This window comes from Actinospongiicola halichondriae (genome assembly GCF_049103745.1).
Lineage (GTDB): Bacteria > Actinomycetota > Acidimicrobiia > Acidimicrobiales > Salinilacustritrichaceae > Salinilacustrithrix > Salinilacustrithrix halichondriae.
The window spans coordinates 388929-446599 of record NZ_CP171622.1; the positions used below are offsets into that span (position 1 = coordinate 388929).

A 57671-nucleotide genomic window follows, 5' to 3' on the forward strand; every position below is an offset into this window, starting at 1 on the left:
GCGCCTGGCGCGGCGGATCTTCGACGTCGAGGTGGCCCTCGTGACCCTGGTCGACGCCGAGCGCCAGTGGTTCCTCTCCAAGTCCGGGACCGACATCGCCGAGACACCGCGTGAGGATTCGTTCTGCGGCCACGCGCTCCACAGCGACGAGGTGCTGCACGTCGCCGACGCAATGACCGACGAGCGCTTCGTCGACAACCCGCTGGTGACCGAGGATCCGGCCATCCGCTTCTATGCCGGCCAACCGATCCACGGACCCGGTGGATCGCGCCTGGGCACGCTGTGTCTCATCGACAGCCGACCCCGGGACCTGACCGCGGACGAGGCAGCGTCGTTGCGCGATCTCGCCGGCGTGGTCGAGGACGAGATCGCCGCGACCCAGGCGGGCACGATCGACGAGCTGACCGGCCTGACCAACCGTCGGGGCTTCGAGTTCGTGAGTCGCAAGGTCCTCGACGTGTGTCGTCGTACCGGCCGTCACGCCATCGTGCTCTTCATGGACCTCGACGGGCTCAAGGACATCAACGACAGTCACGGGCACGGCGCCGGCGATCGTGCGCTCGCGCAGTTCGCAGAGATCCTCGCGGAGACCTACCGGGCATCGGATGTCATCGCTCGTCTCGGTGGCGACGAGTTCGCCGTGCTCCTCACGGGCGCCGACGTTCCGGACCCCGCCATCGACAAGCTCCGCCGCGCCACCCGCCGGTTCAACGAGACCAGCGACGAGCCGTTCGAGTTGCGTGTGAGTGTCGGCGCGGCGCTGTTCCGACCGGAGAGCCTCGAGACCCTCGACGAACTCCTCGACCGCGCCGATGCCGACATGTACGAGGACAAGCAACGCAGCTGACGGGCGCGGCAGACTGCCGGGCATGGACACGCTCGATCTGCTCGTCCTCGGCTCAGGGGTCGCCGGGTTGTCGGCCGCTGTCCGGGCAGCCGACGTCCACCGCATGCGGGTCGGCGTGCTCACCAAGGGCGAGCTGCAGCAGTCGGCGACCCGTTGGGCGCAGGGCGGCGTGGCCGCGGTCCTGGGCGGCGATCCCGACTCGACCGACCTCCACCTCGCCGACACGCTGACGGCCGGGGCCGGGCTGTGCGACCTCGAAGCCGTCCGGGTCCTCGTCGACGAAGGCCCCGCCCGGGTCAACGAACTCATCGCCATGGGCGCCATGTTCGATCAGGACGAGCGGGGTGAGTACCTGCTGGCCCGTGAGGGTGGGCACAGCCACCCCAGGATCCTCCATGCCGGCGGCGCCGCCACCGGCGTCGAGGTCGAACGAGCGCTCGTCGACGCGGTGAAGAAGACGGCTGCCGTGCTGCTCGAACGCACCTTCGCGCTCGATCTCGTCGTCGAGGGCGGCCGGTGTGTCGGCGTCCGGGCGCTCGACGAGGAGGGCGAGCAGATCGAGGTCCGGGCTCGCAACGTGCTGATGGCGACCGGCGGGGGAGGGCAGCTCTACTCGGTCACGACGAACCCGCTCGAGGCGACGGGCGACGGCATGGCCATGGCGCTGCGCGTCGACGCCGCGGTCGCCGACGTGGAGTTCGTGCAGTTCCATCCCACCGCGCTGCACCACGCGTCGATGCCTCGCCCCTTGCTGTCGGAGGCGCTGCGGGGCCACGGTGCGCTGCTGCGCGGCGCGAGCGGCGAACGGTTCGTCGACGAGTTGCAACCCCGCGACATCGTGTCGCGAGCGATCTGCGCGCAGCTCCAGGAAGACGGGACCGAGCACGTCTGGCTCGACGCCACCGTGCTCGACAGCTTCGACGAGCGGTTCCCCACGATCCGCACCGCACTCGACAAGGTGGGTCTCGATCCCGCCACCGACTGGCTCCCCGTCGCTCCGGCCGCCCACTACTGCTGCGGCGGTGTCGTGGCCGACCTCGACGGAGCGTCGTCGCTCCCCGGGCTGTGGGTGGCGGGCGAGGTCGCCTGCAACGGCGTGCACGGCGCCAACCGTCTTGCGTCCAACTCGCTCCTCGACGGCATGGTGTTCGGGCCCCGCGTGGTCGAGGCGATCGACTCCGGCAAGGACGGTCCCGAGGCCACCGGCGCCATGCGCTGCGTCCTCGACGTGCCCGACGGGGTCCCCGGTCGACGCATCGACCCGATCCCGGTCTCGACCGTCGACGTCATCGACGACGGCGACGATGTCACCGCCGAGCGCGACCGATTCCAACGGATGATGTTCGCCGACGCCGGGGTGCTGCGGGACGAGCAGTCGCTGGAGCGGGCCATCGACGACGCCGTGGAGGTGGCCGGCCGGCCCGTGTCCGACGTCGCCTCGGCCGAACTCTGCAACCTGGCCACGCTCGGCGCCGCAGTGGCGACTGCGGCCCTCCTGCGCACCGAGACCCGGGGCGCCCACACCCGGACCGACCACCCCGAGTCGGACGACGATCTCGCCGTCCGACTCGTCATCGTCGGCTGAACTCGACGTCACAGCCGTCGGCCCCCGACGCCTGGAGCGTCGAGTTCGCCCCGCGAGGGGTGCCATGATCCTTGGCGATGTCGGACTACGTCGATGTCGACGAGGAGATCCTCTCCCGGTTGGCGGCCCGCTGCCTCGCCCTGCCCGAGGCGTGGGACGAGCCGGCATGGACCGGCCACCGCTGGCTGGTTCGCAAGAAGAACTTCGCCCACGTGTTCGCCATGTGCGAGCGCGACGGATCGGTCACGACGATCGTCGCCGTCCGCTCACCCGATGACGAGCGTGACGCACTGATCGCCACCGGCCATCCGTTCTTCCTCCTGGGGTGGGGGCGCAACGCCGTCGGCATGGTGCTCGACGACGAGACCGACTGGGACGAGGTGACCGAGGTCGTCACCGAGAGCTACTGCGTGCTGGCGCCGCAGAAGCTGGTGGCGCTGGTCGATCGACCGCCGGGCTGATCGAGTCGAGGTCGCCACGAAAGGAGGGGTTGACTCGAACACCAGTTCGGACTATGGTCGGAAGTGCCCTCGGAGTCGGGCGGTCCGCATCGGAGAACCTCGCATCGGACGAACACGACTCCCGACCATCGTCGCTTCCCCACGGAATTCCTGTTGGAGGTGAGCTGCGTGCTCGGGTCACTCGTCGAAGAACTCCGCCGCTGCATCGATGGGTTGCAGGCGATGGCCCGTGACCTCGAGTCCGGCGACGTGGCGTGGCCGGACATCCGCGTCGACCTCGTCGCGCTGGAGCGGGAGCGCGAGCGGCTCGATCACACCATCGGTGCCCTCGTCTCCGACCTCGAGGCCCGCGGTGCAGCGGCACTCGACGGCTGCCGTTCCATGGCCGCGTGGTTGACGGCGAACACCGGTCAACGCCGGTCGATCACCGGCTCACGGCTCTGGCTCGCGACCCGTCTCCGCTCCATGCCTGCGACCGACGCCGCCGTCGCCGATGGCTCGATCACTGGCTCGCATGCGAACGTGCTGACCAGGGCGCAGAACCCGCGCACGCTCGACGCATTCGCTCGCGACGAGAACACGCTGGTCGGTGTGGCCCGACAGGTCACGGCCGACCAGCTCGTCCAGGTCGTCGAGCACTGGTTGCGCCACGTCGACCCGGACGGGACCGAACCCGCCGACACTCGCGACGACACCTTCCGTCTCTCCACCACGCTCGATGGACGGCTCAAGGGCGACTTCGAGTTCGGCGGCGAACTCGCCATCCGTACCAAGGCCCTCCTCGACGAGGTCGTGGCGCAGATCCGACGTCGCGACAAGGAGGCCAGGAAGGCCGATCCGACCGATCCCCGGCTGGGGGAGTCCGTCTCACGCGTGCGAGCGCGGGCGTTCGGCGAGGTGTTGGACCGAGCAGCGGTCTCACCGAAGAACCCAGCACGCCGCCAGCCGCTCTTCTCCATCGTCACCACGCTCGACACCCTGACGGGGGAGGGCGATCCGCTCGCCTGGCGGACCGAGGTCGACCTCGCTTGGCGGTCTGCGATCCCGCTCCGACTGCGCGATCTCTGGGCCTGCGACGGACACGTCTCGCGGACGATCCTGGGCGCCGACCGCGAACCGCTCGACGTGGGTCGGGCCAGGCGGATCGCCACTGCCGCCCAGCGGCGGGCGCTCCTGTCCCGGCACGGCGGGTGCGCCGTGCCGGACTGCGACGCTGCTCCAGGCCAGGTCGAGATCCATCACCACCAGCGGTGGACCGAGGGCGGGCTGACGGACCTGGACAACCTCCTCCCGACCTGCAGCTGGCATCACCACCGGATCCACACCGGCGACCTCACGGCCGAATCGGTCGACGGCGGCTGGCAGTTCGTCCTGCCGGACGGCCGCGTTCTCCAACCGGCCCGAGCCGGCCCCGACGCCGGCGCCGCGTAGGACGCGGCACGCCACCTCGGCGCCCGGCAACACTGCAAGCATGCACCCGCTGGCCGAACGCCGCGCCCGGCAGTATCTCGATCTGCTCGATCGGCTCGCTCCCGGTCGGGTCGTCGGTCTCTATGTCGTCGGTTCTGCTGCGCTCGATGCGTTCCACCCCGACCGCAGCGATGTTGACCTGGTGGCGGTGTTGGATCACCGCGACTCGGACGACTGTCAGTTGGTCAGGACCGTCCACCGGCGCTCGGCGATTCGCTCCTTCCCGGCGGCCATCGCGCGCGGACGGCCAAGCGTGCCCGGTGTCTGCAACACGGTGTTCGTCGCGGCCGACGATCTTCGACAGCCGGTGAGGGCAATTCAGCCGATCGGATCCCATGTCGGGCTTGCCTGCCACTGCGGCAGCGGGTTCGACGTGAACCCCGTGATGTGGCGTGTCCTACGGGACCATGGCGTGGCCGTGCGAGGGGCAGCCCCGTCGTCGCTCGGTGTCGATCCGGAGGGCGACGTCCTACGACAATGGAACCTCGACAACCTTCACGCCTACTGGGAGCCGTTGGCGCGAACCCACGTCGCCGGACGCCCGGCTCCGAGGCATCGGTTCCGTCCGCGTTGGACGACGTCCTGGCTCGTGCTCGGACCGACCCGCTTGTACCGAACGATCGCCACCGGTGAGATCATCACCAAGGAGCAGGCGGGCGAACACGCGCTGGAGGTGTTCGACTCGCAGTGGCACCCGATCATCCGTGAAGGACTGGCGGCGCGCCGGGGTGACAGGCGCACTGGCCGCTTCGATGGTGGCGCGGCAATGATGCGAGAAGCGGGCCGGTTCGGCCTCCACGTGGTGGAGCGTGCCGATGCCCTCGGGTGACCTGGCCTACTGCTCGGGGCGCAGGGTGGGGAAGAGCACGACGTCGCGGATCGACGGCGTGTCGGTGAGCAGCATCACGAGACGGTCCATGCCGATGCCGAGGCCGCCGGTGGGCGGAAGGCCGTACTCCATCGCCCGGAGGTAGTCCTCGTCGAGCGGCATGGCCTCGTGGTCGCCGGCGTCGTGCTGGCGGACCTGGTCCTCGAAGCGGGCTCGTTGCACGTCGGGGTCGGTGAGCTCCGAGAAGGCGTTGCAGAGTTCACGTCCGGCGACGATGGCCTCGAAACGCTCGGTCACGCCGGGCAGCTCACGATGCGATCGCGAGAGGGGCGAGACCTCCTCGGGGTAGTCGGTCACGAAGATCGGCCCCCACAGCGAGGACTCGGTCGTCTTCTCGTAGATCTCGAGGATCAGCTTGCCCGTTCCCCACGACTCCTCGATCTCGACGTCGTGTTCGACGGCGACCTTGCGGACGTCGTCGATCGGCTGGTTCACGTCGAGGCGCACACCGATCGAGTCCTCGATCAGCTCCACCATCGAGGCCCGTCGCCACGGCGTCGAGAGGTCGAGCTCGCGGTCGCCGTAGGTGAGCGTGGTGGTCCCGTGGAGCTCGATCGCCAGGTGAGCGACCAGGTCCTCGACCAGGGTCATGATGTCGGCGTAGTCGGCATAGGCCTGGTACAGCTCGAGCATCGTGAACTCGGGGTTGTGTCGGGTCGAGATGCCCTCGTTGCGGAACACCCGTCCGATCTCGAACACCCGCTCGAAACCCCCGACGACGAGGCGCTTGAGGAACAGTTCGGGAGCGATGCGCAGCTTGAGGTCGACGTCGAGGGCGTTGTGGTGCGTGGTGAACGGTGTTGCGGCAGCGCCACTGGCCACGTGCTGGAGCACGGGCGTCTCGACCTCGACGAACTCGCGGTCCTCGAGCCACCGTCGGGTCAGGCTCATGATCCGCGACCGGGTACGGAGCACGACGGCCGACTCGGGGTTGGCCCACAGGTCGGCGTAGCGCTGCCGGTAGCGGATGTCGGTGTCGTTGATGCCGTGGAACTTGTCGCCGAAACCGCGTCGGGCCTCGGCCAGGTGGACGAACGACGTGATCTTCACCGAGAGCTCGCCCCGACGGGTCTTGACCACGGTGCCGGTCGCGCCGACCCAGTCGCCGAGGTTGAGCTTCACGAACTCGTCGTACCCGTCGAGCACCTTCGACAGCGCGAAGAGCTGGATCTCGGAGCCGTCGCCCTCGCGGAGGGTGGCGAAGGCCAGCTTGCCCTGGTCGCGCAGGAGCATGACGCGACCGGCGATGGTCACGACGCGCTCGGTTTCTTCGCCGTCCTCGAGACCGGCGTACTCGGCGATCAGCGATGCCACCCGGGCATCGACGTCGAGGCGGTAGGGAGGGTCGAAGATCATGCGTCGTCCACTGGTAGGGCTGCGTTCTTCTCGTGGATGAGTCGGAGCCCGTGCAGCGTGAGCCATGGCTCGTGATGGTCAATCGTCTCCGACAGCGGGGCGATCAGGCCGGCCAGGCCGCCGGTGGCGACGACGGTGGACTCGCCGTCGAGTTCGTCCTCGAACCGGTGGACCATGCCGTCGACGACTGCGGTGAAGCCGTACACCGCGCCCGACTGCATCGACTCGACCGTCGAACGGCCGATCACGTTGGCCGGTTCGACGAGCTCGACCCGGCGCAATGCGGCGGCCCGACCGAACAGGGCGTCCAGGCTGATGTCGATCCCGGGGAAGATGGCGCCGCCGAGGTACTCACCCTTGGCCGAGATGGCCTCGAAGGTGGTCGCCGTGCCGAAGTCGATGACGATCGTCGGACCGCCGAAGAGATCCCAGGCGGCGACGGCGTCGGCGATGCGGTCGGAGCCGACCTCTCGGGGGTTGTCGTAGAGGATCGGCATGCCGGTCTTGACGCCGGGCTCGACGACGAGCGCGTCCTGGCCGAGGTACCGCTCGCTGAAGCGGCGGAGCGAGCCGGTCACACGCGGGACGGACGAGCAGACGGCGAAGCCGGAGACGTCCTGTGGCCAGCCGAATCCGTGGAAGGCCAAGAACTCCTGGAACAGCAGGGCGTACTCGTCGGCCGTGCGCTCGACGTTGGTGGCGATGCGCCAGTGGTCGAGCAGGTCGGTGTCGGCCGCCCGCTCACCCGCCGGGACGGCCTTGTCATCGAGCGCGTAGAGCCCGATGACGGTCTGGGTGTTCCCGACGTCGATGGCGAGGAGATGCACGGCGGGCGAGATTACGCGAACCCCGCCACAGGCTCCCCATCTGATCCGGCGGCGCCCCGGATCAGCCGGTGTACTGCGGGCTGGCCTTGGTCGGCGCGGCGGGCGTCGCCGTGGACGGCTGGGCGTCGGTCACCACGCTCGTGCTGGTGGTGCTGGTCGTCGTCGACGTCGTCGAGCTGGTCGTCGAGCTGGTCGTCGACGTCGTGGTGGGCGGCGTCTGGTCGCAGATCACGGTGATGGCCTCGACGAAGTCCTCGTCCGATGACACCAGGCCCAGTTCGTCCACGACGGTGGTGTCGCCGGTCGTCGGGTCGATGATCACCAGGTCGTACTGGGCCGAGTAGAGCGTTCCCTCGCAGTCGAACGCCAGACCGGAGGCGCCGTCGACATCGGCGAGGTCGCTGAAGAGCAGCGTCAGCGCGCCGGTCGTCGTGTCGATCTCGTACAGATCGCTGCCGTAGCTGAGGCCGTACAGCGTGGTGCCCGTGGGGTCGAAGGCCATGGCCCCGATGCGATCCTCGGTCGGCCCGATGTCGGAGACTGCGGCCGTCGTCTTGTCGACCGTGGCCAGGATGGACTCATCCCCGTCGTAGGTGATGTACATGACCCCCGTCACCGGGTGGATGGCGAGGCCGGTGGGGTCGTCGATGCCGAGCGAGCCGACCTCGGTCGATGCCCCGGTGTCGGGATCGACCGTGTAGAGCAGGTCTGGATCGAGGTCGTAGCTCATCGCGAAGAGGGTGTTGGTGGCGGCGTCCCATTCGATGCCCGTGCTGCCGACCACATCGCCGGCGCCGACCTCGGTGGTCGTGGCGTCTGCCGCGTCGACGGTGAAGAGTTTCTGGCTGTCCCAGCCGAGGACGAGCATCGTGCCGTCCGGTTGCGCGGACGCAGACGGAACGGCGGCCAGAACCGCGCTGGCGAGGACTGCAGCAGCGACGATGGCCTGGACGGGCCGCTTCGAACCGGGTGTGTGCATGACGCTCCTGCGATCGGGGTTTCGGCGGATGCTACGACGGCCGGCCGGAGAAGTCAGGTGCGGATGTCGAGGCCGATGTCGAGGGCCGGGGCCGACTGCGTGATCTGGCTGGTCGACAGCAGATCGACGCCGCTCGCGGCGTAGGCGCCGGCGGTGTCGACCGTGATGCCGCCCGAGCACTCGAGCCACGGACGGCGGGTGTTGTTCGTCGTCGCCCACGCATCGGCCGCGACCACGGCGGCCGCAGCCGCCTCGGGCGTGAAGTTGTCGAGGAGGATCGCGTCGCACCCCGCGTCGAGCGCAGTCATCATCGCGTCGACGTCGTCGACCTCGACGTGGATCGTCCGGGCCGGCCACGCGTGACGGGCACGTCGCACCGCCTCGACGATGCCGATGGCAGCCAGGTGGTTGTCCTTGAACATCACCCAGTCGGACAGGTTCCCCCGGTGGCTGGCCCCGCCGCCGGCCCGGACCGCAGCCTTCTCGAGTGAGCGGAGCCCCGGCGTCGTCTTGCGGGTGTCCCAGATGCGGGCCGAGCCGCCGGAGGCCGCAGCGTCGGCGAATCGACGGGTCAGCGTGGCGATCCCGCTGAGATGGCAGAGGAAGTTCAGCGCGGTCCGCTCGCCGGTGAGGATCGGCGCGAGCGGGCCGCGGACGACGCCGAGCACGTCGCCTGCGGCCAGGGTGTCGCCGTCGCCGACGTGCCAGTCGACCGTGACACGGTCGTCGATCTGGGCGAACGCCTCGGTGGCGCAGGCCGTGCCGGCGACCGCGCCGGGCGCTCGGGTGACGAACGAGGCCTCGGCCACGGCGTCGGACGGGACCAGCGCCGCGCTGAGGTCGCCGAGGGGGGTGAGGTCCTCAGCCAGCGCTGCGGACACCGCGGCCCGGACGGCATGGATCGGCGGCGCCACGGGCGCGTCGGAAGGCATCTGCGAAGCCTGCCACGACGGACGAGGTCCTCACACCAGCAGCATTCTCGGACCGCATATTGACGGAACCGCCAGTGTTTCTCTGCTGTTACTGGCGGAAACGTCAATGGTGGGCAGGATTCCTGACAGAAAATCGGACAAATTGCGCAAGAAGGTCGAAGTTGGTGCGTTCGACAGTCCGGGGTCATCCGCGACAGGAAACGGGCAGGCGAGTGCGAACGAAGCGACGACCTGATTGGCGCCAGCGCGTGGCGCTGTTCCTCATCGTCGGCACCCTCGTGCTGATGGTGGCCGCGACGTTGCCGGCGGCGGCATCGCCTGCGCCCATCGACGTGGAGTCGACGGCCGACAACGGCGTCGGGAACTCCCGGGCGCCCGGCCGGTCGTGTGACGACGGTGGGAGTGGTGCCTACTGGCACTACGACTACGGCACCGACCTCCCCCAGGGGACGCTGGGCGACCTCCCCGTCGAGTTGCGGACCCACCTCGACCTCCACTCCGACATCGTCCGCCAGCCCAACACCTCCGGCGCGACGCCGCCGGCCCCCGAGTCGCCCTCGGCGTTCCTCCAGGGCATCGAGAGCCACGCCTCGTTCCTCACCGATCGGGGCACCGTCAAGATCCGGCTGTCGTCCGGCGACTGCGAGACACCGACGCTCGGGTTCGACGGTTCGATCGCTTCCGGGACCGGCACCTGGACCGTCGACCGGGGGACCGGCGCCTACCGGGAGGCAACCGGCTCGGGGGTCTTCGACCTGACCGCCGAGGTGAACCCCGGCGCCGACAACACGCTGTCGCTCGACCTGAACGGCGACCTCGACATCCTCGAACCGGAACTCCAGTCCGAGGTCGTGTCGACCTACTGGGGTGGCCTCGGTGTCGACTACGTGTCACGTCGGGTGACCGTGGTCTACGAGATCACGAACGTCGGCCCCGGAGACGCCTACGGCGTCGTCCTCGACGCGGCCGGGAGCCCGACGAGCGGCGTCGGCGACCTCGGTCCCGCTCCGCAGGGCATCGGCGACCTGCTGGCCGGTCAGAGCGCCATCGTCCAGGTCCGCTACCAGCTCGGGTTGCTGAACCCGTGCCTCCTCGTCCTCCTCGGCTGCGACTTCGACTCCAGCCTCGAGCTCACCGTCCCTGATGCCCTCGATCGGCCCACCGCGGTCACCCTCTCCAACGAGGTCGAGGCTCCCACCCTTCCCCCACCGCTGTAGGAGCCCAACGTGACTGCCATCAGCCCCCATCTTCGCCGCGTCCTGACGCGTGCGCTCGCCCCCATCGGCTTCGTCGTCATCGCGCTCGCGGTGCTGGCGAACGCCGGGGTCATCGACCTGCAGAGCAGGCGGACGGCGGTGCCGTTCCCGATCCTCGCGTACGAGATCGAGGCCGTGTCCGACGGACACACCGCGACACTTCTCAATCTCCCGCTGCCCAACGTGGGGGCGCCGCAGGCGCCGATCCCCGTCGACGTCGACGGCGACCTGTTGCCCGACGTCGAGGTCGGGGTCAACCTGATCGACGCCGAGGGGCTGTTCAACAACCCGCCGAAGACGGGTGAGATCATCGCCCCGAACATCGAGATCAACCGGCTCGTGACCGCGTCCCTGCTCGGACAGGGCACGCCGCCGCTCAAGATCAACGTCAAGCTCACCGTGGTCGACCTCGAGGGCGGCCAGCCCGACACCGTCGTGCGCTTCGGCTACGACACCGGAGAAGGCGGCTCCATCCCGCCGTCGTACAAGGCCGTCGTCGGTGGCCTCGACACGTTCTTCAACCCCATCACCGCGCGCATCGACACCACCGGTGGCCTGCTGAACCTCATCGACCCCGGCATCACCGACCTCGGGCTCACCCCGGCCGGTGCCGCCTACCAGGGACCGTTGACGACGTTCGCGGCGCTGGACAACGGCCCCGACCTCCAGGCCGACATCGACCTCGAGTTCTCCCCGATGCCCCAGGCGATCGAGGTCAGCTACGGCAGCGAGGGCAGCACCCAGTCGTTCACCTACTCCCACGACAGCGCCAGCGAGGTCGACCTGACCGCCGACGCCGCGCTGAAGTTGGGCGACGACGAGATCGACGTCACCGCACGCATCGACCGCCTGCCCCGAGCGATGGCCGTCGACTTCGGTCAGGACGACGCCGGCGCCGGTTTCGTCAATTACGACTCGGCGTCCCAGAGCGGACGTCTGGCCGACATCGCGGTCGACCTCCGTCGCACCGCGCCCGGCGAACGGCCGATCAACGCGCGCCTCGACCTGGAGTCACTGCCCTCGCAGCTCACCGGTGAGTGGAACGTCGCCGACGAGGGCACGAACGCCTCCTTCTCCGGCAGCGGACAGGGCATCGGCGCGATCGAGGCCCGGATCACGAACTACGACGGCGACCCCGTCGACTTCGACGAGTGGATCCCCTCGCAGCGCCAGCACGTCAACCTCCAGGCCGGCGAGGGCGGAATCCTCACCGGTGACACCTTCGTCTCGGCGCGCCTCGAGCGCATTCGCGGCGCCGAGTTCGCCATGGCTCCCGACGGCGGCGTCGAGGGCGTGGTCGAGGTCGGCGACGGCGAACGCCCGCTCGAGATCCACGGCGCCGTCGACTTCCGCGACGCCGACCTCGTCGCCCTCGAGGCGACGACGCTGATCTCCCCGTTGCCCGACCGCATCGCGCTCCAGTTCTCGCCGCCGGGTGAAGACCAGGAGACCGACCCGACCCGCATCGTGTACGAGGCCTCCGAGTCGATCGATGTCGACGTCGATCTGGCGCTCGCCACGGCCGACACGACCGGTCCCATCACCTGTGGCGCCGGCGGCACCACGTGCGCCGACCTCGAACTCCGTCACGTGCCCGACCGCATCGAAGCGCGCCTCGTCGGCCTCGAGGAGGAGAGCCGCGTCGAGGTCGACGCCGTGCCGCGAGCCGGCGGTGCACCGCTCGACATGCACGCCTCGGCCGTCATCGGACCGATCGACGCCGACATCCCCGTCGGCGTGTTGGCTGCCCCCATCAACGCCGACATCGACGTGCAGGGCCTGCCCGAGTACCTCCGGGTCCGGACCGTGTCCGGAGCGTCGGAGACGCTCGAACGCCTCGAGTTCCACACCTGCGACCGTGACTACGAGAACGCGGTGTGCGAGCCCGGCACCGAGTCCGAGATCGGCGAGATCGAGTTCGCCGTCTCCAACTTCAGCGAGCGGCCGGCCGATCTCCCCGGTCCGTCCGTGCTCGAGCCGCTCTTCGTGAGCGTCGTGGGCCGCGGCCTGCCCGACACGAACGAGGTGCTCCTCTTCGAGGCGGCCGGTCGCATCACCGACGTCCGTGAGCTCCAGTACCTCAACGTCGAGGACCTCTTCGGCGTCAAGGCCGACGTGGGCGACAACCAGGACTTCCGGGCTCACGTCGACATCGAGGGCGTGGACCTGAACGGCGACGATCCGGCCGACGGCCGTGTCGACATCGCGGCCGACGTCGCGATCACGCCGCTCCCCGCACCGTTCTCGTTCTGCACGAGCGGCAACGGCCGGCCGTTGGTGGCGGACCCCTACGACGAGATCACCGAGCCCTGTGAGGATCCCGATCCCTTCGACGACGGCACGGTCGACACCGGTCCGCTGACCGTCGCCTACCGGGCCCCCTCGGCGTTCGACGTCGCTGCCGACTTCTCCATCGACGGCGACCTGCCGTTCGACCAGCCCGACCTCCCGATCGAGTTCGGGACGTTCGACCACGTCGCAGCGCAGATCGCGATCGACGACGTTCCCGGCGAGTTCACCGCCTACGTGCACACCCCGGTCGAGCCCGAGGTCTCCTTCGACGGTCTCGACCGCACGTCGACCCGGATCCGCACGGTGGCACCCGGCGCCGACGATCTCTCGATCGACATAGCGGCGCAGCTCACGACGCCAGGCGTCGACTGCGACGACCCCGACCCCGAAGGTGGCGCGGTCTGCGCCCAGGTCGTGATCGACGGTCTGCCCGAGTTCGCCTCGGTCCTCCAGGCCACGACGACCGACCCGTCCGACGACGACGCCGTGATCGACCAGTCGGTGCAGTTCGCCGCCTGCGACCTCGACGTCGCCACGCTCGAGTGCCGACCCGGCACCGAGGGCGAGATCGGCTCCATCGACGTCGACGCTCGCATCCACGCCGGCGATCCTGACGGGGTCGATCCCTACGTCGCCCCGGCGGACACGCCGCACATCGTCGCCCTGCTCGACGTGGACGACCTCGCCAACCTCGAGGCCGTCACCAGCGTGCGGCTCGAGGAGTTGCGCGGAGTCGGATTCGCCCAAGACCCCGAGGGCCTCCACGCCCGGACCGACCTCGGCAACGGCACCGAGCCGCTGCTCGTGCACGCCGTCGCCGACCTCCGTGACACCACGGACCTGGTCGACGACGCGCTGCGAGCCCGCGTCGACGCCGACCTGTCGGTGACCCCGTTGCCCTCGACCTTCGAGTTCAGCCAGACCGGTCCCGGCGCCAGCCAGGACGAACCGGTCGTCATCACCGTCGAGTCGTCCGAGGTCGTCGACTTCGCCGCCTCGGCCGAGATCCGCGAGGTCGGGTCCGGACCCGACTGCGGCGACACCGGCACCTACTGCGCCGGCCTCGAGATCCTCGACATCCCCGAGAACGTCCAGGCCACCCTGACCCGGACGTTCGGCGACATCGACGGCACGAGCCGTGACGCCACGACCACCGTGGACCTCGATCTCGACCATGCCGACGGCACCCCGGGCTCGCCCGACGTGCACGTCGACGCGGCGATCGGTCTGCCGGTCGACACCGAACTCGTCGGCGAGACGCCGCTGTTCGCCGACTTCGACCTGACCGGTGCTCCCGCCGACGTGTTCGTCGTCATGGAGGGCACGGAACGGTTGGCCTCGAACGGTCCCGACCTCGAGGTCGCGGCCAGCGAACTCGACCGGTTCCTCTTCATCACCTGCGAATACGACCTCGGCGCCGAAGCCTGCGAGCCCGGCACCGAGGACGCCATCGACCTCGTCGAGGCGTCGGTCCGCACCTTCGACCTGCGACCCACCGACTTCCCGGCTCCGCCGGCCGACACCACCCCGCTCTACGTGGGTGTCACCGGCCGGGGCGAAGACCTCGAAGCGCAGATCCGCATCCCCGAGATCAGCACGGTCCAGTACGTCGACGACGACGGCCTCACCGCCGTCCAGGCTGCGCTCGGCGGCACCACGCCGAGCCAGGACCGTGACCTCCAGGTCCGGATCGACGTCGACGACCTGGTGATCGGCGACCAGATCGAGATCGGCGACCTCGTGGTCGACGATCCGACGGTCGACCTCGGCCTCGACGTCGACATCACCCCGTTCCCGGGTGACCTGACCTTCTGCACCCGCTCGGGTGGACAGTCACCGGTCCCGACGCCCTCGGGTCTGTCGCTGACCGCCATCTGCGAGGACACGGCGCCCTTCGGCCCCGACGTGACCCTCGACCACACACCGCTGTCGATCGGCTTCACCTCCAACGTTCCCTTCGACGTGTCGGCGCTGCTCGACGCGACGCTCGAGGGCACCGAGGCGGGCACCACCGACGCCATCGACCCGCAGCGCATCCGTGGTGAGTTCGCGGTGAACGACCTGCCGACCGAACTCCGGGCGCACTTCCTGCAGCCGAGCCAGACCACCGTCGCCACCCCGGACGGCCCGGTCGTCGAGCAGTCGGGCCCGTTCCGCGGGCTCATCGACTCGCCGGACGCCGGCTCGGGGATCGACCTCGACTTCGACGTGTCGTACCTCGTGGGCGAGAACACGGTCTGCAAGGACCCCCGCCTCACGGTCACGGCCTTCTGTGTCTCCGGTGGGATCAACGACCTGCCCACCCACGCCGAACTGTTCTACGACCCCGAACTCGACCTGTCGGACCCGGGCATCGACCTGAACGATTCGGACGACGTCACCAACCTCATCATCTCCACCGACGGTCCGGCCGACACCACGTTCGAGACCCTCGAGTTCTCGTCGGTCTCGCCGCAGCGCGGTGACGACGGCGCCCTGCTCGACCCGCCGGCAGCCGACGTGCTGATCGCGACGCTCGAGCTCGACGACCTCGATCACCCGCTCGAGATTCGTGGCACGCTCGACCTGCCTGACGATCCCAACGATCCGCCGACCGCGACGTTCGACGTCCAGGACGGCAAGACGCTCCCGGGCATGCGCGTGCACTTCCAGAACTACATCGCGCCGGATCCGACGATCGACGCGATCGTCCCGGATCGTCCGGTGGGCTCGAACGCCCTCGACACCTACGAGATCACGGCCATCCAGCGCGGTGACGCCTTCCGCCTCGACGCCGACATCATCGGGGTGCGTGGCGGCGGTGTGACCGCCGTGCGCGACGTCAACGGTGACCCGATCGGCACCACCGCCGTACGGGTCGACTTCGCCGACGACTTCAACGTCCGAGCCTTTGCGGACCTGCAGCCCGATGCCGCCAACCGGATCCTCCTCGACACCCTGCTCGAGGACATCCCTGCCGGCATCGACGTCTGCGTCCGTGGCCCCCGTGAGGGAGGCCAGGTCGGACAGTCGGCCCTCAACGGCACGTGGTGCGACTCGAACGAGGTCGCCGACACGCAGGGCGCACTCGAGTTCGCCACCAGGCCCAACACCTCGGGCGCCAAGATCGACATCGATGCATTCGCCCGCCTCCAGTTCGGTGGTGGGTCGTCGGTCCTCGCGGGTCGTGTCGACATCGACGAGATCCCCCAGGTCCTGCGGGTCCTGCTGCCGACCGACCAGAGCGAGGACGTCCGCTTCGCCGGGTACAGCCGCCTGCTCGGCACCGGCCCGCTCGTCCCGGACGGCATCGACAAGATCGCCTTCGAGGCGGCCAGCTTCGACTTGAAGCAGGTCGACACCGGCTACGTGGGGACACTGCCCTACGACGAGATCGTCAACGAGTCGGGCCCGTTCCCGGCGCCCGGCGCTCCGGTCGACGGTCGAGAGTTCCTCCACGCCGCGGTCGACGCGGTCGAGTCCGACTTCCACGTCCGCGGTCAGATCGGTCGCACCGACGGTGCGCCGTCCTCGCAACTCCAAGAGGTCGTCATCGCCGGTTCGGCCTGCGAGACCCCACCGAACGCCCCGCCGGACTACCCGCTGTTCCCCGAGGACGGCAAGACCGACTACACCTGCGTCCAGGTCCGGTTCGACGACGCCAGCGCCGGGATCAACCCGCTGTCGCTGCACGCCGAAGCCCTGCTCGACGACGGTGTCGTCGTCCGCCTCCGTGACGCCGGCCTGTCCGACGTGCCGAGCTGGATCCAGATGACGCTCTCCGACACCGAGAAGTACCTCGACGAGGAGAACGAGCGTGGCTGGCGTCGCCCCTGTGGCGCAGCGGCCGACGAGGCCCCCGACGCCCAGTGCATGGCGCCGATGCTCCGCTTCGACCAGCCCGACGATCCGCATCTCTTCGGTGTGCTCGAGTACGGCACCGAGGCCGACATCGAAGAAGCCGCCGGCGTGAGCGCGAAGGCGCTCGCCCCCGACTTCAACAGCGACCCGACCGGCAACGGCTGGGACGGCCAGTTCGACAACGACAACGGCCTGCGGGTCAAGGTCGTCGACTTCGACAACGAGACACCGTTCGACTTCTCCGACGACCGTCTCACGGCCCGGGCGGCCATCCGCCTCCCGATCCCGCAGTCGCTGACCGTCGACCATCCGCAGACCTTCAACCAGGACGACACCGACAAGAACGCCGACGGCGTGCCCGTCGGCGGCGACAGCGCGGCCGACTTCCGGTTCCGCAGCGCCATCCGCAACTCGGCCGGCGTCCCGGTCAGTGAGCTCGGTGAGCTCGCCGCCATGTTCGCCTTCGCCGACTCGGATGCGCAGTTGCTGCTCACCGAGCCGTGCGCACAGGACGTGGTCGGCACGGCCGAACAGGGCCGCGACCCCAACTGCGCCGAGTTCACGCACGGTGTCCCGATCCCGGGTGAGATCGCACTGGGCATCTACCAGCGAGACTCGATCCGAGACATCGGCGACGACCGTCTCCGCACTTCGTCGCTGATCCAGGCCGAGGGTCGCCTCTCGACGCCGGTGAGCATCGGCGCCCGGTTCGTGGCCGACGGCCTCGAGGTCTCCGAGGGCATCAAGCTCGGGGAGATCGAGGTCGCGATCCGCAACATCCCGAGCTTCGATCCCAACGACGCGGCGTACGCCGACGGCACCCTGCCGAGCTTCCGTCTCCGAAACGAGATCATCAAGGACGCCAACCGTCCCGAGGTGAACGACGACGAGCCGGCCGAGAGCGATCCGATCTTCCAGTTCATCTCCGACGTCGACATCGACGTCAACGAGGTGTTCGCCGGGTTCGACTTCTCGCCGACCCCGACGCCGGCTCGCCGTCTCGACTCGGTCATCTACCTCGACGGCACTCGTATCGGTGCCGACCTGGGTGGCTTCACGACCATCGCCGGGAACACCCCGGCCCCGATCTCCGCAGCGTTCGCCGTGAAGATCGATCCGCTCGACATGGAGATCCGCTCGGTCATCGACTTCCCCGACGTGGGCGGCGACGTGTCGCACTTCCTCGAGGACACCCTCGGACTGCCCGGCTTCATCTCCGACATCATCGGGTGGCTGGTCGACAAGTTCATCGGGGTCATCGAGGACATCCTCAACAGCTTCCCGATCCAGGTCCGCCTGGAGTCCGACCTCCTCGCGCAGTTCACGCTCGACCGAGTCGATCGATTCACCTTCCGATCGAATCTGTTGCACGCGACGGCGTACGAACACGGACCAGGGTCCGCGAGAGTGGGCCCGATCAACCTCGACATGGACGTCTTCCATGCCGGCCTCGCCTTCGACCGCACCTTCGACATCCCCGGTTGGCTCGACTGGATCCCGGGCGTGCCCGACAAGGTCCGGATCAACTTCCTGCTCGCCGGTCTCGAGTACGACCCGGCCAAGGCGTTCCTGCTCGACGCGATCGACGCCGGACTGTCCACGGACCTGTTCGAGAACGTGCTGATCGAGTTCCGCAGTTGCAGCGTGATCAGTCAGATCCTCCCGGGCGTCGCATCGACCATCAACCAGGTCGGTGTGGACAACGGGACCGAGGACTTCGTGATCTGGCCAGGCTCTGATCCCCGGATCGAGCTCGGCGGGTTCATCTTCGACATCCTCGGCATCAGCCAGCTCGACTTCCTGCTCGACTACCTGGCCGGTCCGATCTTCTGCAACGCCTTCAGCGTCGACGCCGCCGACTACCAGGGCATCAACCTGGGGACGACCGACTCCGACGACTACAACCCGGGCAACGGTGCGACCGTCGCATTCGCCGGCCATCCCGTGCCCGGCCAACCCGGCCAGCCCGACGTGTTGCCGCTCGAGCAGCCCGACCCCTCGGGTTCGCCTCTGCCGACCGACGGCCCGCCCGTGGCCTCACCCGGACCCGACGGTCCTCCGGCACCGCCGGACCCCGTGCCCCCGCGCTACGCGGGTGGAACCCAGACCGTCAACGGGGCGCTCGCCCTGTGCGGTGTGCACGAGTTCGACGCCCTCACCGTGAACGGTGACATCACCGTGGCGACCAGCTCGATCGGTGGCAACCCGCTCGGGACCGGCAACGCCTGTCCTGCCGGATCCGAGGGGAGCCTCGAGCTCCGCGCCAACACGCTCGTCGTGTCGGCCACCGGCTCGATCGACGCCGATGCGATCAGCAGCGACGTCCCGAACTTCGGTCCCGACTACACCGACTACCGCGCCACCGGGAACTCCGGCGGCACCAATGCGGGCGTCGGCTTCACCGGCTCGTTCGGTGACGAGGGCATCCGTCCCTACGCCAACGCCGACGTCGAGCCCGACGTGCTCCCGGGTGCCCCGGGTAGTGCATCTGCGGACGCCAACTCGGCTGGTGCAGCTGGACTCGGCGGTGGCGCAGTCATCCTGCGTGCCGACGACGCCCTGATCATCGACGGTGCCGTCACCGCCGACGGCGGAAACGGTGCCGGCAACCTGTCCGGTGTCTGCGACGCCGACCCGGACGACAACGGCATCCCCGGTTCGCAGACCTACGACCACGACAACAACGCCGGTACCCCGCAGATCCCGCTGCCGACGCTCGATCCCCCCTACGAACACACCGGCGTCATCGGCGCCGGCGGTGGCGCCGGTGGCGGCATCGTGTTCGAGGCACGTCATCTCGTCGACCTCGGCGGGGCAACCATCTCCGCTGCCGGCGGCAACGGTGGCGCCGGTCGCCTCGGTGCCGGTGGCGGCGGCGCCGGCGGCGTGGTCAAGGTCCTCGCACCCACCCAGACCGGTACCGGTGGCCTCGCCACCGGCGTCGTGGCCGGGCTCAACGGGGCCGACGGCGGTTGTGCCGACGTCCCGCAGACTGCGAACCCGATCGACAACGACGGCACCGCCCCCGACGGCGATCCGTGGGAGACCGACGGCGTGGTCGTCATCGACCAGCCTCCGTTCGCCCAGCTGACGCCGTACGGCGACTTCTGGTGGGCCGGCGGCGCCGGGGCACCGGCTCCCATCACCGGATGGATCGAAGGCGGCGGCGGTCCCGGGAACGTCACCGTGCACACCTGTGCAGCGCGACTCCCGACCTCGGCCGGGCCCGCCTCGGCCGGTGCGCTGGTCAACTCGTTCCTCATCCCCGAGGCCGACGTCAACGGCAACGCCGCACCAGGGAGCACGCTCCCGACGGCGGCCAACCCCTGTGGCGCTCGTGCGGGAAGCACCATCGTCGAACTCGACGATGATCACGTCTTCTCCGGTGCGGTCGCTCCGGAGGACGCCGGTGCGGGCATCGAGTTCGGCCCGAACGTGTCCGGCTACTACGGCCTCTACACCACGGCAGTCCGTGGCTCGGAGGTCGAGGACATCAACGGCGTGGAGTGGATCATCGGCGTCGACGCCGACCGACCCACGATCAACGTCACCGCTCCGGCGGCCAACGAGGTCGTCACCAAGGCGGTCGTCACGCTCGAGATGACCGTGGCCGACCAGGCCGACCTGTCGGGTCTCGACTTCACCGAGTGCTTCGTCACCGGTGACACCGACTGGCGGGTCTGCAACGACGGCGACGCCATCCTCCTGCGGGGCGGCAACGGGCCGAACACGATCCAGGTCCGTGGCTACGACGAGGCCGGCAACGTCTCGTTGACCGCTGCTCGGACCGTGATCCTCGACCAGGATGCGCCCGAGGGCACCGCCACGCTCGTGCCGGGCACGCCCGACGGGAACGCCGGTTGGTACCGCAATGCGCCGGCCATCGCGCTCGGTGGCTACTCGGCCGCCAGCCCGGCCGACGACCGCCCGTTCGTGTACGCCTTCGACAACGGCCTCGAGACCCTGTGCCCGGTGAGCGGTTCCGCCACCTGCACCGTGTCGTCGACCGAGGTCGGCAACCTGTCGACCGGTGAGCACACCTTCCGGTACTCGGCCGTCAACGCCGCAGGAGTGCGCTACCACGACGACAACGATCCGAACACCCCGTCACCGATGCCGTCCACCACGTTCCGCCTCGATGCCGAGGCGCCCACCGTGGTGCTGGCGACGGTGCCCACGGAAGCGGAGCGCGACTTCGGCGGCGACGACTGGTTCGACGTCCGTCCGTTCCTCGTCCTGTCGGCCATCGATCAGGTCGGCGGCTCTGGTGTCGATCTGCTCGAGTACCGCATCGGTGCAGGGCCGTGGACCGACTACGACCCGCTCGCACCCCCGATCGCACCCACCGGTGTGACCACGGTGCAGTACCGAGCCACGGATGTCGCCGGCAACACCGCCGGCCCGTTCGGCCAGCTCATCCGGGTCGACGAGAACGCACCGACCCTGACCCTCGCCGCAGCCGGGGCGCCCGACGGCGCCAACGGCTGGTACGTCTCGGCTCCCACCATCACGGTGGACGGCTACGACGACGGCACGGGTGTCGGTGCCGACAGCGACCGCTTCCGATTCCGGATCGACAACGACGGCTACGTCGAGTGCGACCCGACCTGTGGCGTCGTCCCGACGCTCGAGACCGGCCAGCACCTGGTCCACGCCTCGGCGGTCGACCGGTTCGACAACCGATCGGGTGAGTCCACGATCGCCGTCGACGTCGACCTCGAAGCGCCCGAGACCGATCTGCGGATCGCTCCCGGAGCACCGGCCGGCGCCAACGACTGGTTCCTGAAGGAGCCGTTCGTCGAACTGGTGTCGGTCGATCCCGGCGAGGGTTCCGGCGTGGAGGCGATCCACTTCGTCCTCGACGGCGCCCCCGCAGCCGAGTACACCGGTCCGTTCACGATCGAGCCCGGCAGTCACACGCTCTGCTTCTCGGCGACCGACGTCGCCGGCAACGTCGAGCCCACGTCGTGCGCGACCTTCCTCGTCGACATCGACGATCCGGACGCAGGCGTCGCCGGACCGGCTGTGCCGGCGAGCGGTCACCACACCGCACCCATCGTGGTCACCGCGACGGGAAGCGACACCCTGCCGGGCTCCGACGTCGACTCGGCGTTCGATCCCGACCTCGGCGACCTGTGCGACGCCGGCCGACTCGCCGAGGACCCGACGAGCCCGTCGGGTCAGTGCGTCTCGGTCGACGGCTCACCGTTCGTGCCGGTCACCGGGCCGATCACCCTCGGCGAGGGCGTGCACTCGGTGCGCACCTTCACCGTCGACGTCGCCGGACGCCGTAGCCCGATCGTCGAGGAGGTCCGGTCGATCGACCGCTCCGCCCCGTCGATCGAACTCCGGACCCTGCCCCCGCTCCCGGCCCGCAACGGCTGGTTCCGGGCGGAGCCGATCGTGGTCCTCCGGGCCGTGGACGGTGCCCAGGGCAGTGGCGTCACCGGGATCGAATACCGCATCGACGGCGGTACCTGGACCGACTACGTCCGCCCCTTCGAGATGGACGAGGGCGACCACACGGTCGACTACCGGGCCACGGACGCCGCCGGGCTGGTCACCAACGGATCGGCGGCCATGCCCGTCGACCTGACGGCACCGGTCATCGTCCCCCGCAAGCCCTCGCCCAAGATCTGGAGCCGCTGGTTCGGCCCCGACGAGGCCGAGCTGCGTTGGCGGGTGACCGAGAACCTGGCGGGCTCGGTGGAGATCACCGTGATCGTCCACGACCTCACGGGCAACGTCGTGCGGATCCTCGACGGTGGCACCCACACGGTGACGCCGGGGACCCCGCTCGACGGCGCGACCCTCTGGGACGGCGAGAACCGGACCCTCACCGGACTGGTGCCCCTCGGCGTCTACTTCTACCGGGTGGTCGCGGTGGACGAGGCCGGAAACGTCGCTCACAGTGGTGAGTCGGCACCGATCCAGATCAAGCTGTTCTGACTCGACCGACAGAACCCATCGATTCGCCCGTTCCACCGAACAGGCCGACCCCGACACCGAGGAGCGAGATGAGCGACGTGCAGACCGAGGTGCCCTCGGGGCCGCCGAGCGCGGACGAACCACCCGAGGCCCCCGCGTCCGGACGTCCACGCCGCTGGTGGCTGGTCGCGCTGGTGGTCGGGGCGGTCGCAGTCGTCGTGGCCCTGGTCGTGTTCGCCGGTGGTGACGACGACGACGGTCCGGCCAGCCCGACCAACACGACACCCGTACCCGACGTGGTGACCCCGAACCTCGACGACGCCGGGGCCGAGCTCGCCGAACTCCTGGCGCTGGGTCGCGACCAGACGGTCCATGCCGTGTACCGGACCGCTGGCGGCGACGACGTGACGCTCGAGCTGTGGCGAAAGGACGGCAAGGTCCGTCAGGACACGCACGTCGAGGCCGACGGGTCGACCGCCGACACCGCCGGTTTCCTGGTCGACGGCGAGTCGATCACGTGCAGCCGCCGCGACGACAGCGACTGGACGTGCTCCCAGGCCGTCGCCGAGACGTCGCCCGACGGCATCTTCGGATCGGTGCTCGAACAGTTGGCCGGCGTCGATGTCGAAGCCCGGGATGACACCATCGACGGCGCCGATGTCCGATGCTTCACCTTCGGCGCGGCCGACGGCGACGGCGAGGTGTGCGTGACCGAGGCCGGCACCCCGGTCCGCGCTGCTGTGGGCGACACGGCGATCGAGCTCGTCGAGTCCGACGGCGACGTCGACGACGACATCTTCGACCCGCCGGCCGAGATCTCGAGCGCCGAGTGACCCTGCCCCCGGCGTCCGCGGTCGAACCCCGACACGGGCGCAATGCCACGGTCGCGCTCGTGGCGTCGGCCACCGGCATCGTGGTGCCGATCCTCGGCCCGGTCGTCGGCGTGGCGCTCGGCATGCGGACGTTGTGGAGCCTCCGCGACCGGACGCCGAACGACGCCAGCCGCCAGGCCATGATCGCCGTCGGCATCGGCCTCGGCGCGATCGCGGTGCCGATCATCGTCGTCGGGCTCGTCAAGGCTGACGACTGGACGTTCGCACCGTTGGTGGCCGCGTTGGGGATCCTCTCTGTCGTCCTTGCTGCGGCACTCCGTCTCGGTGGGATGGGTGCAGGTGCGGCGGCTGCGACGGTCGCGGGTACGGTCGCCGGCGTGTCCCTGCTCGCCGTGGGTGCGATCGTCGCCGTGGTCGCCATCGGTTGGCTGTTCGTCCTCCTCGTCCGTGAGTTCTTCGCTGCGCTCTTCGGCGCCACGATCCCGTCGGTGGTCTAGATGTCTCGTATGCGCATGATCATCGGAGGCGTCGTCATCGCCCTCGTCGCCGCCGGCGTCGGGTTCGCGTTGGGCGGGATCAGCAACGGTGACGACGACACCACCGCACTCGACTCGTCCAGCACGACCGCAGGTCCTGCCGGTCCGATCACCGACGACACCACCGACACCACCACCGCTGACGGCGGTGAGCCCGATGTCGATGTCATCGCTCCGCCGACGACGATCGACACCACCGGCCTCGAGAGCGACGCCCTGGCCCTCGCCGAGGCGATCAACTTCGCCGCCGGTCTCGAGTACCACGCCCGGTACGAGGGCGAGGTCCGTGGCGACCAGGACACGACCATCGCGGTCGAGGTCTGGCGCCGGCTCCCGCGGGCCCGTCGCGACACCACCATCACCGGTACCGACGAACTCCACACCCTCGAGTTCCGGTTGCCTGACGGTCTCTACGGCTGCATCGGCGCACCGCCCGACGTCGAGTTCTCGTGCTTCGACTCGCCCGGCGGCTCCGTCGACCCGAGCGACCCGGTGCTCGGCGCCGTCGATCCGCGCGGCGGCCTCGTGATCTCCCGCAAGGGCGAGTTCGCCGGCGAGCCGGTCGACTGCTGGGAGGTCGAGTCACTCGACGATCCCACCACCGCCTTGTGCGTCGATGCCGACGGCATCCCCGTCGTGATCGACGGTGGCGACGGCCGCCTCCTCCGGACACTCCTCGATCAGGAGATCGACAGCACCGACTTCGAGATGCCGGCCGAGGTCGGCGCCACCTGACCCAGCCCCCGGCCACGACCACGGCGTGTCACGATGGCCGCATGGGACGACGTTTCAAGAAGGGCGACCGAGTCATCATCACCGAGGGTGACTTCCGCGGTCAGTGGGGGACGATCGAGGACAAGGACATCATCGGTGACGAGATCGACGTGATCCTCGGCGAGGACGGACGCAAGATCCGTACGCACGAGGCCCACGTCGACAAGGTCGACGACTGACCAGCGCAGCTATTCGATGCCGTGATCGACGGCGAAGCGCACGAGTTCCTGGCGCCGGTTGAGGTGCAGCTTCGACAAGATGTTGCGCACGTGGTTCTCGACCGTCTTGGGGGAGATGAACAGCGTCTCGCCGATCTCCTTGTAGGTGTGCCCGCGGGCCACGTACTGGAGCACCTCTCGTTCGCGGTCGGACAGCACCTCGACGGGTCCGCTGGCCTTGGCGAGACGTCGGAACTCGCCCAGCACCAGCGACGCCAGCTGCGGTGAGAAGACCGGCTCGCCCTTGGCCGCCTTCCACAACTCGTTGCGCAACTCCTCCGGGGGCGTGGTCTTGACGAGGTAGCCCTGGGCGCCGGCGGCCACGGCGTCGAGCAGGTCGCGTTCGGCCTCGGACACGGTCAGGATCACGATGCGGGTCGACTCACCGCAGGCCTTCGCGACCTTGATCCCACCACCGGGCATGTTGAGGTCGCACACCACGAGGTCGGGTCGGTGCGAGGCGATGGCCTCGATCGCCTCGTCGGCGTCGGCGGCTTCGGCCACGACGTGGAAGTTGGACCCCAACTCCGACCGGAGACCCGACCGCCAGATCGCGTGGTCGTCGGCCAGGACGACCCGGACCGGCCCGAGGTCCGAGGACCGCGACGGGGACGGAGCGGGGGTGTCGGGCATGGGGGACAGGGTACGAGAGCGGGCTCCGGTGCACGTCGGACGCCGGCGTGCCTATCCTCCGAACAACGGGCGAAGTCAGGAGCGGGCATGTCCAAGCGCGTAGCGGGATCGGTCGCGGCGGTCGCCGCCATGGTGTGCATGGCGGTGGTGCTGGTCGCTCCGACGGCCCGCGCGGGGCTGGCCCCGCCCTCGCTCCACGCCTTCTGCTCCGACGAGGACCACTCCGGCGCGCCCTACGAGGACCCGAACGGCGGCCCACCGCTGACCGACCCGTTCAGCGTGATCCCCTTCGGCGGATCGCTCGATGGCCTGCCGTCGATGGCCGAACTGAGCGACCCGATGTTCCTGATGGACGCCAGCGGCCCGTCGGGCGAGGAGCTCTCGTACGAGGGCCCGATCATCGACCAGAACCTGTTCCAGGGGATCCTGGGCATCAACCAGGGCGGCGACTACCAGATCACGGAGTTCACCGCGACCGGGACGACAGCCGACGGGCCGGTCTCGTTCGAGATCCCGCCGGCCGACTTCCCCGACGGCGGGGTGATGAGCGTCACCTTCGACGCCGAGGTGCCGTGCGATGCCACGACCGTCGAACCGGGAACGCCGGCGGGGTCGTCGCCGACCGAGTCGACGGCATCGACCGTCGAGTCGACGGAACCACCGTCGACCGAGGCGCCGTCGACCGACGTCGAGATCGCCGTCGGCGACCCGCCGGGTGAGTCGACGTTCCGTCAGTTGTTCATCGTCCCCATCGTGCTCGGCGGGCTGCTGATCATCGTGGGCGTGTGGGTGTACTCCCGTACCCGTGAACGAGGGACCGCGCCGCCGGTCACGTCGACACCCCCGCCACCGGTGCCGACGCCCGACCAGTGCGACTGGGCGGCGTACTACGACAACGGCTCACGTCGGGTGCCGCTGCGGACCGCGACCGGCCATGAATGCTGCGTCTACGTGGTGTCGATGACGTCGGCCATCGTCGATGCCCAGATCACCGCCAAGGGTCGCCAGGCTCCGGACACACTCGACGGCGTCGACGATGCGGTCGATGGTCGTCTGCGCATCTTCGACCACGGCTTCGAGTTCCGCGGTCTCGACCTCTGGTCGTGGGCGTCGGCGCGATCGGGACCCGCCGGCCGTCTCGACTGGATGCAGTCGGGCCCCTCGGCCAACTGGCCGAGGACCGAGGGTGCGCCTCCATCGGTGCCCGAGGACTACCGGCCTCAGTTCCGTGCGCACGAAGAGGCGCCGGACGCTGCCATCTCGGTCCGGTACGACGAGGTCAACCGGCTCCGGATCGTGTTGGAAGCCGGCTGCCCGGCACACGAGAACCGCTACGACGCGTCCGGCGACGGGATCGGTGACCTCCAACTCAACGCGCAGTGCGGCAACACCGAACCATCGCCCGAGTGCCCCGTCGAGATCGACGCGCTCACGTACTCGCAGTCGGCGGTGGTCGGTGACCTCCGCTATGCGCTCGACATCCAGACTCCGGGCACCCCGGACGAGGTCGAGGGAACGAGCGGCCTCGATGTCCGCGAGGTCGACGGGATCACGTTCACGGGGAGTCACGTCGACACCCACGATCACGACACGCAGGCGACGCAGACCGTCCAGGGCTCCACGACCGGGAACTCCCCGACGACCACCACTCGGGCGGACACCTTCGAGATGAAGGTCGACAACCTCGCGGTCCACGACGCCGCCGTCACCGTCCCTGCCAGGGTGTTCGACACGACCGAGGCCGTCACTGCCGACGTCTACACCGACTTCCGTCATGACATCACGGTGGATGCCGCGATGACGCGGACCACGTGTGCGCCGCCGGGGTCGTCGTGCTGCGGGCACACGGCGTGCGCGTGCGCCCCGGCCCTGAAGGTCTCCTTCACCAAGGGCGGCGATGCGTGGATCGACTGCGACGGGACCCGCCACCTGATCAACCGGAACAACTTCGGGACGATGTTCGGGCTCGCGCTCGGCGCCGAGGCGAACTGGGAGCTGGGATGACTCCACGGACCGGACCGGCACTCATCGTGGCCGGCGTCGTGCTGGTGGTCGGGGGACTCGTCGGCGGATTCGTCTTCGCCGAGGAGTCGGGCGACGAAGTCGAGACGGCGTCGACGACCACGACCACCGTCACCACGACCACGACCACCGTCACCACGACGACGTTCGACCGGGCGTCGCTGATCGACCACGAAGCGGTTGCGGCCTTCTACGGCGTCTTCGTCGATGCCGTGCACGTCCACGACGTCGGGACCCTCATCGACCGTCTGCACCCGGTGGTGTTCGAGCTCTTCGGGGAAGAACAGTGCCTCGACTTCGTCGGCCAGCGGTTCAACAACCCGGAGTTGTCGATGGAGGTGGTCGAGGTGGGCCCGCCCGAGACCTGGACCTGGGAGATCGACGGTCGGACCGTCGACGTGGACGACACCGTCACGGTCACCCTCATCCAGATCGAGGAGGTCGACGGTGCGCCGGCGACGATGGAGGTGCACCTCGCGCTCGACGGCGACGACGTCGCGTGGTTCACGGACTGCGGCGACCCGATCTGATCGGGACGGAGATCCGGACCTCGGTGCCGCGACCCGGGTTCGGATCGATCTCCACCGAGCCGCCGACGTCGAGAATCCGGCCCCGGATCGACTGCGTGGTGCCGATGCCCTCGTCCGTCGTCGACGGGTCGAACCCCTGGCCGTCGTCCTTCACCGAGCACAGCACGCCGTTCTCGGACGGTTCCGCATAGACCGTGATGACACGTGCACCGCCGTGTTTCGCGGCGTTGGTGCACGCCTCGCCGACAGCGCCGGCGACGGCCTCGACGGTCGCGGGTCCGAGGTCGGGGACGTCGGGCGCCATGACCACGCGGATGGTCGTGCGGTCCCGACGTTCGGCGCGTGCGGTCACGTGGCGGATCGCCGCACCCAGATCCCCTCCGCCGTCGGCCACGCCGACACCGAAGAGGTATTCGCGGAGTTCTCGTTCCTGTTCCCGTGCGAGATCGGCCAGCTGCTCGTCGTCGGATCGCCGCTGCACGGCGGCGAGGGTCTGGAGCACTCCGTCGTGGAGCGTCCGGGCGACCTCGTCACGAGCCCGGGTGAGCGCGATCTCCTCCTCGGCCGCGATGAGGCGGCGGGACGCGTAGCCGGCCATGGCGCCGGCCATCGTGTAGAGGAACAGTGTCGACGTGCGCGACAAGATCTCGCCGAAGGTCCAGGTCGATCCCTCGAGCGCATCGCCGACCGCGTTCGCGATGCCGACGACGACGCCGGCGGCCGCACCGCTGCGGGCGCCCCAGCCGATCGCGACGCTGAGCACGCTGGTCAGCGGCCACGACGACCCGAGCGAGAGTGAGTGCGGTCCGTCGAAGACGACGCCGTCGCCGACCGCCAGCGCTGCCGCGACCCCGACGTCGATCGCGAGTGGCTTCCGTCCCAACAACGCGGTGGCGCCCTCGGTCCGCAGTCGCAGCGACCACACCACCGTCACGACGGTGGCCGCACCGACGAGCACGACCGCGGCCCAGGTTCGGTCGACGTCCTGCCGGGTCGCCACGAGGATCGCGACCAGCCACACCAGGCACGCGACACGGAACGCGGTCAGGCCGGTGATCAGGCTCCGGACGAGCGGCGAGTCGTGCACGGCCGCATCGTGTCACGAGACCGGTGTCGGTGCCGCCGGATACCCTGTACCCCGTCCCGAGACTCGGCGTGCGGGCCGCCCGACCCGCGTCTGCAGGAGTAGGGATGTCCGCAACCGAAGCCGAACGCCACGAGCTCTACGAGCTCGCACGGCACCATGTGAACGACCGCTATGCCGAGCTGATGATGAAGTCGCTTCCTCCAGAACCCGAACGTCTCGCAACCAAGGACGACGTCGCGTTCGCCCAGGCCGCAACCCGAGCCGACATGGCCGAGTTGCGTACGGAGCTCAAGGGCGACATGGCCGAGATGCGTGTTGAACTCAAGGGCGACATGGCCGAGATGCGTGTTGAACTCAAGGGCGACATGGCCGAGATGCGCGCCGAGCTCGTCGATCGGATCGAGGCGGCCACCACGCGGTCGACGCGGACGATCGTGTTGAGCTTGGTTGGTTCCGTCACGGCGATGTCGATCGCCAACACCTTGACGATCGCCCTCACACGTTGACGGCGGGCTACCCCGCGGCGGCAGCGACCATCGTGAGCAGGTGGTCGGCGCCGTCGGCGAGGGTCGTGGCGCCGACCGACGGTCCGAGGTCGTCGAGCGCGGACTTCGCCTCGGCGACGTAGTCCTCGGCACGAGCGATGGTCGCGGCGACGCCGCCGGATGCGATCACCAGATCGCGCGCCCGGTCACGTTCCGGCCCCTCGATGGGGGTTCCCAGGAGCGATCGGAGCTCGTCGCCGGCGTCGGTGGTGAGCGCGTGGAGGACGGGCAGGTTGTAGACGCCCTCGGTGATGTCGTGGCCGGCGGGCTTGCCCAGCTCCTCCTCCGTCGACACCAGGTCGAGCACGTCGTCGACCAGTTGGAAGGCCATGCCGAACGAGCTGCCGTAGGCGGTGAGGGCGTCGACATGCGTGCGGGGGAGGCCGCCGACGATCGCGCCGATTCGACACGCGGTCGCGTAGAGCGAGGCGGTCTTGCCGTCGATCGCGCCGAAGTAGGCGTCCTCGCTGCGGTCCACCTGGTAGGCGAAGCGCAGTTCGAGGATCTCGCCCTCACACAGGCGACCGATCGTCTGGGCCAGCAACTCAGCGACCTCGGTGCCGAGGCGGGCGGCGATCTCGGAGGCCTTCGCCAGGAGAAAGTCGCCGGCGAGGATTGCGGTCAGGTTGTTCCACCGCACGTTGACCGACTCGACGCCCCGACGGCTGTCGGCCTCGTCGATCACGTCGTCGTGGTAGAGCGAGCCGACCTGGACCAACTCGACGGCCACGCCGCCGTCGATGACGTCGAGCGTGATGCCCGAGCCGCCCGTGTCGACGCCGGTCGAGGCAGCCAACACGCCGAGCATGGGCCGCAGTCGTTTCCCGCCAGCGCGGATGAGATGGGTCGTCATCTCGGTGAGGTGTGCATCGTCGGTGGTGACGCTGGCGAGGAGCCGCTCGTCGATCGTCGCGAGATGCGTTCCGGCCTCGGGGAACGACAGCAGCGGGTTCGCCATGCGGCGAGGTTATCGGTGGCGCCCGCGGAAACGAGAGCGAGAGACCGGAGTCACGACCCCGGGCGCTCGGTGCCGTCGGGGCGATGGACCATCTCGGGCGTGATCGCGTCGGGCGTGTAGCGCACGGTGGCGTTCCACAGCAGCCAGTTGTCGACGCCGAGGTCGCGTGCCGCCTGGATCTGGGCGCGGACCTCTTCGGGTCCGTAGGGGATGCCGATCGAGAAGTCCTGGACCCACAGGTTGAAGGCGACCCCGGATCCGGCCGCCTTGCGCTGGAAGTCGGACAGCGACTTCTCGACGATGTCGTAGGGCTGCGCGTTGGGGTGGTCGACCCGGTACTCCCCGCGGACCCAGTGCGACGGGTAGAGCATCGGTGCGATGTAGTCGACGTTGCGGGCGATGCCCGGCACCGGTTGGCCGATGGCGTCGGGGTTGCGGGCGGCGATGCCGAAGAGCGACGCACCCTGGTAGACGCACCGGTCGCGGACCATCCGGCCGGACTCGGCCAGGAACGACACGACGTTGTCGTTGACCGCTCGCTTCTCGGCCTCGGGCGACGGGTCGGCCACCTGGAGACCGGGGAAGACCATGCCCTCGATGTCGCCCTCGGGGCGGCGGACGTAGTCCCAGAGGATCTCGTCGACGCCGCGGTCGATCGCCTCCTCGGCCAGGTCGATGTTGTACTTGCGGACATCGGCGTTGGCGACGTTGGTGAAACCGCCGTACTTCGAGAGGGCGGCGCCGTCGTTGTCCTGGATGACGTAGTCCATCCTCCCGTTGGTCTCGGCCCACGCCGCGAGTGGCCCGTCGCGGAAGGCGACGACGCGCCCGATCACGCGCACGCCCTTGGCGTGGAGGAGGTCGATGGCGTCCTTCAGGACGTACTCCTGGCGGACCGCGCCGATCTCGTGCGCCAGGTCGACGTCGGTGTCGTAGCCGACGATCCCGCCCTCGTCCTTGATGTCGAGTTCGACCGCTGAGACCTTTCCGGCGTCGACCAGGGCGAGCACGTGTTCGCGGAGGGGGTCATAGCCCCAGGCCGCTGCGGTGACGTGGATGCCCTGCGTCGACGGGTACTCGACCGGGATCACGATCTCGGCCGCAGCCTTGTTGCCGGCCTGATCCTCCGCTGTGAGCAGGACTGGTCCGAGCGGCGCCTGGTCGAACTCGAGCGTGAACGACCCGTTCTCGTCGACCTCGGCGTCCTCGCCGTCGATCTGGAAGCTGGCGAGTCCGGTCTCGATCCGTCCGGTGACCGACACGGGCGTGCAGATCGGCGCGGCGGGTTGCGGGGAGACGACGTCGATGAACGGCGGCGTGCCGTCGACGGCGAAGGTCCAGGTGAACTTGGCGTCGTCGAGCAGCGGCCGGCCGATCGACATCGCGAGTACGTGGACGCCCTCCTCGAGCGGCGGCGGATCCCACGTGATGCCGGTCTCGGAGACCTCGTGGGTCTCGTCGTCGAGTTCCACTCCGTCGAAGAACACGGTCGGGGTCACGCCGGCTTCGAGGTCGAGTTGTTCGATGTCGATCTCGATGTGGAGGTCCGACGCCTCCTCCAGGGTCAGCTCGGCCTGGTCCTCGATGCCGGTGATGACGACGTCGACCCGGGTCGCGTCCCAGAACTTCTGCCAGACGAAGAACCCGAGCAGCGCGAAGCCGAGCGCGATGAGCAGCGTCGACCACGGGATCGAGCGGGGTTGGCGCCGGGGGCTCCAGGCCTTCGGCCCGCTGCTGCGGCGTCGGAAGGGCCGACGGGGCTCCGGTCGGCGGCCGCGCCGGGGGTCGCCGATGAGCGGCGGCCGGAACTGCGGTCCGCCCGGAGAACTGGAGCGTCGGCCCGAGCGTCCGGAGGATCCGGCGCCCGGGATGCCCCGCAGGTGGGTGGGGTGGTCGGAGGGCATCAGGATCGGAGTGGGCCCGGGGACGGGAGCGTGAGCGACCCGGAGCGTCGTACGAGGCTATCGACGCCATGTCGGACATTCCATGCGCGCCCACGTCGCTGCGGTGATGAACGCTCCCGGGGCAGGGTTACACTCGTCCCACGGAGCCCCCGTCAGAACCAGCTCCCGAGAGATCGGGAGGGAGGCAGAGTCTTGTTCGAACGCTTCACCGATCGTGCCCGCCGAGTCGTCGTACTCGCGCAAGAAGAGGCACGGCTGCTCAACCACAACTACATCGGGACCGAGCACATCCTGCTCGGGCTCATCCACGAGGGTGAGGGCGTCGCCGCCAAGGCCCTCGAATCGTTGGGCATCAGCCTCGAGGCCGTGCGCAGCCAGGTCGAGGAGATCATCGGACAGGGCGGCTCGTCGCCGTCGGGGCACATCCCCTTCACCCCTCGGGCCAAGAAGGTCCTCGAGCTGTCGCTCCGCGAGGCGTTGCAGCTCGGCCACAACTACATCGGGACCGAGCACATCCTCCTCGGCCTGATCCGCGAGGGCGAGGGCGTGGCCGCCCAGGTCCTCGTCAAGCTCGGCGCCGACCTGTCACGGGTCCGCCAGCAGGTCATCCAGCTCCTGTCCGGCTACCAGGGTTCCGGCACGGCCGGTCCCGGCGGTGCCGGCGGGCGGGGCGAGAAGGCGGGGGCTGCCGCGGGCTCGACCAGCGGCGACACGCCGTCGGGATCCCTCGTGCTCGACCAGTTCGGCCGCAACCTGACCCAGCTCGCCCGCGACAAGGAGGTCGACCCGGTCATCGGTCGCTCCCGCGAGATCGAGCGCGTGATGCAGGTGCTCAGCCGCCGCACCAAGAACAACCCCGTGCTCGTGGGCGAGCCCGGCGTCGGCAAGACCGCCATCGTCGAGGGCCTGGCCCAGAAGATCGTGGCCGACGACGTGCCCGAGACGCTGCACAACAAGCAGCTCTACACGCTCGACCTCGGTGCCCTCGTGGCCGGTTCCCGCTACCGCGGTGACTTCGAGGAGCGCCTCAAGAAGGTGCTCAAGGAGATCCGCACCCGCGGCGACATCATCCTCTTCATCGACGAGCTCCACACCCTCGTGGGTGCCGGCGCCGCAGAAGGCGCCATCGACGCCGCCAGCATCCTCAAGCCGATGCTGGCCCGCGGTGAGCTCCAGACCATCGGTGCGACCACCCTCGACGAGTACCGCAAGCACCTCGAGAAGGATGCCGCCCTCGAGCGTCGCTTCCAGAAGATCGTGGTCGAGGAGCCCTCCGTGGCCCACACCATCGAGATCCTCAAGGGCCTGCGCGACCGCTACGAGCAGCACCACCGGGTCACGATCACCGACCAGGCACTGGTGGCCGCGGCCAACCTGGCCGACCGCTACATCTCGGACCGCCACCTCCCCGACAAGGCCATCGACCTGATCGACGAGGCCGGCTCGCGTCTGCGCATCAAGCGCATGCAGACCCCGCCCGACTACAAGGAGCTCGAGAACGAGCTCGCCGGCGTGGTCGAGCAGAAGAAGGCCGCCGTCGAGTCCCAGGACTTCGAAGAGGCCGGTCGTCTGCGCGACAAGGAGAAGGAACTCCTGGCCCAGAAGGAGGCGAAGGAGGTCGAGATCAAGGACTCCGGCGTCGACCTGTTCGACGAGGTCGACGAGGAAGCCGTCGCCGAGGTCCTCTCGGTGTGGACCGGCATCCCCGTCTACAAGCTCACCGAGGAGGAGACCCAGAAGCTCCTCAACATGGAAGACGAGCTCCACAAGCGGGTCATCGGTCAGGAAGACGCCATCAAGGCCGTCAGCCAGGCCATCCGCCGCACCCGGGCCGGTCTCAAGGACCCGAAGCGCCCGAGCGGTTCGTTCATCTTCCTGGGCCCGTCCGGCGTCGGCAAGACCGAGCTCGCCCGCACGCTGGCCGAGTTCCTCTTCGGCGACGAGTCGGCGATGATCAGCCTCGACATGTCCGAGTACATGGAGAAGCACACCGTCTCGCGCCTCGTCGGTTCGCCTCCGGGCTACGTCGGGTACGAAGAGGGCGGCCAGCTCACCGAAGCGGTGCGCCGCAAGCCGTTCTCGGTCGTGCTCTTCGACGAGGTCGAGAAGGCCCACGTCGACGTGTTCAACACGATGCTGCAGATCCTCGAGGAGGGTCGCCTCACCGACGCACAGGGTCGCTCGGTCGACTTCCGCAACACCGTGCTGATCATGACCTCCAACCTCGGCACCGCCGACCTGCGCAAGCAGTCGGTGGGCTTCGGCAAGGCCGACGAGGCCGTCTCCTACGAGAAGATGAAGGAGAAGGTCCACGACGCCCTGAAGGAACACTTCCGGCCCGAGTTCCTGAACCGCATCGACGAGACGATCGTCTTCCACGAGCTGTCCAAGGACGAGGTCATCCAGATCGTCGACAACTTCGTCGCCAAGCTGGCCATCCAGATGGAGGGCCAGGGCATGGGCATCGTGCTCACGCAGGCCGCCAAGCTCTACGTCGCCGACAAGGGCTACGACCCCACGCTCGGCGCTCGTCCGCTGCGTCGTGCGATCCAGCGCTTCGTCGAGGACCCGCTGTCGGAAAAGCTCCTCTACAAGGAGTTCCGCGCCGGCGAGATCGTCACCGTCGACGTCGAGCACGATCCGGAGACCGACCAGGACGTCATCGTCTTCCGCTCCGAGGAGGGCTTCGAGCCCCCCACGGTCGAAGAACTCGAAGCCGCCGCCGACGCCTGACTCCAGGGCCCATTGAGCCGGCCGAGGTCACCTCGTAGGCTCGGGCCCGTGGGGAAATCGAGGTACTGGCGGATGACGCGACCCCTGGTTGGCTGGGTCGCGGTCGTGATGGCGTTGCTCGCCGCCACGATGCTTGCTCCCCTTCCGGCATCTGCCGCACCGCCTCCGAGCCTCCGCGACGTTCCCGTCGACGTCGAGGCGCAATCCCCGGATCGAACGCCGATCGGCCTGCCGCGATCGACGCCTTCGCGGATTCCCGCCAGCGAGGAGCCGACGTCGGTGGTCGTGGAATTCGAGCGCGGTGCTGTTGCCGCGAGCGCAGCCGAGTCGGTCGGAGGGGAGGTCCGCATGCGGATCGCCGACACGGACTCCGTGGTCATCGACACTGATGGGCGAAACGCCGAGGAGGTCGCTGCTGAACTCGAGGCCAGGCCGGACGTCGTTCGCGCCGAACCGAACGGAATTGTCTCCGCGAGCGACACGCCCAACGACCCGAGGTACTCCGACCAGTCCGCTGCCTTCGACCAGATCCGTCTGGGCGATGCCTGGAGGATCGAGACGGGATCGCCATCCGTGGTCGTGGCCGTGCTGGACAGCGGGGTGGACGCTGGTCACCCAGATCTCGTCGGCCGAATCGTCCCGGGGTACAACGCCTTCGACGGAACCGCCGACACGGCCGACGACTTCGGTCACGGCACCCTCGTGGCGGGAGTCATCGCGGCCAAGCGTGACAACGGCATCGGCGTCGCCGGGGTGGCCGGCGGAGGAGCGATGATCATGCCGGTCAAGGTGCTCGACTCGTTCGGGGACGGCACCGACGCGACCGTGGCGAGCGGAATCCGATGGGCCGCCGAGCACGGCGCTGACGTCATCAACCTGTCGTTGAGCCGACTGGGGACCAGCGAGACGATCGACGACGCCGTCACCTTCGCGCTCGATCACGATGTGGTCGTCGTCGCTGCCACCGGGAACGACGCTGTCAACGCCCCCTCGGTTCCGGCTGGATCGCCCGGCGTGGTCGGTGTGGCGTCCACCGACAGCGACGGGAACTTCTCGTGGTTCTCCACCTACGGATTCCAGGTGGATCTGACTGCTCCTGGAATGGGCATCACGTCGACCGAGGCCGGCGGCGGCTATGCGACCGAGGACGGGACGTCGTTCGCCGCTCCGCTGGTCGCGGGCGCGGCAGCCCTGATCCGGAGTCGTCATCCTGGCTACGACGAGTCGCGAACGCGCCTCGCGCTCCTACGCGGTGCCGAGGACCGGGGTCCCGCAGGCGTGGACGACAGTTACGGCTTCGGTGTACTCGACGTCGCTGCGTCACTGGGCGTCCTCGGGTACGAGCCGATCGGCTCGGTGCAGGCCCCGGAGGTGGATCCTGAACCCAACGACCTTCCCGTTCTCGCCAGCGAGACGACGGCGACCAACTCTGGGTCGATCCAGGTGGAAGGGGACGTCGACTGGTGGAGGATCGAGGTCGCAGAGGCATCCATGGTGCGGGCGACGGTGATCCCGACGGAGTTCGATCCGGAGCGGGCCGCTGCCTTCGACCCGGTCATCGAAGCCTTCGGTGTCGAAGGGCACTCGATCGGCATCACCGATGCCCGATACACCGGCGAGGACGAGACGGTGGAGTTCGTCAGCGGTCCGGGGACCGCGCTCGTCTCGGTCAGGAACTTCCACGGATCGACGAGCGGCGGTCCCTACGACCTCCGCGTGGATGTCGTCCCGCCCGAGCCGATCGAGTGGCAGCCGCCGGAGGACGTCACACAAGGAACGGACTCCGGCGCCTACTTCGAGTCCTCGCCTGGCGATGTCGTCGGTCTCGGCGCCGCCTACTCCTACGACCTGACTGACGCCGTGTTCACGCCTCTGCTTCGAGATCTGCAGGGTCGAAGCGGGTTCTCGGTGAACATCGACGGCACGGACGACTGGGATCTGCGGTTCACGTTCCCCGATTGGCTGACCACGCTCGTCTCCGCCAACTACCCGTACCTGGCTCGAGACCCGTTCGGTCGGGAGGCGCTCGGGGCGCTCACGGTCGACGGTCCCGGGTCCGGTTGCAACGAGGTCGCCGCAGACATGACCGTCGACCAAGCCACTGTGGGCGATGGGGCGGTGCAGTCGTTCGAACTGCGGTTCCGGTATCGGTGCGAAGAGACGGGTCCGCCGCTGTACGGATGGATCCGTTGGCGCGCCGACGAGACGCCGTCACCGCCCGGGTACACGCCTGACCCCGGGGACCTGTGGCATCCCGAGCCATCGGCGGTCCCGGACGACGGCACGGCGGCGTTCTTCCAATCAGACCCGGGCGCCTGGGTGGGCAAAGGCAGGGAGTGGGGGTACTCGAAGTCCGATGCATCGTTCGTCTTCACGACGCGGGCACACGGTCTGCACGCCCAGATCCACGGCTTCGAGAAGTGGGACGTGAATCTCCAGTTGCCGGGCGATCTGGGCGTCCTGCCCGGTCTCGTCGAGATTCAATCGGGCAATCCGACCAGGGCATCGCTCTCCTTGAGCGCCGAGAGCGCTGCGTGCGGCGATGCCGTCGGCTGGGCGGTCATCGATGACATCGAGTCGGACGGCGAGGGTCTTCGGTTCGCGGAGTTCCGCTTCGCCGTCCGTTGCGGCGACGACTCGCCCGAAGAGCGTGGTTGGATCCGCTGGGATCGTGACGACCCGACAGTGCCACCCGGATACCTCGATGTCCCTGGCGGCCTCTGGAGTCCGGCACCGGGTTCGGTTCCCGAAGCAGGTTCCGTCGTTCTCTTCGACATCTCCGGTGCGGGGGAGGGGGCCGGCGAGAGTCACGTCTTCACGCCTGGAACGGGTCAGTTCGAACACCACGTGGGAGATCGCACGGTCGACATCCGCGTGCGCGACGAGGCGAACAAGCTCTGGATCGCGACGGTCCACGGCCCGTCACATCTTCCACTGATGGAGGGCTATCTCCCGGAGCTCCAGCAACGAGTCGCCCACAACCCGACGCGCGGCGGATTGTGGCTCCAGATCCCGGAGCTCGTCGACTGCCACGGGGGCGTGGCTTGGGCGGTCATCGACGACCTCGAGGCCGATGCTTCCCTCGTGACGTCGCTGATCGCTCGGTTCGAGCACCCGTGCGGTGACGACGGGCCCCTCGTGCGCGGTTTCATCCGGCTCGAGGGCGACGTGCTCACGTCATCGGGAATCCAGCAACGGACAGTCGGTGGGCCTCGGAGTGAGGGGCAGCCCACCGAGCCCGCGAGGGTCAGTGCTGCCACCGTGGTCGATGAGGCAGCAGAGAACGATGGTCCGTGGCTCCTGCATTCGACCCCTGCGCCGAGAGCAACCGTCGATCCGACCACGGGGCTTCGACTGACGTTCGGTCGATTCGTCCGCGACTCGAGCATCGACGACCAGACCGTCGTCTTGTTGGACGGAATCACCGGTTCACCCATCCCGGCGACGCTGGAGACCCATCGCCATGGTGACACCACTTCCGTGGTCATCCGCCCCGATGCCCCGCTGTCTTCGGGGATGGCGTACGTAATCGGCGTCGGGGGCATCCGTGACGTGACGTCGGGAACGATGCCGACGACGTGGGTGCCGTTCACCACCACTGGCCGACCGTTCCCGAATCCGGACATCGGCGAGCACTTCGATCCGCTCGTCGGCGACTTCAACGGTGATGTCGCCGACGACGTTCTGCTCTATCAGCCAGGTGGCGCGACCGACCTGACCCTCTTCGGCTCACGGGAGACGTTCCATGTACGACAGACGACGGTCAACGGAACCTACGAGCCCTTCACGGTCGACCTCAACGGCGACGGATTCGATGACATCCACTGGTATCGACCGGGATCGGGGGCGGACTACATCTGGTACGGATCGAGCGATGGGTTCCGAAGTGTCCCGACCACAGTCACCGGGACCTACGAGCCGTTCTCGCTCGACCTGAACGGGGATGGGTTCGAGGACATCCTCTGGTACGCGCCGGGAGGGGCTGCGGACTACATCTGGTACGGGCGGGCGGACGGTTTCCGCAGCGTCCGGACCACCGTGAACGGCACGTATCAACCGGTGACCCTCGACCTGGATGGGGATGGGTTCGAGGACATCCTCTGGTATGCGCCGGGAGGGGCTGCGGACTACATCTGGTACGGGCGGGCGGACGGTTTCCGCAGCGTCCGGACCACCGTGAACGGCACCTACCGTCCCGTCGCCGGTGACTTCGACGGCGACGGGTACGACGACATCACCTGGTATCGACCCGGCAGGGGCGCCGACTTCGTCTGGTGGGGCTCGACCGGCGGGTTCCGGTCGGAGCAGGTCACGATCAACGGCACCTATCGGCCCTCCGCCGGTGACTTCAACGGTGATGGCTACGACGACCTGCTCCTGTACGGCGTGGGGAGCGATCCGGACTTCTTGCACTTCGGCGGCCTCAGCGGGCACCTCTGAGATGGCCGCCGACGCCTGATCAGTTGTCGAGGGGGCCGTCCAGCGGTCCGAACTCGAGTTCCAACTCACCGTCGAGACGGTCGTCGTCGGCCTGTTCTTCGGCGACGGCCTCGTCCTTCGGGGGCTTGCCCTCGATCAGTTCGCCGATGACGTTGCCGACGGCGACGACGGCGCGTGCGCCGGCCGAGGGCGGTCCCGGTCGGATGCCGATGCTGGCGGAGAGCTTCTTGGGGGCGATCTCGCGGTACGAGTCGATCACCAACTCCGCGATCTCGCGCCAGTCGGTCTCGTCGTCGACGTGGATGCCGATCCAGCCCTTCGAGCCCACGTACTTGGGCATGAAGAACGGCTCGCCCTCGGCGAGGAGACTCTCCTGTTCGCCGGGTGCGGCCTTCATGGTGATCTGCGGACGACCCTGCTCGTCGACGCCGTAGCTGACGAAGATCTTGTCGCGTACCCGGAAGGTCGGATTCCCCCACGTCTCGCGTTCCGTCGCCTCGGGGAAGCCCAACGCGATGTCGCGGATCGCCTGGATGGGGTCGACGGCCATCCGTCCATGATCACATGCCTAGAGTGCCCGTTGTGTACCAGCGCATCATCGTGGGAACCGACGGATCGAAGACGGCCGCGAAGGCCGTGCAACGGGCGGTCGACATCGCCGAGAGCTCTGGCGCGTCGCTGACGATCCTCACCGCGGCCAAGCCGTCGAAGGGACAGTCCGTGGTCGACGCCGCCAAGGCCGCGCACGCCGGCTCGTCAGCCGAGATCGACACGCTGGTCGTCGACGCCGACCCCGTCTCCGCCCTCATCGAGACCGCCCGCACCGGCGGCTACGACCTCCTGGTCGTGGGCAACAAGGGGATGACCGGTGTCCGCCGCTTCCTCGAGATCGGCGCGGTGCCCAACAAGCTGTCGCACCACCTGCCCACGAGCATGCTCGTCGTACGGACGACCTGAGTGCTGCGGGCGTTGCGGGCGGTGGCCGCAGCCGTCGCCCTCGTGGTGGCGTTGGCCGGCTGTGAACTGCGGACCGAGATCAACATCGACGTGGCCGACGACGGCTCGGGCACGGTCCAGGTCGGAGCGGGCGTCGACGACGACGCGCTCGAACGCCGTCCCGATCTCCTCGACGACCTCGCGCTCGACGACCTCCTCGCCACCGGCTGGACGGCCACCGAGCCCGCCAAGGAGGCCGACGGCCTCACCTGGGTGCGTCTGACCCACGACTTCGCCCGCCCCGAGGACGTCGGGATCCTGGTCGACGAGATCGCCGGAGAACACGGGCCGTTCCGGGACTTCGCGGTCGTCCGAGACGACGGTTTCGCCGAGACCTCGTACACGTTCTCGGGCACCGTCGACTTCTCGGCCGGCGTGTCCGGACTGACCGACGATCCGGAGTTGGCCGAGGCGTTGGAAGCCGACCCCGCCGAACTCATCGAGGACGAGATCGGACAGGCCATCGACGACGTCCTCCAGGTGCAGATCGGCGTCCGCCTGCCGGGAGACGTGGTGTCGAACGCTCCCACGCAGGCGTCGAACGGGGCGCTGTGGCGTCCGTCGGTGCTCGAACGCGATGCCGTCGACCTCTCCGCCACCGGCACGCTCCAACGAACCGAGCGCTACCTGTGGCTCGCCCTCGCCGTCGCCGCCGGGTTCGCGCTGTTGTTCTTCCTCGCGATCCGTCTCGCCGCATGGCGCCGTCGCACCGGGCAGGACCCGGCGCCGGACGCCTGACCGCGTTCTCGTCACCCCTCGCGAGGACAATGCCGGGGTGGCCACCTCCAAGTCCAAGCCAAGAACCGAGTTCCGCTGCAGCACCTGTGGCGCCGGCACCCCTGTCTGGGCCGGGCGCTGTCCCGGCTGCGATGAGTGGAACACCCTGATCGAGGAGGCCCGCACCGTGGTGCGGTCGGCCACGGCGTCGAAGCGGACCCCGGCCCGGCCCATCGGCGAGGTGGCCGACCGCGACGTCCGTCCGTCGCCGACCGGCGTGCGAGAACTCGATCGTGTGCTGTCGGGAGGTCTCGTCCGGGGCTCGGTGACCCTCGTCGGCGGCGAACCCGGCATCGGCAAGTCGACGCTGCTCCTCCAGGCAGTCGCCGGTGCGGCGCGCTCGGGGGCCCGGACCCTCTACGTGACGGCCGAGGAGTCCGCTGCCCAGGTCCGGGGCCGTGCCGACCGACTCGACGCCACACCCGACGGGCTGTGGCTGGCCTCCGAGACCGACCTCGGAGCCATCGTGGGTCACCTCGACGACGTCGAACCCTCCTTGGTGGTCATCGACTCGATCCAGACCGTGCACGATCCTGTGCTGTCGTCGGCGCCGGGCTCCGTGGGGCAGGTCCGGGCGTGCGCCCACCGCCTCGTCGAGGAGGCTCGTGCTCGCGGCGTGGCGGTGGTCCTCGTCGGCCACGTCACCAAGGACGGCGGGCTGGCCGGCCCGCGGGTGCTCGAGCACCTCGTCGACACGGTGTTGTCGTTCGAGGGCGACCGCCACCATGCGTTGCGACTGCTCCGTGCGGTGAAGCATCGCCACGGGGGTACCGGCGAGCTCGGGGTCTTCGAGATGACGACGTCGGGCCTGCTCGGCGTCGACGACCCGAGCGCGCTCTTCCTGTCGGACCGTCGACCGGGAGCGGCCGGGTCGGTCGTCGTCCCGGTGCTCGACGGCGGACGCCCGCTCCTCGTCGAGGTCCAGGCGTTGCTGGCCGACTCACCGTTGCCCTCGCCCCGGCGGCAGACGCAGGGGCTCGACGGTGGGCGACTGGGCATGCTCCTCGCCGTCCTCGAGCAGCGAGCGGGCATCTCCGTCGCCGGGACCGACGTCTGGGTGACCGTGGCCGGCGGCGTGAAGACGGTCGAACCCGCCGTCGACCTGGCCGTCGCGCTCGCCGTGACGTCGGCTGCGACCGGTCGGGGGCTCCCCGCCGACCTGGTGGTGTGCGGGGAGATCGGCCTGGCCGGCGAGCTGCGCCAGGTCGGTCACCTCGACCGCCGCATGGCCGAGGCGTCGCGCCTCGGTTTCGGGACGGTCCTCGTGCCCGAACGGGCGCCCGACCCGCCCGAGGGGTGCGAGGCGATCCGGGCGACCGACCTCCGCAGTGCGATCGTGGCCGCCGGTCTGCTCCGCGAGCCGCCGGTCCGCCTTGCCTCGCCCGGATAGAATGGGCCGGTGGCGCCCAGGACCTCCCCCGAGATGCTCGCGGCATTGACGTTCGTGGCACCGGGCGCGCCGCTACGCGAGGGCCTCGACCGGATTCTCCAGTCCAAGATGGGTGCGCTGATCGTCGTGGGCGACGGCCCCGAGGTCCTCAACATCTGCTCGGGCGGTTTCCTGCTCGACGCGGCATTCAGCCCGCAGCGCCTCTCCGAGTTGGCGAAGACCGACGGCGCCATCATCCTGGCGCCCGATGCGACCCGCATCGCCCGGGCCAACGTGCACCTGGTGCCGAATCCCAACGTCCCCACGTCCGAGACCGGGACCCGCCACCGCACCGCCGAGCGTGTCGCCCGGTCGATCGACGTCATCGTCGTCTCGGTGTCCGAGGACCAGCAGGTCATCGCGGTCTACGTGGGTGACGAGAAGCATCCGTTGCAGCCGATCCCGATCCTGTTGAGTCGGGCCAACCAGGCGTTGCAGACGCTCGAGCGCTACCGCATGCGTCTCGACGAGACCGCGGCGTCGTTGTCAGCGCTCGAGGTCGAGGACCTCGTCACCGTGCGCGACGTCGTCACCGTCCTGCAGCGCACCGAGATGGTGAGTCGCATCGCCGACGAGTTGGCGTCCGACATCGTCGAGCTCGGGACCGATGGTCGGCTCATCAAACTGCAGCTCGACGAACTGCTCGGCGGGGTCGAGGACGACCGGACCATGGTCCTGCGCGACTACTTCCACGAGGAGAGCTCGTGGCACCTCGACGAGGCGCTCGACGCGCTCGCCGAGCTCGGGACCGAGGACCTGCTCGACCTCCGGGCCGTTGGCTCGATGCTGCACCTCCCCGGTGGCATGGACCTCGACGCGTCGGTCCAGCCCCGTGGCTATCGGCTGCTGGCGCGCATCCCACGCCTCCCGGACAACATCGTCGAGTCGATCGTCGACCGCTTCGGCTCGCTGCAGAAGATCATGCGGGCCACGATCGACGACCTCGACGACGTCGAGGGTGTGGGCGAGACCCGTGCCCGAGCGATCAAGGATGGGTTGTCCCGCCTGGCCGAGTCCTCCATCCTGGACCGGTATGCCTGACGAGATCACGCTGCCATCGGGCACGCCTGCCTACTCGGCGGTGCCGTCCGACGGTCGTGCGCCCACGCGAGGCGTCGTCGTGGCCCCCGACATCGGTGGCCTCCGTCCGCTGTTCGCCGACATGTGTCAGGCGTTGGCCGACGATCACGGATGGGCCGTCTGCATGCCCGAACCCTGGCCCGGTCGACAGGACCTCTCGCTCGAGGAGCGACTGGCCTCGGTGGGCGGGCTCGACGACAGCGACGTACTCGGCGATCTCGTGGCCGCAGCCGACGTGACAGCTGCGGCACTCCCTGAGGGCGCTCCCGTCGGCGTGATGGGCTTCTGTATGGGTGGCATGTACACGTTCAAGGCCGCCGGCACGGGCCGATTCGACCGTGCTGCGGCGTTCTACGGGATGATCCGGATCCCCGAGCAGTGGCAGGGCGAGGGACAGGGCGCGCCGCTCGACGCCGTCACGTCCGATGGAGCGGCGCCCGTACTCGCCGTCATCGGCACCAGCGACCCGTGGACGCCGGCCGCCGACGTCGATGCGCTCGAGGCAACCGGGGCCGAGGTGGTCCGCTACGCCGGCGCCGACCACGGCTTCGTGCACGATCCGAGCCGCCCTGCCCACCGTGCGGACTACGCCGCTGATGCGTGGCGGCGGGTGATCACGTGGCTCGGCGGGTGAGCTGCTCGCGATCGGTGATCTGGTAGCGCCGGTCGCGTTGGTCGAGCCAGCCGAGCTTGACGAAGCTGGCGATGGCCTTGTTGACCCGCTCGCGTGACGCCCCGACCATGCCCGCCAGTTCCTCCTGCGTCACCGGCAGGACGAACTCGTCGTCGTCGCCGGCGAGCTCGAGGAGTCGTTTCGCCGTGCGTCCGGTCACGTCGAGGAACACCGAGTCGGCGAGGGCAGCGTCGGTCGACCGCAGGCGGTTCGAGAGCATCGCGACGACGCTCCACAGCAGCTGCGGGCGGGCCTCGTAGAGCGTCCGGACCGGCTCGTATCCGATGATCGTCACCGTCGACGGTTCGAGCGCACGAGCCTCGGTCGAACGGCCCAGACCGTCGAAGAGCGGCATCTCGCCGAACAGGTCGCCCCGTTCCATGAGCGCGATGACCGATTCGCGGCCGTCGATGGAGCGTTGGGTCATCGCGATCCGGCCTTCGTCGACGACGAACACCTCGTTCGACTCGTCGTCCTCGGCGAAGAGCACGTCACCGCGACGTAGCTCGCGGACCGTGGCCGACTCGACGATGCCGTCGAGTTCGGCGTCGGTGAGATCCTTGAAGAGGTCGGACTCCGCGAGCAGTTCCCTGTCGGCCACGCGACGAATCTAGGCGACCCGCTGTCGCCCACGTGTCAGGAGTCACCGCGGAGGGTGGTGGGAGCGCCTCGGGTGCCTACGCTCGTCGCCGTGCCCGACCCCGCTGCCGACGTGACGAAGGACCCGATCTGGGCCGTCATCGTCGCGGGTGGGGGCGGATCGCGTTTCGGCGGCCCCAAGCAGTTCGTCGAGGTCGCCGGTCGCCGTGTCCTCGACTGGTCGATTGCAGCGGCCCGCTCGGTGGTCGATGGCGTCGTGGTGGTCCTGCCGCTCTCGGACGCCGCGTCCCCCGTCGACGCCGATGCTGTGGTCGCCGGCGGACCGACCAGAGCAGACTCGGTCCGGCACGGGCTGGCGGCGGTGCCTGCCGACGCGACGATCGTCCTGGTGCACGATGCCGCCCGTCCTGCGGCGACCCCCGCGCTCTTCCAGTCGGTGGTCGATGCCGTACGCGGGGGAGCGGACGGCGTGGTCCCCGGCGTGGCGGTGACCGACTCGCTCCGGGAACGGACCGGGCGGGCGGTCGACCGTGATTCGCTCGTCGCCGTCCAGACCCCGCAGGGATTCCGTGCCGACCTGCTGCGAGCCGCGCATGCGACCGGGCGTGATGCTTCGGACGACGCCACGCTGGTCGAACGCGACGGTGGCACCATCGTGGTCGTGCAAGGAGAGATCGGGAACGTGAAGCTCACCCACCCGGACGACGTCGTGCTGCTCGAGCGCACGCTGCGTGGACGGGCGGACGCATGACCGGCCGCGTGGGCATGGGGTTCGACATCCACCCGGTCAGCGACGACGTCGATCGTCCGATGGTGCTCGGCGGGCTCCGCTTCGACGGGCCCGGACTGGTCGGCCACTCCGACAGCGACGTCATCGCGCATGCCTGTGCCGACGCGCTCCTCGGGGCGGCCGGGATGGGCGACATCGGGTCGCACTTCCCGGACACCGACCCAGCGCTCGCCGGCGCCGACAGCATCGAACTGCTGCGCACCATCGGCGACGAGGTGCGGGCCGCTGGCTGGCGACTCGCCAACATCGACTGCTCGGTCGTGTGCGACCGACCCAAGATCGCACCGCACCGTGAAGCGATGCAGGAACGCCTGTCGGCTGCCGCCGGTGGTCCGGTCACCGTCAAGGGCAAGCGGCCCGAAGGCATCGGTGCGCTCGGCCGCGGCGACGGTGTCGCCTGCTGGGCCGTTGCGATGCTCGAACGAGAGGATCCGTCATGACGCAGAAGAACGGGAATGCGAAGGGCGGTGGGAAGGGAAGACGCAAGCCGCCGCCCACCCGCCGATCCGGCGGCGGTGGTGGACGACCACCGAGCCGTCAGAACCGTGGGAAGACCGGGGCCATCGACGGCAAGCCGAAGAAGGCCAGCCGCGAGGGTCTCGGCGGTGCGCAGGTCGAGGGCATCCACGCCGTCCGAGAGGTGCTCCTCGCCGGCCGACGTCGTGTGCACGAGATCCTGTTGTCGACCGACCGGAGCGAAGCGCCGGACCTCGAGGACATCCGCATGCTGGCCGAGCAGTACTCGGTGCCGGTGCGCGAACTCGGACGGACGAAGCTGACCGCCGAAGCGCGCACCACCGCGCACCAGGGCGTCATCGCCCACGCATCGACGTTGCGTGAGACCGACATCGAGGAGCTCTACGAGCCGGTCGGCGACACGCCGCCGTTCCTCCTCGCCTGCGACGGGATCACCGACCCCGGCAACCTCGGGGCGCTTCTGCGCACCGCCGAGTGCGCCGGCGTGACCGGCGTGTTGTTGCCACGCCATCGTGCCGTCCACGTGACCCCCGCCGTCACCAAGACCGCCGCCGGCGCGATCGAGCACCTCCGGTTCGCGATCGTCGGCGGACTTCCGACTGCGCTGGCCGATGCGACGGCGCGCGGCGCGCTCGTCATCGGGCTCGACATGGGTGGCGACGTCTCGATCCACGACCTCCCGCCCGTCGACCGTCCGGTCGTCCTGGTGCTCGGGGCCGAGGGTCGCGGGCTGGGCCGTCTCGCCCGGGAGCGATGCGAGGTGGTGGCGTCGATCCCGATGTCCGGTGCGGTCGAGTCGTTGAACGTCAGCGTGGCCGGGGCGCTCGCCATCTACGAGGTCGTCCGTCGTCGCGGATGACCGCCTGGTCGTGGCGCGTGTTGATTCGCCGTACCTCCGACGACTTCCTTCCGCGTGTTGACACTGTGATGTAACGGTCGTCACACTGTGACTAGTCCGATCGGGTCAGTCCCGGGATGGCCACGGTGCGTGACCGAGACCGTGGCTCTCCGGCGGTCCGAGTGGGCGCTCCACCTCCACCACACGACGCACCTGGGAGCCAGTACGTGGCGAAACGCCGGAACACCGACCTCGCCGATGTGACGGACACGGATCTGATCGCCCGCTACCACGCCTCCGGGTGTCCCGAGACGCTCGAGCTGGTCATCAACCGGTACCGCCGGTTCGCCCGAGCCAAGGCGCGTGGCTACTTCCTCATCGGTGGCGACAGCGACGATGTGGAGCAGGAGGCGCTGATCGGCCTCTACAAGGCGGTACGCGACTTCCGTCCCGAACACCAGGCCAGCTTCCGGGCCTTCGCCGAGTTGTGCATCAAGCGCCAGATCATCACCGCCATCAAGACCGCGACGCGCCAGAAGCACCAGCCCCTGAACTCGTACCTGTCGATCTCCGGATCGCGGCCCGGCGACGACTCCGCCGACGCCCCCATCGACGAGATCCTGGTCGGTCACTCCGACGTCGATCCGTGCGAGACCATCGTCGCCGACGAGCGGATGGCGGGGATGGAACGTTCGATGCAGATGCTGTTGTCGGCGTTCGAGGTCGAGGTGCTGCGCCTCTACGTGGCCGGCCGCAGCTATCAGGACATCGGCGACAAGCTCGGGCGCCACACCAAGTCGATCGACAACGCGCTCCAACGGATCAAGCGCAAGCTCGACGGCAAGCTCGAGGGCGCCGACGGCTGGACCGGCGACCTGGTCAGCGTCGCCTGAGCCTCCGAACCTTCACCCGGCGTTGGTAGCGTTCGGTCATGGCGAGCGACGCTGCAGCTGACCGGGACGACTGGGCCGACGTCGTCGCCTTCCCCGGAGAGCGACGCGTCCTCGGCCTCCGGGACGTGATCGGCGACGTCCTCCGCGAGGAACGCCATCGCCAGGACCGGACCCTGGCCGACGTGGCCGACGAAGCAGCGGTGTCGCTGCCCTACCTCTCCGAGGTCGAGCGTGGCCGCAAGGAGGTCTCGTCGGACCTGTTGCGTGCCGTGCACGAAGCGTTGGGCCTCGAACTCGACGAGGTGCTCGACCGAGCGGCCCGTCGTCTACGGCCCGGGTCGGAGCGCAGCGGCGACCTGCGCATGCTGGCGGCCTGAGTCGGCCTCGACCACGACGTCGACGATGCCGTAGTCGATGGCGTCGGCTCCGGTGAGCACCAGCGCACGGTCGATGTCGGCACGGACATGATCCGGGTCCCGGTCGGTGTGCCGGGCCAGGAGTCCTTCGGCCTGACGGCGGATCCGCGCGATCTCCGCCGCCTCCAGCGCCAGGTCGCTGATCGAGCCACGGCTGCCCTCGGTGTGGGGTTGTTGGAGCACGGCACGGGCGTGGGGGAGCATCGAGCGCCGACCCGGGGCGCCGGCGGCCAGCAGGATCGCCGACGTCGACGCGGCCTGACCCACGCAGAGCGTGGCCACGTCCGGCGAGACGAACTGCATGGTGTCGTACACCGCCATCACCGCGCTGAACGACCCGCCCGGCGAGTTGAGGTAGAGCTGGATCTCGGCCGGCGACTCGGCGGCGAGGTGCAACATCTGGGCGATCACGACGTTCGCCACCCCGTCGTCGATGGGCGTGCCCACGAAGATGATGCGCTCGGAGAGGAGCCGGCTGAAGATGTCGGAGACGCGCTCACCCTTGGGCGTGGACTCGATGACGCTGGGGATCGTGTAGGTGCTCATGCCGACGCCCGCAGACCGATACGGCGGGTCGGGCGGGCGGGGACGATCTCGTCGATCGAGGTCACGATGTGGTCGACGAAGCCGTACGCCTTGGCCTGCTCGGCGTCGAACCAACGATCTCGTCCGACGTCGCGGACGACCTCGTCGATGTCGCGTCCGGTGTGTCGGGCGATGATGCCCCGCATGCGGGCCAGCGTGGCCTGCAGGTTGTCGGCCTGGATCTCGACGTCGGCGGCCGCACCTCCCAGGCCGGCGGAGCCCTCGTGCATCACGACCTGTGCGCTGGGGAATGCGTGACGCTTCCCGGGCGCACCCGCACACAACAGGATCTGCCCCATGCTCGCCGCGAATCCCACCGCGACCGTGGCGACGTCGTTGGGGATGAGCTGCATCGTGTCGTAGATCGCCAGACCGGCCATGACGGAGCCGCCCGGCGAGTTGATGTACAGGCAGATGTCGCCGTGGGGATCGTCGGCCGACAGCATCAACAGCTGGGAGACGACGCGGTTGGCGCTGTCGTCGTCGACCGCCTCGCCGAGGACGACGATGCGTTGATCGAGCAGCCGGTCGAGCACTGCGCCTGCCATGGCCGGGGACGTTGCATTGGTCATGGAGCGAGTGTGGCTCGGTCTCGAGCGAGAACAGCGCCGTTCTGCCAAGGGCAGAACGACCGAGATCACCGGGCGGCATCTCGGCGTGTCATGGCCCGGCGACAGGTCAGTCCGCTGACGTCCAGCCGAGAATGGGGAGCAGAAAGGTCCGGACCATGTTCTTGGTGGCGTTCTCGTCGGCGAGGTCGAACACCTCGCTCGGGATCAACACGTAGGAGACGGCGACGCGGACCATGAGGTCGGCGATGACGTCGACGTCGATCGTGGCAGCGATCTCGCCCTCGGACTGCTCGACCTGGAGCAGATACGTGAGGAACATCCGGGCCATGGACAGGACGTGTTCGGCACTCGCCGCCATGGAGGACACGGCCGTGTCGACACCGTGTGACAGCACCGACGTGAGGAGCGGGTTCGAACGGATCGCCTGGATGGTGCTGCTGTAGCCGCCGACGATCCGCTCGACGGCCGTGTCGGCGGTCTGCATCTCGGCGACGTACTGCTCGGCGTGGCGTTGGAACTCGCGCTGGAGGACCTGGCCGACGAGCGCGTCCTTGTTTGCCACGTGGCGGTAGACCGTCTGGCGCGACACGCCAGCTCTGCGAGCGACGTCTTCCATGGACGTTCGTCCGATGCCGACGGACGAGAACTCTGCGAGCGCTGCGTCGAGCACCTTCGTCGTGGTGCCGTCGGTGGTGTCGAACGCGGCGAAGGTCTGGAGGAGGTGGGCGCGGGGTCCGCTGCTCGTCTCGGGCGTCGACATGCCCGACGGAGCCTAGTGGTTGCTGCTGTTACAAGATGTCGAATATTGTAACGCTGTACCGTCTCTACTCCCTGGGGGATCGATCGTGGACACCGTCATCAGCCGACGCAACATGCTCAAGGCCGGAGGCGCGTTGGGTGTGCTCGGGGTGTTGGCCACCGCCGCCCCGGCCTGGGCATGGAACAGCAATCAGTCGGTGGCGGGCGGAAGCCTCGACACCCTCCCACCCGAGAACGTGTGGGATCCCGTGGCCGACGCCGTCGTCCGGCGCTTGTTCACCGAGGAGGGCATCGGGCGTATCGACGAGCTCAACGAACTGCTCCGGCCGTGGCGGCGCAACGACCAAGCCTTGCCCGCCGGGCTCCCGGAGGATCTCGCCGCATTCATCGAACAGGCCCGTCAGCCGCCTCCGTGGCTCGACCGCGTGAAGCTGGCCGACGGGTTCTCGTTCTACGAGACCCGCGGCACCTACACGGGCATCCTCTATGGACTGGGGAGCGGGATCGTGAGCTGCGCGATCCCCGACGAGGCCCGCGCCGTCTACCACTCCAAGGGTGGTGAGGACATGCGGGACCGGGTCGCGAAGACGGCGAAGCTCGGCTACGACGTCGGCACCGAGAACGCGTTCGATCCCGATGGCGAGATGATCGTCACGTGCATCAAGACTCGACTCACCCACAGCGCGGTGCGCCACCTGATCACCACGTCGCCGCGCTGGAACGAGGGGGCCGAGATGCCGGCGCCGATCAGCCAGCGCGACCTGATGATCACCTGGCACAGCCTGGCGACGTTCATCCATCGCACACTCGCCAACTGGGAGGTGGAGTCGAACCGGGCCGAGGAGGACGGGTTCCTCCACGTATGGCAGGTGACGGCGCACTACCTCGGCGTCGCAGACGTCTACATTCCCGCCACCTGGACCGACGCTCGAGTCCAGTCCGACCAGACACTCGACGCCGTGCTCGCGCCGACACCGGAGGGCATCGCGCTCGCCGCCACGCTGCTCGACCTCGCCGCCGAATACGACGGTGGTGCGAGCCGACCGGTCCTCAACGCCATGACCCACTACATGACCGGCACCAACAACGCGGGGCAGGGCATCGGCGACATGTTGCAGATTCCCCACAACGCCTTCTGGGACCGCTCGATACGCAACGGGTGGCCGCAGTTCGTCGCCACACGTGAACTGGGCACCCGGCTCCCGCTCGCCAACCGCCTCTTCTGGGTGTTCGACGAGATCCTGCGGACCGGTGTCCTGTGGGGCCTCCAGGAGGGCCCGCCGTCGACCATCAACATCGAGATGCCCACTGCCAACCGATCCGAGGAGTCCTACCCGGGCGGCTCCTATTGAAACGGCTTCGCTGGGCTACGAGTCGGCTTGGTGCCGCCTCGCTGCCCGGGTCATGACGGCGAGCCGTGTGTAGTAGTCGGGGATCTCGTTGAGATGAGCGAGCGCGATCTTGCCGGTGGTGAGCAGGTCGTCGTCGGTGATGTTCGTGTCGGGATCGCCACGACCGTGCTGCAGTTCGATCTGCATGCCGGCTCGGAACTCCTCGAGCTCGAACTCCACCACGTCGAAGTCGATCTGGAGCACCGTCGCGGTCGCGGCGGCATCATCTGCCGTGATCGTGGTGCGCGGTGCCATGTTCGGGTCGTCGCTCCCTCGTGGTGCCCGGGGTGCTGGCGGCCGGAGCCGCTCGAGGGCAACGTAGACCGCGATGCCGATCAGGGTGGCCACCGTGCCCAGCCCGATGGCCACCGGGTCCAAGAACGGCACCATGACGGCAGTGACGCCCAGTGCGAGCACGGGAGGGATCGGCACACGACCGACCGTCGCTGGCACGCGGAACGGCCGGCGGCGATTCGGCTGCCAGAACCGGAGGGTGATCACCGTGGCGTTCACTGCGATGAAGACCACGTAGACCGAGAAGTCGGTCACTCCGGCCACGACCGAGATGTCCCCGACCAGGACGAAGCACGCGGCGGCCGCCACCACGAGGCCGATGGCTCGGCCGGGGGCGCGGCGTCGGTTGACCCGGCCGAGCGCAGCGGGAAGGGCGCCGGTGGATGCCATGCCGAACTGCAGCCGCGACGCAGCGGTGATGGCGAGCAGCGTGGTGTTGGTGGTGGCGATCATCGCGACGACGGCGACGACCTCGCCGCTCACTCCACCAACAGCCGTGGACATCACATCGGCCAACGGTTGCTCCGCCGCCGCCAGCAGGTCCGGACCCAGGACCGAGATCCCGGCGATCGCAACGCCGACGTACAGCAAGGTCGACACACCCAGCGCGAGCAGGAGGGCGCGCGGGATCGTCCGCGTGGGTTGCGTGGTCTCCTCCGACAGCGTGATCACCTCGTCGAAACCGACGAACGCGAAGAAGACGAGCGCCGAGGCGCCGAGGACGCCGCCGACCGTGCCGCCGTCGACGAGTGATTCGTCACCGACATGGGGCACGCCGATCGCGATGATCACGACGAGCCCGAGGATCTGCACTGCGCTGAGGACCGTCGTCAGCCGTGCGGAGCTCTCGATTCCTCCCATGGCGACCGCCGTCACGCCCACCAACAGCACGCCGGCGCCCGCCTGCGCCGGAACGTCGACGAAGTAGCGGAGGTAGCTGCCGAACCCGAGCGACACCGCAGCGGCCGCCACGGCGAGTGCGAGGATCATCAGCCAGCCGATCGCGAACGCGACCCATGGGGGAGCGACTCGTCTCGTGTACTCGTACTCGGCTCCTGCCGATGGGTACATCGATGCGAGCTCGGCGTAGCTGAGGGCAGTGAGCGCGCTGAGCCCGCCTGCCACCAGGAAGGCAATCCACACGGCAGCGCCGGCCTCGGCGGTGGCTGCCGCGAGGAGCACGTAGATGCCGGCGCCGATGATGAGTCCGACGCCGCTTGCCGTGACCTCGACGAGGCCGAGACTTCGGCGGAGTCCAAGTGGTGGGGTCTCGCTCATTCGCAGTCGACGGTCTCTCCGGACGTGGCGGTGGCGACCCACCTTCTGGAGAGCATCGTGCCGTGTCCGTCAGGGTCCTGCACAGGGTCGAACGTCCCGTCGCCTACGCACACCTCTGGGAACGCAACGGCGACGGAATCACGATCGCCCCGTCGTGGGGGCATCGGAAGACCCCGTCATCGCGGCGTGCCGGCTCTGGGTCCTGAACTCCTGCACGGTAAGGGCGGTCACCACGGTGTGCCCGACGGCACGAGCGGTTGCGCTTCGTGGCTGGCCCATCATCGGCCCCAACTCACCGAAGTAGGCGCCGGGGCCGACCCTGTGGAGCACCTCGTCACCGCGAGCGATCTCGATGGCGCCCTCGTCGACCACGTACACGGCGGTCCCGCGATCTCCCTGATGGAACAGCACCTCGGAGTCGGCGAGGTGGCGGACACCGACGTCGACCGTCTCGTCGACCGTCGGCCGCAGATTGATCGCCTCGTCGGCAATGGGAAGGAGACGGTCGTCGTGGGTCGACACGATCACGGACCGGCCCGGTACTGCGAGCGACCGCAGCAGGGTGATCACGGCTTCGGCCTGTACGAAGTCGAGATTCGCAGTGGGTTCGTCCGCGAGCAGCAGCGCCGGATCGTGGACGAGTCCTCGCGCAACGGCCACACGCTGTTGCTGCCCGCCGGAGAGTTGTCCGGGCCGTCTGGACATGTGGTCTGCCATGCCGACGCGATCGAGGGTCCGTCGTGCCCGATCTCGAGCAACGCGTCGTCGGACTCCCTGGGACACCAGGGGGGCCGCGACGTTGTCGAGCGCGTCGAGGGATGCGATCAGGTTGAACGACTGGAAGACGTAGCCGACGACCCGACGGCGATAGTCGAGCAGTCGACCGTCGGACAGATCGGTGAGCTCGATCCCATCGACCTGGAGGGAGCCGCCGGTGGGCCGACGGAGCCCGCCCAGGCACGAGAGCAGGGTCGTCTTCCCGCATCCGGACGGACCCAACAGCAGGGACAGGGTCCCGTCCCCGATCCGGGCGTCGAGGTGGTCGATCGGACGGTTGACGTAGCCGTCAGCCGGGTACTCGACGGTGAGATCGCGGGCGGTGATGACCGGCATCTCAGCCTCCGGCTCCTGCGAACGCCTCGGATGGATCGATCCGGAGCGTTCGACGGACGGCGAGGTAGCTCGAGCCCACGGCGACCAGGCCGGCGGTCACGACCAGGAACGCGAAGTCGCCGACGGTGAGGTACACGGTGAGCGGGAACGCCGGAGCCAACACGATCTCGAGTCCGACGGCGAGGGCCGCCGCAACTGCGGCGACCACGAGTGCCTGTGCCGCGACGCCGAGGGCGAGCATCGAACCCGGCGTACCCACGGCCCGGAGCACCGCCACGTCCCTCGTGCGTTCCAGTGAGGCGAGATAGACGACGGCGCCGATGATCATGGCCGCAACGATCGCGAGCAGCACCTGCACGAGGTGCAGCGTGAGGATCGGACGTTCGACGGGGCCCTTGGCCTCAGCCACGATGTCGGACCGCGCAAGGACATGGAGACCGTCCGGCACCTGGTCGACTGCACCGTCGACGAGGAGCGTCGACACCACGGGTCGTCCTCCCGCGACGAGATGACGCGCCGCGTCGATGGGGGTGAAGACCAATGGCATGCCGGCGAAGAGCGTGGTCCCGTCGAGCGTTCCCGTGACCTCGACCTCGGAGCTCCCGAGATCGATGGTGTCGCCGACGCGAGCGCCGGCGAAGCTGGCGATGGCGACCTCACCTGCTGCGACCGCTGCGCGTCCGTCGGCGACGCTGGGGACCCCGGGTCCGTCATCGGCGTGGCCGACCAGGATGGCGTCGATCGTCTCGCCGTCGATCGTGACCGGGAGTCGAGCGATCACCGCGGGACGGATCGTGCCGTCGGATCGGGTGGCGGCGATCGCGCTCTCGTCGAACGTGGCGTTGGAGGTGAAGGGGCTGTTGATCCCGTCGGGCAGCAGCCATGCCGTCGCTCCGATGGTCTCGGTGGTCACCGACGGTTCGCGATCGAGCTCGTTCACGACACCGGTCATCAGCAGCAACAGGGCGAGCACCACGCCAGCGGCTGCCATCGCGACCACGAACCGACGGAGACGGAAGCGGAGGTCGGCGACCGCCAGCCACAAGGCGCCCGTGACGCCGCGCCACGTCGTCGCCGCGAGGTCGGGGTCGGGGCGGTCGTCGACGGCGATGGTGGGTGTCCACGCCTCATCGGCCCCGACGAGGTCGGTGTGGCGACTGGCCCATTCGTCGACGATCGGGCCGGATTCCCGGGAGCCGATGTCGACGATCGAGTCCAGCTTGGCGAAGTCGAGGAGCGCGAAGCGCTCGAGGTCCAGGTCGATGTGGCACGAGACTCCCTCGAGCACCTCGCGACGGGATCGGGATGCGCCCAGGAGCACCGACTCGGTCATCGTCGTCGCGATCGACGGAACGCCGGGCCCGGCGATGCCCATCAGACGGCGGAACAGGATCTGGGCGCCCGACACGTCGGGCGGCAGTTCCTCGGCCGACGGACCACGCGGCGGGGAGACATCGACGGCGATGACCTCGGCCCCGGGTGCGAGGTCGCGTGCGGCGCGGACCGGGAGGTTGTCGAGGATGCCGCCGTCGACATGAAGGTGTCCGTCGAGGTCCACGGGCGGAAAGACGCCGGGTAGGGAGACACTCGCTCGCACGGCTCGACGGAGCGATCCGCGCGTGTGCTCGACGAGTGCGTGGTCGGTCAGATCTGTCGTCGTGCACGCGAACGGGATCCACGTGTCCTCGATGTCGCCGTCGCCGAGGTGATGGCCGAGCTTCTCCCAGAGACGGCGTCCCCGCAGGATGGAGGCCACGGGGATGGTGGGATCGCGCACCTTGTCGAAGCCGGCGCGTGCCCGAACGAGCATCTCGTCCGGATCGACGTCGTGGGCGATCAGCGCGGTGAGGACGGCACCGGCACTCGACCCGGTCACCGCGTCGATCGGGATGCCGCGTCGTCGGAGTTCGCGGTAGGTGCCGATTGCCGCCAACGAGCGCGCGCCGCCGCCACCGACCACGAGCGCCACCGTCCTACCGGTGAGGTGACGGCTCACGCGGCCGTGGTCTCGTGCGTTGGTCTCGCGTAGATGGAGGTGGCGGACGTCAGGCCGTGCGTCGAGGAGATCTCGGGTGCGCCTGGGCGTGTCGAGGTCATCCGGGTGGACCAACACCGCGGTTCGGGCATTGGCCAGGAAGCCGGGGAGTTCGGCGACGGCGATCTCGTTCGCGTGCAGGGTCGGCTGCGTTGCGTCGACGAGCGTCACGATTCGGTCGGCGATCCTGGCCGCACGGTCGTTCCACTCGCTCCATGACCCGTCGCCCAGGAGCACGACGGTCTCCGTCGAGGTCTCGAGGTCGCGGAGCCACCCGGAGCCGCGCGCACTCACGGCAGCATCGACGACGATGGTTTCCGGCATCGCGCGCAGGTGATCGACCAGCGTGTCCACCGCGAGGGTGCTCGCTCCCGCTGGGATGACGGCGATCACCCGCTCGGTCGTCTCGAGGCGGTCTCTTCCACCGTCGAGTGAGCGGATGAGGTGGCCGATCGAGGTCGGGTCGTCTCCGACGACGTCTGCCAACCATTGGCGGGAGAGTTCGGCCACGAGGCAGTCGCGGCGGGCGACGACCGTCGCACCACGGGTACCTCCGTCGACGAGCCCTCCCTCACCGATCACCGATCCGGGCCCGATGTCGGCGATCGCTCGCATCGCTGATCCGTCGGAGTCGGCGTGCAGCACGCGGAGGCGCCCGCGTATCAGGACCCAGGCGACGTCGGCCGGATCGCCCTGCCGACACAGTGTGTCCCCGGCCTCGATGTCCGACACCACGACGGACCCGATGTGTGCGTCGACTGCGATGCCCGGGAAGACCGACCGGAGGACCGCGCCGACAG

At 69.1% G+C, this 57671-nt stretch carries 43 protein-coding genes (2 of these 43 cut by a window edge); 27 read left to right on the top strand and 16 right to left on the bottom strand.

Annotation, left to right across the window (positions count from 1 at the left end; genetic code table 11):
• The 5 genes from AB8619_RS02110 to AB8619_RS02130 all read left to right on the top strand — a co-directional run.
• Positions 1-847: the 3' portion of a diguanylate cyclase domain-containing protein gene (locus AB8619_RS02110; protein WP_436796337.1), read on the top strand. Its footprint begins 104 nt before the window's first position; 847 of the gene's 951 nt are visible here — the last part of the coding sequence; its start codon lies off the left edge, out of view; it ends in the stop codon at positions 845-847.
• Positions 848-869: 22 nt separating this feature from the next.
• Positions 870-2432, top strand: coding sequence for an L-aspartate oxidase (nadB, locus tag AB8619_RS02115; RefSeq protein WP_436794806.1), 1563 nt, complete (start codon positions 870-872; stop codon positions 2430-2432).
• A gap of 77 nt (positions 2433-2509) precedes the next feature.
• The gene (locus AB8619_RS02120) at positions 2510-2893 is read left to right on the top strand and encodes an MmcQ/YjbR family DNA-binding protein (protein ID WP_436794807.1); all 384 of its coding nucleotides are present in this window, start codon (positions 2510-2512) and stop codon (positions 2891-2893) included.
• 168 nt (positions 2894-3061) lie between these two features.
• Positions 3062-4324, top strand: a complete 1263-nt coding sequence (locus AB8619_RS02125; RefSeq protein WP_436794808.1) for a DUF222 domain-containing protein — start codon at positions 3062-3064, stop codon at positions 4322-4324.
• Between the two features lie 40 nt (positions 4325-4364).
• Positions 4365-5192 (top strand): aminoglycoside adenylyltransferase domain-containing protein, encoded by an 828-nt coding sequence (locus AB8619_RS02130; protein ID WP_436794809.1) that lies wholly within the window; start codon positions 4365-4367, stop codon positions 5190-5192.
• Between the two features lie 6 nt (positions 5193-5198).
• Here the strand turns inward: AB8619_RS02130 and lysS are convergent, their stop codons facing one another.
• From lysS to nadC, 4 genes are all read right to left on the bottom strand, one after another.
• Positions 5199-6608, bottom strand: coding sequence for a lysine--tRNA ligase (gene lysS, locus AB8619_RS02135; RefSeq protein ID WP_436794810.1), 1410 nt, complete (start codon positions 6606-6608; stop codon positions 5199-5201).
• Complete coding sequence (locus tag AB8619_RS02140; protein ID WP_436794811.1) at positions 6605-7435, bottom strand: type III pantothenate kinase; 831 nt, start codon at positions 7433-7435, stop codon at positions 6605-6607. Before AB8619_RS02140 ends, lysS begins: the two co-directional genes overlap by 4 nt.
• A 61-nt stretch (positions 7436-7496) precedes the next feature.
• Entirely contained in the window at positions 7497-8414 is a 918-nt protein-coding gene (locus tag AB8619_RS02145) for a hypothetical protein (RefSeq protein ID WP_436794812.1), read from the bottom strand.
• A gap of 53 nt (positions 8415-8467) precedes the next feature.
• Positions 8468-9346: a carboxylating nicotinate-nucleotide diphosphorylase gene (gene nadC / locus AB8619_RS02150; RefSeq protein WP_436794813.1), complete on the bottom strand. Its 879-nt coding sequence runs from the start codon at positions 9344-9346 to the stop codon at positions 8468-8470.
• A 248-nt stretch (positions 9347-9594) separates the two neighbouring features.
• Here nadC and AB8619_RS02155 point away from each other — a divergent pair, with 248 nt between their 5' ends.
• The 6 genes from AB8619_RS02155 to AB8619_RS02180 all read left to right on the top strand — a co-directional run bounded on the left by AB8619_RS02155 (position 9595) and on the right by AB8619_RS02180 (position 24984).
• Positions 9595-10563, top strand: coding sequence for a hypothetical protein (locus tag AB8619_RS02155; protein ID WP_436794814.1), 969 nt, complete (start codon positions 9595-9597; stop codon positions 10561-10563).
• A gap of 9 nt (positions 10564-10572) precedes the next feature.
• Positions 10573-22683 carry an OmpL47-type beta-barrel domain-containing protein gene (locus tag AB8619_RS02160; protein ID WP_436794815.1) on the top strand — a complete coding sequence of 4037 codons (12111 nt, stop codon included), beginning with the start codon at positions 10573-10575 and terminating at the stop codon, positions 22681-22683.
• Between the two features lie 68 nt (positions 22684-22751).
• On the top strand, positions 22752-23495 hold the full coding sequence (locus AB8619_RS02165; RefSeq protein WP_436794816.1) for a hypothetical protein: 744 nt from the start codon (positions 22752-22754) through the stop codon (positions 23493-23495).
• The gene (locus AB8619_RS02170) at positions 23492-23992 is read left to right on the top strand and encodes a hypothetical protein (protein WP_436794817.1); all 501 of its coding nucleotides are present in this window, start codon (positions 23492-23494) and stop codon (positions 23990-23992) included. Before AB8619_RS02165 ends, AB8619_RS02170 begins: the two co-directional genes overlap by 4 nt.
• 9 nt (positions 23993-24001) lie before the next feature.
• Positions 24002-24766 carry a hypothetical protein gene (locus AB8619_RS02175; protein ID WP_436794818.1) on the top strand — a complete coding sequence of 255 codons (765 nt, stop codon included), beginning with the start codon at positions 24002-24004 and terminating at the stop codon, positions 24764-24766.
• A 41-nt stretch (positions 24767-24807) separates the two neighbouring features.
• A complete protein-coding gene (locus AB8619_RS02180) occupies positions 24808-24984 on the top strand; it encodes a KOW motif-containing protein (RefSeq protein WP_436794819.1) in 177 nt (58 codons plus the stop codon).
• 9 nt (positions 24985-24993) lie between these two features.
• On the opposite strand, the gene AB8619_RS02185 is transcribed toward AB8619_RS02180, so the two are convergent.
• Positions 24994-25656, bottom strand: a complete 663-nt coding sequence (locus AB8619_RS02185) for a LuxR C-terminal-related transcriptional regulator (protein ID WP_436794820.1) — start codon at positions 25654-25656, stop codon at positions 24994-24996.
• Between the two features lie 87 nt (positions 25657-25743).
• On the opposite strand from AB8619_RS02185, the gene AB8619_RS02190 reads away from it, so the two are divergent.
• Positions 25744-27660 carry a hypothetical protein gene (locus tag AB8619_RS02190; protein ID WP_436794821.1) on the top strand — a complete coding sequence of 639 codons (1917 nt, stop codon included), beginning with the start codon at positions 25744-25746 and terminating at the stop codon, positions 27658-27660.
• Positions 27657-28208: a hypothetical protein gene (locus tag AB8619_RS02195; protein ID WP_436794822.1), complete on the top strand. Its 552-nt coding sequence runs from the start codon at positions 27657-27659 to the stop codon at positions 28206-28208. The genes AB8619_RS02190 and AB8619_RS02195 overlap by 4 nt, the downstream gene beginning before the upstream one ends.
• Here the strand turns inward: AB8619_RS02195 and AB8619_RS02200 are convergent.
• Positions 28183-29295, bottom strand: coding sequence for an ATP-binding protein (locus AB8619_RS02200; protein WP_436794823.1), 1113 nt, complete (start codon positions 29293-29295; stop codon positions 28183-28185). The genes AB8619_RS02195 and AB8619_RS02200 overlap by 26 nt on opposite strands.
• A gap of 104 nt (positions 29296-29399) precedes the next feature.
• Between AB8619_RS02200 and AB8619_RS02205 the strand changes: the two genes are divergently transcribed.
• Complete coding sequence (locus AB8619_RS02205) at positions 29400-29801, top strand: hypothetical protein (RefSeq protein ID WP_436794824.1); 402 nt, start codon at positions 29400-29402, stop codon at positions 29799-29801.
• 7 nt (positions 29802-29808) lie between these two features.
• Here the strand turns inward: AB8619_RS02205 and AB8619_RS02210 are convergent, their stop codons facing one another.
• Positions 29809-30798, bottom strand: a complete 990-nt coding sequence (locus tag AB8619_RS02210) for a polyprenyl synthetase family protein (RefSeq protein ID WP_436794825.1) — start codon at positions 30796-30798, stop codon at positions 29809-29811.
• 50 nt (positions 30799-30848) lie between these two features.
• The gene (locus AB8619_RS02215) at positions 30849-32702 is read right to left on the bottom strand and encodes a putative glycoside hydrolase (RefSeq protein ID WP_436794826.1); all 1854 of its coding nucleotides are present in this window, start codon (positions 32700-32702) and stop codon (positions 30849-30851) included.
• 192 nt (positions 32703-32894) lie between these two features.
• Here AB8619_RS02215 and AB8619_RS02220 point away from each other — a divergent pair, with 192 nt between their 5' ends.
• Complete coding sequence (locus tag AB8619_RS02220) at positions 32895-35435, top strand: ATP-dependent Clp protease ATP-binding subunit (RefSeq protein WP_436794827.1); 2541 nt, start codon at positions 32895-32897, stop codon at positions 35433-35435.
• A gap of 48 nt (positions 35436-35483) precedes the next feature.
• Complete coding sequence (locus AB8619_RS02225; RefSeq protein ID WP_436794828.1) at positions 35484-39875, top strand: S8 family serine peptidase; 4392 nt, start codon at positions 35484-35486, stop codon at positions 39873-39875.
• Between the two features lie 19 nt (positions 39876-39894).
• Here the strand turns inward: AB8619_RS02225 and AB8619_RS02230 are convergent, their stop codons facing one another.
• A complete protein-coding gene (locus AB8619_RS02230; RefSeq protein ID WP_436794829.1) occupies positions 39895-40425 on the bottom strand; it encodes an MmcQ/YjbR family DNA-binding protein in 531 nt (176 codons plus the stop codon).
• A 32-nt stretch (positions 40426-40457) separates the two neighbouring features.
• Between AB8619_RS02230 and AB8619_RS02235 the strand changes: the two genes are divergently transcribed.
• Genes AB8619_RS02235 through AB8619_RS02255 form a run of 5 tightly spaced genes read left to right on the top strand, consistent with a single transcriptional unit; the run spans position 40458 to position 44791 of the window.
• The gene (locus AB8619_RS02235) at positions 40458-40832 is read left to right on the top strand and encodes a universal stress protein (RefSeq protein WP_436794830.1); all 375 of its coding nucleotides are present in this window, start codon (positions 40458-40460) and stop codon (positions 40830-40832) included.
• Positions 40833-40853: 21 nt separating this feature from the next.
• Positions 40854-41609, top strand: a complete 756-nt coding sequence (locus tag AB8619_RS02240; RefSeq protein ID WP_436794831.1) for a hypothetical protein — start codon at positions 40854-40856, stop codon at positions 41607-41609.
• 37 nt (positions 41610-41646) lie between these two features.
• Positions 41647-43038 (top strand): DNA repair protein RadA, encoded by a 1392-nt coding sequence (gene radA, locus AB8619_RS02245; RefSeq protein WP_436794832.1) that lies wholly within the window; start codon positions 41647-41649, stop codon positions 43036-43038.
• Between the two features lie 9 nt (positions 43039-43047).
• The gene (gene disA, locus AB8619_RS02250) at positions 43048-44118 is read left to right on the top strand and encodes a DNA integrity scanning diadenylate cyclase DisA (RefSeq protein ID WP_436794833.1); all 1071 of its coding nucleotides are present in this window, start codon (positions 43048-43050) and stop codon (positions 44116-44118) included.
• Positions 44111-44791: a dienelactone hydrolase family protein gene (locus AB8619_RS02255; protein WP_436794834.1), complete on the top strand. Its 681-nt coding sequence runs from the start codon at positions 44111-44113 to the stop codon at positions 44789-44791. Before disA ends, AB8619_RS02255 begins: the two co-directional genes overlap by 8 nt.
• Here AB8619_RS02255 and AB8619_RS02260 read toward each other — a convergent pair.
• A complete protein-coding gene (locus AB8619_RS02260; protein WP_436794835.1) occupies positions 44772-45431 on the bottom strand; it encodes a Crp/Fnr family transcriptional regulator in 660 nt (219 codons plus the stop codon). The genes AB8619_RS02255 and AB8619_RS02260 overlap by 20 nt on opposite strands.
• 90 nt (positions 45432-45521) lie before the next feature.
• Between AB8619_RS02260 and AB8619_RS02265 the strand changes: the two genes are divergently transcribed.
• From AB8619_RS02265 to AB8619_RS02285, 5 genes are all read left to right on the top strand, one after another.
• Positions 45522-46181 (top strand): IspD/TarI family cytidylyltransferase, encoded by a 660-nt coding sequence (locus tag AB8619_RS02265; protein WP_436794836.1) that lies wholly within the window; start codon positions 45522-45524, stop codon positions 46179-46181.
• Complete coding sequence (ispF, locus tag AB8619_RS02270; protein ID WP_436794837.1) at positions 46178-46660, top strand: 2-C-methyl-D-erythritol 2,4-cyclodiphosphate synthase; 483 nt, start codon at positions 46178-46180, stop codon at positions 46658-46660. Before AB8619_RS02265 ends, ispF begins: the two co-directional genes overlap by 4 nt.
• On the top strand, positions 46657-47556 hold the full coding sequence (rlmB, locus tag AB8619_RS02275) for a 23S rRNA (guanosine(2251)-2'-O)-methyltransferase RlmB (RefSeq protein WP_436794838.1): 900 nt from the start codon (positions 46657-46659) through the stop codon (positions 47554-47556). Before ispF ends, rlmB begins: the two co-directional genes overlap by 4 nt.
• Positions 47557-47762: 206 nt before the next feature.
• Positions 47763-48428, top strand: coding sequence for an RNA polymerase sporulation sigma factor SigH (gene sigH / locus AB8619_RS02280; protein WP_436794839.1), 666 nt, complete (start codon positions 47763-47765; stop codon positions 48426-48428).
• A gap of 38 nt (positions 48429-48466) precedes the next feature.
• Positions 48467-48805 (top strand): helix-turn-helix domain-containing protein, encoded by a 339-nt coding sequence (locus tag AB8619_RS02285; RefSeq protein WP_436794840.1) that lies wholly within the window; start codon positions 48467-48469, stop codon positions 48803-48805.
• Here AB8619_RS02285 and AB8619_RS02290 read toward each other — a convergent pair.
• The 3 genes from AB8619_RS02290 to AB8619_RS02300 all read right to left on the bottom strand — a co-directional run bounded on the left by AB8619_RS02290 (position 48755) and on the right by AB8619_RS02300 (position 50761).
• Entirely contained in the window at positions 48755-49390 is a 636-nt protein-coding gene (locus tag AB8619_RS02290; protein ID WP_436794841.1) for a ClpP family protease, read from the bottom strand. The genes AB8619_RS02285 and AB8619_RS02290 overlap by 51 nt on opposite strands.
• The gene (locus AB8619_RS02295; protein ID WP_436794842.1) at positions 49387-50001 is read right to left on the bottom strand and encodes a ClpP family protease; all 615 of its coding nucleotides are present in this window, start codon (positions 49999-50001) and stop codon (positions 49387-49389) included. Before AB8619_RS02295 ends, AB8619_RS02290 begins: the two co-directional genes overlap by 4 nt.
• 106 nt (positions 50002-50107) lie before the next feature.
• Positions 50108-50761: a TetR/AcrR family transcriptional regulator gene (locus AB8619_RS02300; protein ID WP_436794843.1), complete on the bottom strand. Its 654-nt coding sequence runs from the start codon at positions 50759-50761 to the stop codon at positions 50108-50110.
• A gap of 85 nt (positions 50762-50846) precedes the next feature.
• Here AB8619_RS02300 and AB8619_RS02305 point away from each other — a divergent pair, with 85 nt between their 5' ends.
• The gene (locus tag AB8619_RS02305) at positions 50847-52112 is read left to right on the top strand and encodes an oxygenase MpaB family protein (RefSeq protein ID WP_436794844.1); all 1266 of its coding nucleotides are present in this window, start codon (positions 50847-50849) and stop codon (positions 52110-52112) included.
• Positions 52113-52127: 15 nt separating this feature from the next.
• On the opposite strand, the gene AB8619_RS02310 is transcribed toward AB8619_RS02305, so the two are convergent.
• The 3 genes from AB8619_RS02310 to AB8619_RS02320 all read right to left on the bottom strand — a co-directional run.
• On the bottom strand, positions 52128-53723 hold the full coding sequence (locus AB8619_RS02310) for an amino acid permease (RefSeq protein WP_436794845.1): 1596 nt from the start codon (positions 53721-53723) through the stop codon (positions 52128-52130).
• Between the two features lie 138 nt (positions 53724-53861).
• Positions 53862-54836 (bottom strand): ATP-binding cassette domain-containing protein, encoded by a 975-nt coding sequence (locus tag AB8619_RS02315; protein WP_436794846.1) that lies wholly within the window; start codon positions 54834-54836, stop codon positions 53862-53864.
• A 1-nt stretch (position 54837) separates the two neighbouring features.
• Positions 54838-57671 carry the 3' portion of a patatin-like phospholipase family protein gene (locus AB8619_RS02320; protein ID WP_436794847.1) on the bottom strand. 70 nt of this gene lie beyond the right edge of the window, so only the last 2834 of its 2904 coding nucleotides appear in the window; the start codon falls outside the window, past its right edge; its stop codon occupies positions 54838-54840.

Coding starts and splice junctions, on each gene's coding strand:
- AB8619_RS02295 (WP_436794842.1), bottom strand. CDS start 50,001: ATGACCAATGCAACGTCCCCGGCCATGGCAGGCGCAGTGCTCGACCGG.
- AB8619_RS02315 (WP_436794846.1), bottom strand. CDS start 54,836: ATGCCGGTCATCACCGCCCGCGATCTCACCGTCGAGTACCCGGCTGAC.
- ispF (WP_436794837.1), top strand. CDS start 46,178: ATGACCGGCCGCGTGGGCATGGGGTTCGACATCCACCCGGTCAGCGAC.
- AB8619_RS02310 (WP_436794845.1), bottom strand. CDS start 53,723: ATGAGCGAGACCCCACCACTTGGACTCCGCCGAAGTCTCGGCCTCGTC.
- AB8619_RS02255 (WP_436794834.1), top strand. CDS start 44,111: ATGCCTGACGAGATCACGCTGCCATCGGGCACGCCTGCCTACTCGGCG.
- rlmB (WP_436794838.1), top strand. CDS start 46,657: ATGACGCAGAAGAACGGGAATGCGAAGGGCGGTGGGAAGGGAAGACGC.
- AB8619_RS02300 (WP_436794843.1), bottom strand. CDS start 50,761: ATGTCGACGCCCGAGACGAGCAGCGGACCCCGCGCCCACCTCCTCCAG.
- AB8619_RS02145 (WP_436794812.1), bottom strand. CDS start 8,414: ATGCACACACCCGGTTCGAAGCGGCCCGTCCAGGCCATCGTCGCTGCT.
- nadC (WP_436794813.1), bottom strand. CDS start 9,346: ATGCCTTCCGACGCGCCCGTGGCGCCGCCGATCCATGCCGTCCGGGCC.
- AB8619_RS02120 (WP_436794807.1), top strand. CDS start 2,510: ATGTCGGACTACGTCGATGTCGACGAGGAGATCCTCTCCCGGTTGGCG.
- AB8619_RS02205 (WP_436794824.1), top strand. CDS start 29,400: ATGTCCGCAACCGAAGCCGAACGCCACGAGCTCTACGAGCTCGCACGG.
- AB8619_RS02285 (WP_436794840.1), top strand. CDS start 48,467: ATGGCGAGCGACGCTGCAGCTGACCGGGACGACTGGGCCGACGTCGTC.
- AB8619_RS02180 (WP_436794819.1), top strand. CDS start 24,808: ATGGGACGACGTTTCAAGAAGGGCGACCGAGTCATCATCACCGAGGGT.
- lysS (WP_436794810.1), bottom strand. CDS start 6,608: ATGATCTTCGACCCTCCCTACCGCCTCGACGTCGATGCCCGGGTGGCA.
- AB8619_RS02175 (WP_436794818.1), top strand. CDS start 24,002: ATGCGCATGATCATCGGAGGCGTCGTCATCGCCCTCGTCGCCGCCGGC.
- AB8619_RS02230 (WP_436794829.1), bottom strand. CDS start 40,425: ATGGCCGTCGACCCCATCCAGGCGATCCGCGACATCGCGTTGGGCTTC.
- AB8619_RS02190 (WP_436794821.1), top strand. CDS start 25,744: ATGTCCAAGCGCGTAGCGGGATCGGTCGCGGCGGTCGCCGCCATGGTG.
- nadB (WP_436794806.1), top strand. CDS start 870: ATGGACACGCTCGATCTGCTCGTCCTCGGCTCAGGGGTCGCCGGGTTG.
- AB8619_RS02210 (WP_436794825.1), bottom strand. CDS start 30,798: ATGGCGAACCCGCTGCTGTCGTTCCCCGAGGCCGGAACGCATCTCGCG.
- AB8619_RS02195 (WP_436794822.1), top strand. CDS start 27,657: ATGACTCCACGGACCGGACCGGCACTCATCGTGGCCGGCGTCGTGCTG.
- AB8619_RS02290 (WP_436794841.1), bottom strand. CDS start 49,390: ATGAGCACCTACACGATCCCCAGCGTCATCGAGTCCACGCCCAAGGGT.
- AB8619_RS02165 (WP_436794816.1), top strand. CDS start 22,752: ATGAGCGACGTGCAGACCGAGGTGCCCTCGGGGCCGCCGAGCGCGGAC.
- AB8619_RS02130 (WP_436794809.1), top strand. CDS start 4,365: ATGCACCCGCTGGCCGAACGCCGCGCCCGGCAGTATCTCGATCTGCTC.
- AB8619_RS02185 (WP_436794820.1), bottom strand. CDS start 25,656: ATGCCCGACACCCCCGCTCCGTCCCCGTCGCGGTCCTCGGACCTCGGG.
- AB8619_RS02215 (WP_436794826.1), bottom strand. CDS start 32,702: ATGCCCTCCGACCACCCCACCCACCTGCGGGGCATCCCGGGCGCCGGA.